Source organism: Rhizobium sp. NZLR1, from assembly GCF_017357385.1.
In the GTDB taxonomy this organism is placed as follows: domain Bacteria; phylum Pseudomonadota; class Alphaproteobacteria; order Rhizobiales; family Rhizobiaceae; genus Rhizobium.
The window spans coordinates 171587-229257 of record NZ_CP071636.1 but is presented as its reverse complement, the minus strand read 5'-3'; the positions used below and the strand labels follow the sequence as shown (position 1 = coordinate 229257).

40 protein-coding genes and 2 pseudogenes (2 of these 42 running past the window's edge) are annotated in these 57671 nt (G+C 60.5%); 27 read left to right on the top strand and 15 right to left on the bottom strand.

The genetic code is table 11. From position 1 onward, the window contains the following. On the bottom strand, positions 1-158 hold the 5' portion of the coding sequence (locus J3O30_RS31565; protein WP_207585932.1) for a hypothetical protein. 304 nt of this gene lie to the left of the window's left edge; only the first 158 of its 462 coding nucleotides appear in the window; it begins with the start codon at positions 156-158; its stop codon lies beyond the left edge, outside the window. Between the two features lie 255 nt (positions 159-413). On the opposite strand from J3O30_RS31565, the gene J3O30_RS31560 reads away from it, so the two are divergent. Then, a complete protein-coding gene (locus J3O30_RS31560) occupies positions 414-2195 on the top strand; it encodes a hypothetical protein (protein WP_207585764.1) in 1782 nt (593 codons plus the stop codon). Between the two features lie 273 nt (positions 2196-2468). On the opposite strand, the gene J3O30_RS31555 is transcribed toward J3O30_RS31560, so the two are convergent. The 4 genes and pseudogenes from J3O30_RS31555 to J3O30_RS31540 all read right to left on the bottom strand — a co-directional run bounded on the left by J3O30_RS31555 (position 2469) and on the right by J3O30_RS31540 (position 7001). Continuing rightward, a complete protein-coding gene (locus J3O30_RS31555; RefSeq protein WP_207585763.1) occupies positions 2469-3137 on the bottom strand; it encodes a hypothetical protein in 669 nt (222 codons plus the stop codon). Between the two features lie 417 nt (positions 3138-3554). Further along, a pseudogene (locus J3O30_RS31550) lies at positions 3555-3926 on the bottom strand (Lrp/AsnC family transcriptional regulator); the annotation flags it as partial. A 79-nt stretch (positions 3927-4005) separates the two neighbouring features. Then, a complete protein-coding gene (locus J3O30_RS31545) occupies positions 4006-5211 on the bottom strand; it encodes an MFS transporter (protein WP_207585762.1) in 1206 nt (401 codons plus the stop codon). Positions 5212-5816: 605 nt separating this feature from the next. Next, the gene (locus tag J3O30_RS31540) at positions 5817-7001 is read right to left on the bottom strand and encodes an MFS transporter (protein WP_207585761.1); all 1185 of its coding nucleotides are present in this window, start codon (positions 6999-7001) and stop codon (positions 5817-5819) included. A gap of 1004 nt (positions 7002-8005) precedes the next feature. Between J3O30_RS31540 and J3O30_RS31535 the strand changes: the two genes are divergently transcribed. The 4 genes from J3O30_RS31535 to J3O30_RS31520 all read left to right on the top strand — a co-directional run bounded on the left by J3O30_RS31535 (position 8006) and on the right by J3O30_RS31520 (position 10170). Next, entirely contained in the window at positions 8006-8242 is a 237-nt protein-coding gene (locus J3O30_RS31535) for a nitroreductase family protein (protein WP_246762908.1), read from the top strand. Between the two features lie 78 nt (positions 8243-8320). Then, positions 8321-9307 (top strand): quinone oxidoreductase, encoded by a 987-nt coding sequence (locus tag J3O30_RS31530; RefSeq protein WP_207585760.1) that lies wholly within the window; start codon positions 8321-8323, stop codon positions 9305-9307. Positions 9308-9487: 180 nt separating this feature from the next. Then, positions 9488-9742: a plasmid stabilization protein gene (locus tag J3O30_RS31525; RefSeq protein WP_207585759.1), complete on the top strand. Its 255-nt coding sequence runs from the start codon at positions 9488-9490 to the stop codon at positions 9740-9742. Continuing rightward, positions 9739-10170: a type II toxin-antitoxin system VapC family toxin gene (locus J3O30_RS31520; protein WP_207585758.1), complete on the top strand. Its 432-nt coding sequence runs from the start codon at positions 9739-9741 to the stop codon at positions 10168-10170. The genes J3O30_RS31525 and J3O30_RS31520 overlap by 4 nt, the downstream gene beginning before the upstream one ends. A gap of 129 nt (positions 10171-10299) precedes the next feature. Here the strand turns inward: J3O30_RS31520 and J3O30_RS31515 are convergent, their stop codons facing one another. Further along, on the bottom strand, positions 10300-11166 hold the full coding sequence (locus tag J3O30_RS31515; protein WP_207585757.1) for a helix-turn-helix domain-containing protein: 867 nt from the start codon (positions 11164-11166) through the stop codon (positions 10300-10302). Between the two features lie 102 nt (positions 11167-11268). Here J3O30_RS31515 and J3O30_RS31510 point away from each other — a divergent pair, with 102 nt between their 5' ends. From J3O30_RS31510 to rsgA, 11 genes are all read left to right on the top strand, one after another. Next, positions 11269-12585 (top strand): alpha-glucosidase/alpha-galactosidase, encoded by a 1317-nt coding sequence (locus J3O30_RS31510; RefSeq protein ID WP_207585756.1) that lies wholly within the window; start codon positions 11269-11271, stop codon positions 12583-12585. Between the two features lie 161 nt (positions 12586-12746). Beyond that, positions 12747-13541 (top strand): DeoR/GlpR family DNA-binding transcription regulator, encoded by a 795-nt coding sequence (locus tag J3O30_RS31505; protein WP_207585755.1) that lies wholly within the window; start codon positions 12747-12749, stop codon positions 13539-13541. Next, positions 13538-14497, top strand: a complete 960-nt coding sequence (locus tag J3O30_RS31500; RefSeq protein WP_207585754.1) for a BadF/BadG/BcrA/BcrD ATPase family protein — start codon at positions 13538-13540, stop codon at positions 14495-14497. The genes J3O30_RS31505 and J3O30_RS31500 overlap by 4 nt, the downstream gene beginning before the upstream one ends. 32 nt (positions 14498-14529) lie before the next feature. Next, the gene (locus J3O30_RS31495; protein WP_207585753.1) at positions 14530-15786 is read left to right on the top strand and encodes a sugar ABC transporter substrate-binding protein; all 1257 of its coding nucleotides are present in this window, start codon (positions 14530-14532) and stop codon (positions 15784-15786) included. Next, on the top strand, positions 15783-16700 hold the full coding sequence (locus J3O30_RS31490; protein WP_207585752.1) for a sugar ABC transporter permease: 918 nt from the start codon (positions 15783-15785) through the stop codon (positions 16698-16700). Before J3O30_RS31495 ends, J3O30_RS31490 begins: the two co-directional genes overlap by 4 nt. Before the next feature lie 23 nt (positions 16701-16723). Then, positions 16724-17557 carry a carbohydrate ABC transporter permease gene (locus J3O30_RS31485; RefSeq protein WP_207585930.1) on the top strand — a complete coding sequence of 278 codons (834 nt, stop codon included), beginning with the start codon at positions 16724-16726 and terminating at the stop codon, positions 17555-17557. An 11-nt stretch (positions 17558-17568) separates the two neighbouring features. Beyond that, positions 17569-18522: an SIS domain-containing protein gene (locus J3O30_RS31480; protein ID WP_207585751.1), complete on the top strand. Its 954-nt coding sequence runs from the start codon at positions 17569-17571 to the stop codon at positions 18520-18522. Further along, entirely contained in the window at positions 18519-19817 is a 1299-nt protein-coding gene (locus J3O30_RS31475; RefSeq protein WP_207585750.1) for a D-tagatose-bisphosphate aldolase, class II, non-catalytic subunit, read from the top strand. Before J3O30_RS31480 ends, J3O30_RS31475 begins: the two co-directional genes overlap by 4 nt. Positions 19818-19941: 124 nt before the next feature. After that, positions 19942-21012 (top strand): sn-glycerol-3-phosphate ABC transporter ATP-binding protein UgpC, encoded by a 1071-nt coding sequence (gene ugpC, locus J3O30_RS31470; RefSeq protein ID WP_207585749.1) that lies wholly within the window; start codon positions 19942-19944, stop codon positions 21010-21012. A 342-nt stretch (positions 21013-21354) separates the two neighbouring features. Then, the gene (locus tag J3O30_RS31465) at positions 21355-21621 is read left to right on the top strand and encodes a DUF2277 domain-containing protein (protein ID WP_207585748.1); all 267 of its coding nucleotides are present in this window, start codon (positions 21355-21357) and stop codon (positions 21619-21621) included. A gap of 313 nt (positions 21622-21934) precedes the next feature. Further along, positions 21935-22957 carry a ribosome small subunit-dependent GTPase A gene (rsgA, locus tag J3O30_RS31460; protein ID WP_207585747.1) on the top strand — a complete coding sequence of 341 codons (1023 nt, stop codon included), beginning with the start codon at positions 21935-21937 and terminating at the stop codon, positions 22955-22957. A 148-nt stretch (positions 22958-23105) separates the two neighbouring features. Here the strand turns inward: rsgA and J3O30_RS31455 are convergent, their stop codons facing one another. Then, complete coding sequence (locus J3O30_RS31455) at positions 23106-23411, bottom strand: hypothetical protein (RefSeq protein ID WP_207585746.1); 306 nt, start codon at positions 23409-23411, stop codon at positions 23106-23108. 124 nt (positions 23412-23535) lie between these two features. On the opposite strand from J3O30_RS31455, the pseudogene J3O30_RS31450 reads away from it, so the two are divergent. Continuing rightward, positions 23536-23746 (top strand): annotated as a pseudogene (locus tag J3O30_RS31450) (transposase); the annotation flags it as partial. A gap of 556 nt (positions 23747-24302) precedes the next feature. Beyond that, positions 24303-24539 carry a BrnA antitoxin family protein gene (locus tag J3O30_RS31445; protein WP_207585745.1) on the top strand — a complete coding sequence of 79 codons (237 nt, stop codon included), beginning with the start codon at positions 24303-24305 and terminating at the stop codon, positions 24537-24539. A gap of 90 nt (positions 24540-24629) precedes the next feature. On the opposite strand, the gene J3O30_RS31440 is transcribed toward J3O30_RS31445, so the two are convergent. The 7 genes from J3O30_RS31440 to J3O30_RS31410 all read right to left on the bottom strand — a co-directional run bounded on the left by J3O30_RS31440 (position 24630) and on the right by J3O30_RS31410 (position 47048). Next, entirely contained in the window at positions 24630-26918 is a 2289-nt protein-coding gene (locus tag J3O30_RS31440) for a transglycosylase domain-containing protein (RefSeq protein WP_246762907.1), read from the bottom strand. 49 nt (positions 26919-26967) lie between these two features. Further along, on the bottom strand, positions 26968-32937 hold the full coding sequence (locus J3O30_RS31435) for an MG2 domain-containing protein (RefSeq protein WP_207585744.1): 5970 nt from the start codon (positions 32935-32937) through the stop codon (positions 26968-26970). A gap of 7 nt (positions 32938-32944) precedes the next feature. Beyond that, positions 32945-38068, bottom strand: coding sequence for a hypothetical protein (locus tag J3O30_RS31430; protein ID WP_246762906.1), 5124 nt, complete (start codon positions 38066-38068; stop codon positions 32945-32947). Between the two features lie 779 nt (positions 38069-38847). Beyond that, complete coding sequence (locus J3O30_RS31425; protein WP_207585742.1) at positions 38848-42321, bottom strand: AAA family ATPase; 3474 nt, start codon at positions 42319-42321, stop codon at positions 38848-38850. Beyond that, positions 42321-43589 (bottom strand): DNA repair exonuclease, encoded by a 1269-nt coding sequence (locus J3O30_RS31420; RefSeq protein WP_207585741.1) that lies wholly within the window; start codon positions 43587-43589, stop codon positions 42321-42323. The genes J3O30_RS31425 and J3O30_RS31420 overlap by 1 nt, the downstream gene beginning before the upstream one ends. Positions 43590-43787: 198 nt before the next feature. After that, positions 43788-45830, bottom strand: coding sequence for a flotillin family protein (locus J3O30_RS31415; protein WP_207585740.1), 2043 nt, complete (start codon positions 45828-45830; stop codon positions 43788-43790). A 597-nt stretch (positions 45831-46427) separates the two neighbouring features. Beyond that, positions 46428-47048, bottom strand: coding sequence for an SGNH/GDSL hydrolase family protein (locus J3O30_RS31410; RefSeq protein ID WP_246762905.1), 621 nt, complete (start codon positions 47046-47048; stop codon positions 46428-46430). Between the two features lie 148 nt (positions 47049-47196). Between J3O30_RS31410 and J3O30_RS31405 the strand changes: the two genes are divergently transcribed. Genes J3O30_RS31405 through J3O30_RS31375 form a run of 7 tightly spaced genes read left to right on the top strand, consistent with a single transcriptional unit; the run spans position 47197 to position 54716 of the window. Continuing rightward, positions 47197-48228: a LacI family DNA-binding transcriptional regulator gene (locus J3O30_RS31405; RefSeq protein ID WP_207585738.1), complete on the top strand. Its 1032-nt coding sequence runs from the start codon at positions 47197-47199 to the stop codon at positions 48226-48228. A gap of 13 nt (positions 48229-48241) precedes the next feature. After that, the gene (locus J3O30_RS31400) at positions 48242-49843 is read left to right on the top strand and encodes an FAD-dependent oxidoreductase (protein WP_207585928.1); all 1602 of its coding nucleotides are present in this window, start codon (positions 48242-48244) and stop codon (positions 49841-49843) included. Between the two features lie 28 nt (positions 49844-49871). Beyond that, the gene (locus tag J3O30_RS31395; RefSeq protein WP_207585737.1) at positions 49872-51155 is read left to right on the top strand and encodes a sugar ABC transporter substrate-binding protein; all 1284 of its coding nucleotides are present in this window, start codon (positions 49872-49874) and stop codon (positions 51153-51155) included. A gap of 11 nt (positions 51156-51166) precedes the next feature. Beyond that, on the top strand, positions 51167-52099 hold the full coding sequence (locus J3O30_RS31390) for a sugar ABC transporter permease (protein WP_207585736.1): 933 nt from the start codon (positions 51167-51169) through the stop codon (positions 52097-52099). After that, positions 52089-52931, top strand: coding sequence for a carbohydrate ABC transporter permease (locus J3O30_RS31385; RefSeq protein WP_207585735.1), 843 nt, complete (start codon positions 52089-52091; stop codon positions 52929-52931). The genes J3O30_RS31390 and J3O30_RS31385 overlap by 11 nt, the downstream gene beginning before the upstream one ends. Positions 52932-52950: 19 nt before the next feature. After that, positions 52951-54003: a sn-glycerol-3-phosphate ABC transporter ATP-binding protein UgpC gene (gene ugpC / locus J3O30_RS31380; RefSeq protein WP_207585734.1), complete on the top strand. Its 1053-nt coding sequence runs from the start codon at positions 52951-52953 to the stop codon at positions 54001-54003. 8 nt (positions 54004-54011) lie between these two features. Next, positions 54012-54716: a hypothetical protein gene (locus J3O30_RS31375; RefSeq protein ID WP_207585733.1), complete on the top strand. Its 705-nt coding sequence runs from the start codon at positions 54012-54014 to the stop codon at positions 54714-54716. A gap of 85 nt (positions 54717-54801) precedes the next feature. Here the strand turns inward: J3O30_RS31375 and J3O30_RS31370 are convergent, their stop codons facing one another. Beyond that, positions 54802-55242, bottom strand: a complete 441-nt coding sequence (locus J3O30_RS31370; protein WP_207585927.1) for an RbsD/FucU domain-containing protein — start codon at positions 55240-55242, stop codon at positions 54802-54804. 193 nt (positions 55243-55435) lie between these two features. Between J3O30_RS31370 and J3O30_RS31365 the strand changes: the two genes are divergently transcribed. Continuing rightward, a complete protein-coding gene (locus J3O30_RS31365) occupies positions 55436-56434 on the top strand; it encodes a LacI family DNA-binding transcriptional regulator (protein ID WP_207585732.1) in 999 nt (332 codons plus the stop codon). Then, positions 56431-57671: the 5' portion of a sugar ABC transporter ATP-binding protein gene (locus J3O30_RS31360; protein WP_207585731.1), read on the top strand. Its footprint extends 277 nt past the window's final position; 1241 of the gene's 1518 nt are visible here — the first part of the coding sequence; it begins with the start codon at positions 56431-56433; its stop codon lies beyond the right edge, outside the window. Before J3O30_RS31365 ends, J3O30_RS31360 begins: the two co-directional genes overlap by 4 nt.

The following is a 57671-nucleotide window of genomic DNA, read 5'->3' as shown; positions in this document are numbered from 1 at the left end:
CTTTTTCGAAAAAAATCCTCGACGAAATCCGCATGTTTTTTTGCTTCACGCGCCTTGATCTTGTCGCTACGGTCCATCTCGAGAAGCTGAAGCTCCAGAGCACGTTTGCGCAATTCCTCCGCGCTTGTCATGGGATGCGGGGTCGAGGGCTCAGTCATGGCAGCTTCCTCCAGAATATCCGGTGATGATAGAGGGAGCTGGGGCATTAAGGCAGTAAAATACATGTCGGCTGTGGTAGAATACGGTATCTTACGCTGGGATTTCTGTGACGTCATACCTCATCTGACTATTGCGCGAATCCCTTTGGCCATTATTGGGCTGCTCGGTTGGGTCGGGATTGCCGTTACGCCAGGCTGAGATTAGTGTTGGGCAGCATACTGCAGGTTGTTGGAAATCGGAATCCGGGGGGCCTGATGACGAGTGCAGGCATTAACAGGAGCATCGCTTCGCAAGACGAGGTGCATCAGCAACTCGAGCGTATTCTTGCCAGCCGGGAGTTTCGCCTCCCGGAACGGGCGAGAAGATTCCTCGAATTCGTGGTGATGGAAACGCTTGCAGGCCGCCGCGAATACCTGAAAGCGTTTACCGTTGCACAAGCCGTTTTTGGCAGGGATGCGAAATTCGATGCCCAACAGGATCCATGTGTCCGGATCGAAGCAGGGCGGCTGAGACGCGAGCTGGAACACTATTACCTGACCGATGGCGGCGCTGATCGGGTTATCATCACAATTCCCAAGGGCGGATACGCGCCAGTCTTCGAAGTCAACCCCGATGCTGAACTGATCGAGATGTTGCCGGTGGAGCAGCCTCTTCGCTCGGCGTTCTCAGGCGACGACGGCGAGCAGGCCAAAGCGGCGGCAGACGAGATCGGCGAGGTGCGCCGACACGTATCGAGGCGGCATTGGCTTCTCGTAGCAGGCGCGGTGATTGTCTTCGCCGCGGCAGTGGGCATATTTCAGCAAGTGGGGTCGCCGCGCTCGGATCATGGGGCCGCACAGGGAGCCGATACCCGCCCCAGCATTATCGTCGAGCGTCTTGACGCGTCGTCCGGGGGGGCGCCCGCGACCGATATCGCTCGGGGCATGACCGACGACATCATCGAGAAGATGGTCCGCTTCAATGAAATCATTGTGGTCACCGCCATGCCGCGAAATAACGGCGTCCCTTCGTCACAGCCGCTCTACGCCCTCCAGGGAAGTGTGGAGCTCGAAGGCAACCGGCTGCGGTCAATCGTAAGGCTCGTGCGGCGGGCGGACGCGGCGGTCATCTGGGCAAGTAACTATGATGTGGACACGAAAGTGCAAGGCATTCCAGAAGCCCAAGCAAGCCTCGCTGGGGACATAGCCACGGCGGTCGCGCGCCCATTCGGGGTGATGTTTGAGAGCGATACCGCAACCATCGCCGGAAGCGCGGACACTTTTTCGTGCATTCTCTCCTATTACAGCTACCGTAGCGAAATGACGGTGCAGGCCCTTGAGGTGGCAAAACATTGCCTGCAAGCGGCGGTGGAAAAAGCGCCTGCCGATTCCAATGTTGCGGCGCTGCTTTCGCTGATAAATCTCGACGAGTTCCGCTTTTCATACCAGCTTCACACGAAACCGACCGCTGCGACGCTTGGCGTCGCGAAGGCGCTTGCCCAACTGGCGGTGCGGCTCGATCCGAAGAATGCGCGTGCGCATCAAGCGCTGATGCTTGCCGACTTTTTCGGCAATGATCAGGCTGGGGCCTTAGATGCCGGCGCCGCTGCCTATGCCAGCAACCCGAACGATACCGAAGTGGTCGGTGAATATGGCTTGCGCCTTTCAATGTCGGGGGAGTGGGATAGAGGCTGCGGATTGATTTCCGAGGCTGTCGGGAAAAATGCCGGTCCGCGCGGATATTACGAGGTTGGAATGGCGCTGTGCGCTTTCATGCGGGGCGATTTGCAAGCTGCCGAACTATGGTCGCACATGTCGGACCTCAACTACAATCCGATGCATCGTCTCGTATTGCTTTCGATTCTCGGGGCGCTTGGAAAGAAACAGGAGGCCCAAGAGCAACTGGAATGGATCAAGAGCAAATCACCTGCATTGATCTCGAACGTCAGGCCCGAAGTCGTCACACGGCTGGCGCGGACCGAAGATCAAGAGCGGTTTCTCGCAGGAATAGAGGCCGCCGGCCTGTCCATGCCAAACGACAAGACGCCGAAGGAATGACGGATTCAATCAGCCGCCGTGCCTGAGCGGATGGCCCAAGTTGCCCGATGAGCGCCTGCCTCCTCGGCTGAGGTCAATCGTTGTGCGTCACCGGTCGAAACTCCTTCTCCACGATAAAGATTCGACGAGCGCACACTGGTCAGGGTGCTGTCTGAGCAAAGCGAAGACATCCCAACTGACTTTCCAGGGCAAGCATGAATGAGACGTACACGGCGTTCGACCGCAGCCCGCAAAAAACAGCTCGGCTCTTACCAACTAACGCGGTCGCTTGGTTTACTCGGCGTCCTCGTTCGCCCTGGGAAACAGTTCAAGCACATTTGACCCGTTCGAGGACGCTGGAGTGCCTGGCTTTCGGCGTCGCGAACCGCTTTGTCCAGCCTTTTGAATAGCTGAAACGAGCCCTTCGCGCTGGCGATAATAGTCGGGCTTGGCAGGCAGAGTCAGGTCGAACTCTTTTAGCATACGCTCAATGATGTCCATCGCTTCAGCCGCGAGATTAGCATAACCTTCTTGGCGTCGCTCGAAGAAGCCACCGTATCTCGGCTTGGAAAGGTCGAGACTATCCAAGGCGTATGAGAGGTTTTTCACGCGGTTCGACAGCCACAGAATTTCGTCCGAAAGCTCGGCATCGAAAATGTTCCAATTGGCGTTCGCTGGTAGCACAAGGGTCGGATCTGGAACGTGGAACACGAATTCGCCTTCATCAATAGGATTGAATTCGGGCATGTCGTGAACGGCAGTATAGCTGGCTCCGACAAAGTCATCTAGCGCCAGCACCGTCATCATCGCGAGGTTTCTCGTTTCGGCCTTTGGGCGCCGGTTGATTCCCGTCTTCACAAGTCGAATGACGTTCGGAAGCAAGGAACCAGCAGCTAAACTGCCAGCGCCTATGAACGCTCCCATTGCCATGATCCCTTGAGTGGTTTCGAAGAACTGCGTCAATAGTCACCTCGTTGAATAGGAGATGTGAATTGCGTCAAGCAGCAGACGCTGACGGAATCCGCACTTTCCGTTCCAGTTTGCCTTGAACTGAAATGATAGGGAACTCGGTTTCGCCGGAATGCTCTCCATCGAGCGTGACGACCTCAGTTCCGTTGAAGCCTTGGCAATGAGCTGTTGGTCCAACGATCAATCAGCATCTCAAATGAGATCGAGCGGCTTCGCTTTCAAGGACCTCCCGATAATCGGGCCTCGAACGATTTAGCGGTTATGGCAAATCGACTAGTCGGACGCGCTCGGAGGGATCGCCCTCGTCTGTCTCGGCTGCAACTCGAACCACATTCTTCGTCCGAGCGAGATCCCGGTGATGGCCGCGACTCTTGCGAGAGGTGGATTTGGACATGAACCAGGCCTTGGCTGCAGGAGCGGCAGGCGGCGTTTGACGGAGGTGCCCTTGATGACAGCCGTGCTGGTGACGGCGTATTCAGAGAGAGCTTCAAGAACATCTTCCATCTGCTCGATCGAATGGACGACCAAGCGGGCGAGGAAAGGATCGTCACCGGTGATCTTGTCGCATTCGATAAATTCCGGCCGCTCCTGAATGAGTCTTTCGGCAAGATGAAGCTTGCCGGGGAGAGGCCTGATCCTCACCATCGCCCGGATCTGATAGCCGATCGCGCGCGTGTCCACATCGACCGTGAAATCCCGGATAACTCCGGTTGCCTCCAGCCTGCGAACACGCTCCGAAACGCATGGCGCGGCCATGCCGATGAGGCGGGCAAGCTCGCTCATCGATAAGCGGGCATCCGAATCGAGCGCGGCCAGAATACGTGCGTCAACCTGGTCCTGTTGCCGCTAGCTTCCTTCGAGCTTACACGGCCTGCACATTCTGGTCCTTCGGCAGCGAGATCGTCATCGCCGCGGCGGCGGCGGCCGTGACTGCAACCGCGAGATAGATGCCGCTGAAACTCTCCGTCGATGTCTTGATCACGCCGCCAAAGAAGTTCCCTGTAGTGCCGCCGATGCCTTGGAACACGGTGCAGATGCCTAAGACAGTCACCGCGACGCGGGGCGTGGCGCGATGTGAGACATAGGCCGGCAGCAGGCCATAGATCGGATAAAAGCCCAGCGAAAAGAAGATGCCTGACAGGATCGAGAGTTCCTTCGAGGGATCGAGGACCACGAGGGCGCCGGCGGCAAGGAAGCTTGAGTAACAGGTAAGCATGGCATAGCGCGATCCGAGACGCGACGATATTGTGCCAATGGCGAAGCCTGCGCTGATCCCCACCGCCCCGATCGTTGCCCAGAGCCATGAGGCAAAGCCGACGGAATAGCCGAGTTCCTCGCGCAGGAACGGCGAGAGATAGGTGAGATAGGGATATGGCATCAGGCCGTTGATGAAGCCGAGCGCGAAGATCAGCGTCACCCATGGCATGATGGAGCGCAGGCTTGCTGAACCGCCGGCAGTTGGCGCGAGCGTTTCGTCACTTGTCCCGCTGTCGAAGAGGCCGGCCCGCCCGAAGAGAATGTGGGTGACAACGGCCAGTGCGATCGTGGCCGCGCCTGTGAGGGACCAGACCATCTGCCAGTGACCGCTTCCGGCGTATGCCGCCACGAGTGCGCTGTTGATGAGGACGCCAAAGGCCGGGGCGCTGGAGATTAGGCTCATGGCAAAGCCGCGCTGTTCTGCTCTTACCACCCGCGAGGCGAGATTAATCATCGGCACGAAAGTCGATGCGCCCGTCGCGCCGGCGACCATCAGCAGGCCGGCAACCACATAGAGATTGTCGATGATGGGGATGCCCGACAGGCAGAGCCCGCAGAGCGACACGGACGCCACCACCGTCCGTGCGGCACCGATGCGATGGACGAGCCAGGTGCCGAGCACGGCGAATGCCACCGTGGAAAACTGGACTAGGCCGGTGACCGTGCCGACGAACGCATAGTCGAAGGCAAGATCTTTCCGCATGTCGGGGATGATCTGAGGAAAAAGGCTGAGGCCGAAGCCGTAACACGTGCCAACGCAGGCGATCATGACGGCTACGAGAACGTTACCCGGGATACGCACGTTAGTCATGATGATCGGCCTCTGTTGGCAACCGGGTTCACGCTCCCGCTCGACGCGATGATCATCTAGCATGGGCAGCCGGCGGACTGTCGGGTCTGCGACGCCGGCTGCCGATATTGCCGCGCTTCGGGTGCCCCGGCATCGAGCGCGCCAATAGTCTTGCGCGGACCTTGGCGTAGTCGTGCCCCAACCATCAAAGCACCGGCACTCCTGTTCAAGACCCTCACTCGCGACGCATTGCTGAGTGCTCCTTTAGCTTTGTGCCGGCGAAAACATGCCCACCGATCACTATCACCTCGATAACAGCGATAAGGATTCACCTAGGTAAAGGAGGAGTTGTCCTACGCCAAACCCAGGGCCGTCGTTTTCAGATCAAGGCTTCCTTCCTCGAAGACGGTCGCGCGTTCAGGACGGTGACAGTCCGGAGGTTCACGTCAAAGGGCAATGCAAAGGAATACTTTAGCTTTGGGCCGGGCGAAGTGAACGCTCTCTTGAAATTCATGACGGACATTAAACGTATACACGTTAAGGGAGCACCGAGCACGCCGCTATTGCGTGCTCGCTTATGCTTTTCGCTGAACCTATCGAGCCGCCGAAGCAGCCAGCTCGATCGATCACCCGTTGACGCTCCGAACGCTCGCAACGCTGCCGTCGCAGGCCGCCCGGCGCTTAGCAAGCACCTTGACCGAAAAGAGCGCGTAGATGATCAACGGAAGGCAGGCGAGATAGGATGTCCTGATGCCCGCATGTTCGGCAATGAAACCGAGCAGCGGCGGCGCCAGGAAGAAGACGACGAAGGTCATCTGGCCGAGGGCGGCGACGTTGAGATGCGCCGCGCGATCTGTGCGCTGGGCCGCCGCCGAGACGGCGAGAGGATAGACCGCGCTGCAGCCGGCGCCCATCAAGGCAAAGCCCGCCAGCGCCACATAGGCATGCGGAGCGCCCCAGACGGCGCAAATGCCGATCGCCGAAAGAACAAGCAGCATCGTGGCGACGGCCCGCGCGCCAAACCGATCGACCAGTGGATCGACGAAAAGGCGCGCCAGCGCCATGCAAAAGGTAAAGAGCGTCAATCCCAGTCCGCCAACGAAGGGCTCGACCGAAAACACGTCGCTCATATAGATCGCCGACCAGTCGATCCCGGCACCTTCGACGAGAAAGGCCGCGATGCCGATCACGCAGAGCGGCATGAGGCCCCAGGTGGGAAGCGCCACCAGCGGCGCCTTGCCTTCATTCAACGGGGTCCGCGGCGGCGCATTGCGCATGCCGGAAATCGCCCAGACGCCGAGGACAAGCACCGCGGCAAAGGTCACGGCGAGATGGAGTTGCATCGAAATACCGGCTTGGCGGACGACTGAGGAGACAAGCGCCGTGACGAAGAAGCCGAGGCTCCAGAAACCATGCGCCCTGTTCATCACGCCGCGTCCTAGCTGTGCTTCGATGCGATCAATCTCGACATTGAGATTGATCTCTAGCGCCCCGGCGAGCATCCCCTCGACGAAAAGCACACAGAACACCACCGGCGCCGCACCGATCCACGGCACCAGCGATAGCAACGCAGACGTGCCGAGAACAGTAATGAATGCCGTTGTCCGCGCGCCGAGCCGGGCGATCACCGGCGAAGACAAAGTCAACGAAATCAAGGCGCCGATCGCAGCCCCTATCAACGTCAACCCAAGCTCCGACTTGTCGACGCCAAGCGCAACCTGCAAATCCGGCATCCTCGACAGCAGCGCCCCCAGCGACACGGCGAAGAGAAAGAAGCAGACATAGATCCGCTGCTGCGGCGCGATTTTCATGATGCAACTCCGGGAATTGACGCTCGAAGCCGAACGCGCGCTTTTGGATTTGTGATGTCTAACTCACACGGCCGGAGATCAAAACTTTTTTCTGAGGAGATGCGACGGAGCAGGCGAACTTAGGGACCGGCGATTTGCCTGGGTGTTTAGTCCCGGCAGCGCGACGGTTTCGGTGGGAGCCCCGCAAGCCAATATAAGTTTGCACCTCGTTACCGTGAAACCTGCGCTTGAATTCAGCTTGGCCCTGAACGTTGAAAATCCGGCGGTTAACGAGCAGTGACAGGAATACGCGCTGATAGAGGTAGCACAAAGGTGCTCTCGGGAAATTGGCTTTTTTCGACGTTGGCCAGCGGCGACAAGCCGAGAGTCATGATCTCGGCTCCTTCTTGTCTAAAACGATCTGCGGCATATTTCGTGAGCCCGATCGGCATAGGCCGTTGTGCCCGGGATTTTTCGCTTGAGGGGGCGAGGAATGTCATCCCGGAGCTTGCTGCGTTCCTAATGCCGCACGCTATTGCAGCTGCGAAGCTGGAAAATTAGAGGGCTGTCGGTAGCCGGTCAACTCGCCGCCCAGTTGTCTTTGTCCCGAATTCAGACGGTCTGAACTCCGGATCCCGACAAAACCGGGATAAAAGCAAACGCCCCTGACATCACGCGTGGTCATTTCATCCCCTTGCGCGATAGGCCACTGTTCGAGCGCGAACCTCATCCACTGCGCATTTTGACGTCAGGCGAGGCGCGCGGCTGATTGCAGTAACGCCGGCATAAAGTGCGCACCAGCAGGCCTGTAGGCCCGGGCAACTGTTGTCTCCGCCCAACGGCATCCTGAAAACAGCGGATCGGCTGTTCAACTCCCCACATCCTCGACGTCGGTAGGACGTTCTCTCACCCTTGGTGTGATTTCGGCCACCAAATGGAGTGTGCGGACTAACACCGAGCAGAATTGGCCGGCTCATCTCGAATTGATATCTTTGTGATTGTCTGAGCAAGGATCATGGACGCGTATGAGGCGGTCACGACCCCGACAGGCGCGCAGGTTCACCGACCGCGAGATCCCGAAGGAAGTGCTGGAGCGCGTGCTGTCCGTCGCGAGCTGGGCGCCGTCTGGATCGAATATACAGCCGTGTAACACCTCCATGGTGAGTGGTGCGACGCTTGCCGAGCAAGTAGCGCGCCGGAAAACCGTGGCCGCCGGCGACCCTGGACGAACAAGAAAGCAACAGGACTATCAAACGGGCTGAAACGTTCAATATGTCGAACGCCAGTCTTTGTGACCGTCACGCAAAACAGTGCCGCTATTTCGCTGAAAGGAAATCATAATGTCGCTCAAAGCACGAGCAGCACGCATTCATCAGTACGGTCCGCCTGAGGTCCTGGAGTTCGAAGACATCCTAGTCCCAGATCCTGGTGACGCAGAGGTCCGTGTCCGCAGCACAGTCATTGGCCTCAATTTTGTGGATGTCTATTTCAGACGCGGCACGATGGAGGTTCCGTCATTTCCCGCAATTATCGGCAACGAGGCAGCGGGTGTCGTCGAGGCCGTCGGAAGAAACGTTGCCTCGGTGAAAGTCGGCGACCGCGTCGTCTTCGGTCACAGCACAGGCGCTTACGCCAGCGCGGGCCTCCATCCCGCCGACCGGTTGGTGATTATACCGGACGGTGTCACCGACGAGCAGGCCGCGGGCAGTTTTTTGAAGGGTTTGACGGCGAGATATCTGGTCAAGGACGTTGTACCTTTGAAGCCCGGCGACACGATCCTCTATCACGCCGCCGCGGGTGGCGTGGGCCAGATCTTCGTGCAGTGGGCTAAGTCACTCGGGTATCGTGTCATTGGAACAGTATCCAGCCAAAGCAAGGCAGACGTTGCACGCCGGGCGGGATGTGACCACGTCATCAATTACAGCACGGAAGATTTCGTGGCGCGCACCTTCGAACTGACTGATGGAGTTGGCGTAGACGCGGTGTTTGATTCCGTCGGAGAAGACACCTTCCGTGGTTCGCTTGCCGTACTCAAAGTTCGTGGCACCTTGGTCCAGTTCGGTAAGGTATCCGGCGAAATTACTCCTCTTGATCCCTATGAACTTGGCCCGCGAGGGCTGCATCTGACATGGCCAATGCTGCAGCATTACGTTTCAACGCCTGCCCAGACCGCTGAGGCCGCCGCCGATCTGTTTGCGGCAATCAAATCGGGTGTCCTGAGGGTCGACCCTACCCGCATCTATTCATTCGACGACCTCGTCGAGGCTCATCGGGATCTTGAAGGTCGATTGACAACGGGTTCAGCGGTCCTTCGCGTGACGCAGTAGCGAAAAGAACGGAAGCCGCGCGGCGGTCGTACTTGTCCAGGGCGGGTGTCTTTCATCAATTCAGGTCTCGCTTGATCTGATAACACTGAAGTTATTTCGATGCTTCTGAATCCACTTGAAAAGAGAAATCATCCGGCATAATTTGATATCAACGAAATCACGTTTGGTTGGATGATATCAATGCCAGCGGTCACCATTCGCAATCTCTCGGATGAGACACATCGCGCCCTGCGGGTGCGAGCAGCTCATCATGGCAGAAGCACCGAGGCTGAAATCCGTGACATCCTCGAGGCTGCCGTTCGTCCATCTGAGCGCGTGAAACTCGGCTCTTTACTTGCGGCGATAGGTCGGGATGCCGAGCTTTCCGACGATGATGTTGGAGCCCTGCAGCAGGGTCGCGATAAGGCACCTGCGGAGCCGATGACGTTCGAATGATATTGCTGGACACCAACGTCATATCAGAGCCGTGGAGATCGGTTCCCGACGTGGCAGTGATCGCTTGGTTGGACGCACAAGCAATCGAGACACTGTTCCTTTCTACCATAACAATTGCCGAACTTCGTTTTGGGATTGCTTCCATGCCCCCAGGCAAACGGCAGGCTATCCTTCACGATCGCCTGGAGCGCGAAGTGCTTCTGCATTTTGTCGAGCGCATTCTACCCTTCGGCGTCACCACCTCGCAGTTTTATTCAGACCTCATGGCGCGTGCTCGGCTGTCCGGGAAAGCGATCGGCAAAGCTGATGGATATATTGCGGCCACGGCAGCGGCGCACGGTCTCGCGGTCGCGACGCGCGACACGAGCCCTTTCGAGGCCGCCGGGCTGAAGGTGATCAATCCTTGGTCTTCACCAAAATCATCTTGAACGTCGAGCTTCGTATCGTTCAAGACCCCAGCATTTTTATCCGCATCCGGGCCTCAGCTGGGCGCCTTGGGAACACATCGTAATTTCAGAGGTGCACTTCTTGCGGAAGACGTTGCGCTTCCGACAAATTCAGCCTGCCAAAGGGTTCATCCCGCTCACCGATTCGCGGAAATGACGCGGAGTGGTCCCCGTTCGCCCCTTGAATATCTCGTAGAAGCGACTACTGGAGCCAAAGCCGCAGTCAAAGCCGATCTGCAGGATGGGAGCGTCGGTGTCGGTCAGAAGCTGCATCGCCCGCGCCATCCGATATCGGATCAAATACTCGTTGACCGATATTCCCAACACCTTGCGGAAAGCACTGTTGGCCGTGCTCGGGTGGATATTTGCGCGCTTCGCGAGCTCGGGGATGCTGATCGGGTTTGCATAGTGCATATTGATCAGGTCGATGAGCCCCTCGACGTATCCCACCGCGTGGCCGGCCATAGGCGCCGGAAACAATTGGGTCGGCACGGTCTCGATTTTAGCATTGTCCAGGATCAGGCGTCTTATGCGCAGGCGCACCTCATCCACGATCAATTTGCGCCTTGCCTTACTCCCTGACTGCCATTCCCTTTCCCAGCGTGCAAACATCGAAACATCCGGGTTTTCCTGAGGTCCCTGCGTCAGGAAGCGGCCCTGCATGATCAATTGCCTGGCCCCTCTGTCTACCGGCAGGGCAAGGAAATCGACGAGGGGAAGATAAGCGCACACCAAAGGCGCGTTTTCGGTAACGGCGATCGTCTGGTGCGGGATCGCCGCCCAGAACAGAACCAGCCGCCCGGCCTCTACCTGTTCCTGTCTGCCGTTGAACAGGTAGGTCATCTGGCCTTCCATCAACAGGTTCAACTCGACGTGGTCGTGCCAGTGCGGCGCTGCCATCGCATCGGCCATGTGACGCTCGATCAGGAATGCATCTCTCGATGCAATCCATTCGGCGCGATCGTGATTCCGTTTCATTTTCTGGCTTCGACTCGAATCCCGGAATTATTAGTCGGATAGCAGGAGGAAATTCTGATTCAGAAGGAGCACTAAGCAATCATAACCGATAGGGAGATTGCAATGCCGAAGATTTGCCTGGTGGGCGCCGGTAGCACCGTATTTGCGCAGAACATTCTGGGAGATGTCTTGTCCTCGCAAACGCAGGGGGCTTACGTCATCAGCCTGTTCGATATCGACCCGGAGCGGCTAAAGACATCCGAAATCGTTGCTCGCCGGATTTGCGAGGCCCTGGGGCGTTCAAGCGTCAAGATTGAAGCCACTTTGGACCGGCGCGACGCTCTTCGCGGGTCGGACTTCGTCATCCTCATGATGCAGGTCGGCGGTTATAAGCCGGCGACGGTGACGGACTTTGACGTTCCGAAGAAATACGGCTTGCGTCAAACGATTGCCGACACTCTCGGCATCGGCGGCATTTTCCGCGGCTTGCGCACGATCCCGGTATTGGAAGCGATCTGCCGGGATATGCAAGATGTGTGCCCGCAAGCGCTGCTGATGCAATACGTCAACCCGATGGCCATCAATTGCTGGGCGATCAACGAACTGGCGCCGGAAATCCGCACGGTCGGCCTGTGTCACAGCGTTCAACACACTGCCGCCCATCTTGCAAAATGCCTGGACGAAGACGTTGCCGACGTCAATTACGTGTCCGCCGGTATCAATCACGTCGCCTTCTTCCTGAAATACGAGAAAGTTCATCGCGACGGCCGCCGGGAAGACCTTTATCCGCGATTGAAAGCGCTGGCGGTCGAGGGTCGTGTTCCGGTCGATGACCGCGTACGCTTCGACGTGCTCCAGCGCCTTGGCCACTTCGTCACCGAGTCCAGCGAGCATTTCTCCGAATATACCTCCTGGTACATCAAGGAGGGTCGAAACGACCTGATCGACCGGCTCAACATCCCGTTGGACGAATACCTCCGCCGCTGCGATGTGCAGATAGGCGAATGGCGTGCCCTGCGGCAGGAGCTGGAAGGCGAGAGACCGATCGAGGTTTGTCGCAGCAACGAATATGCTGCCGGCATCATCCATGCTGCGGTAACCGGCACCCCGGCCTTGATCTACGGCAATGTTGCAAACAATGGCCTGATCGAGAACCTGCCTGCGGACTGCATCGTGGAAGTGCCCTGCCACGTCGACAGAAACGGCGTCCAACCGGTTCGCATTGGACGGATTCCGTCCCAGCTGGCGGCTGTCATGAATCTGAGTATTTCCGTGCAGCGGTTGACCGTTGAGGCTGCCCTCACAAAGAGCCGCGAGCGCATTTATCAGGCCGCTCTGCTGGATCCTCATACCTCCGCAGAACTCTCGCCCGACCAAATCTGGAGCATGGTCGACGATCTTATCGACGCTCACGGCGATCTCCTGCCTCAGTATCAGTGACATCAGCAACATCGCCGTTCCCTAAAACGCGCCGCGGCATCCGCGGCGCGTTTCTTGGTCAGTGAGGAAAAAAATCAAAAAACACCAATATTATGATTGACTATGATCTATTTGAGTGGAAATGTGATCGATATGGCGAACATTGTTGGAGGAGCTTTTCGGTGAATCAGGCAGGCGGAGTGAAGGTCGATCGTCTGGATGCCATCCGCAGCCACCTCTACGCGAACGGCTTTTCCACGATCCAGGCGCTTGCCGACGCGATCGGGGCGTCGCTCGCCACCGTACGCAGAGACCTTCAGATTCTTGAGCAGGAGGGGGCGATTGATCGTGTGCATGGCGGAGCCCGCATTGCGGATGGGTCGTCGGTCGAGGTCGCGTTTCAGGAGCGCGAAAAGCGCCATTTATCGGCCAAGCGTGCCATTGCCACTGCTGCCTATGAATTGCTGCATCCGCGCACGGCAATCTTCCTCGATGCCGGCACCACCGTCCTGCAGCTCGCCCGCCTCATCAGGATCAACCCGATTCCGCTCAGGATATTCACGAACGGCCTGACGGTGGCGCAGGAATTCCTGAACATTCCAAACCTCGAAGTGGTGCTTCTCGGCGGCCAGCTGCGCAGCGAAAACGCATCATTGGTCGGGCCACAGGCGGAGGCGATGATCGAGACGATCTGGTTCGACCAGCTCTTTCTTGGCGCAAGCGCCATCAGTCCCGACGGCGCCATCTATAGCGTCGATAGCGCGGAAGCCAGCCTCAATCGACGTATGCTGGCTCGATCGGCAAATCGCTTCGTCCTGGCCGACTCATCGAAATTCGGAATGATGGCGACCTACAAGGTGGCGCCGCTCAACACTGCAAAGGTTATCACCGATTCCGCACTCCCGCGCCATTGGCGCGAGGAACTGGCTAATTTCGGCGTCGACGCGACGATCGCAGAGCTGGGGGCCAAGGAATGAGCGACGAGCTGATCCTCGGTATTGACGGGGGCGGAAGCAAGGTTTTCGTCGCCCTCGCAGATCGGAGTGGTCGAATCCTGCGCAGCGCCCGCGGCCGCGGCGTCAATCCGATGGACAATCCGAACTGGCTGGAAGAGCTGGAGCAGCATCTGCTGCCTTTCCACAATGAGCCAAAATTGATGGCGGTCGCCGCGGGGCTTCCCGCCTATGGCGAGGTCGCACGCCTGTCGGCCTTGCAACGCGATGCGATCCAGCGCGGCTTCCCGAATGCTCTCCGCCAAGTTCTCAATGACGTCGATGCGGCACATCTTGGCGCCTTTGGCGGCAAGCCCGGCATTCTCATTCTCTCCGGTACGGGTTCGATGGCCTGGGCGCGCAACGCGGCGGGAAGTTCGGCACGCATCGGCGGCTGGGGCGATCTGATCGGCGACGAAGGAAGCAGTCACTGGATCGGGCAGAGGGCGCTCAACCTCATCAGCCAAGGCCTGGACGGTCGCGCTGCCGCGACCGCTCTGGCGACGGCCCTGTTCGACCACCTCGGCATCAATCCTCTCGATCCCATGAACGGGCTCGGCGACTGGGCAAGCGCGCTTTTAAACCCAAGGGCGGAGATCGCAGCGATTTCAGCTCTCGTGGATCGGGTCGGGTGCGATGGCGACGCGGGAGCCATAGGATTGCTGGAGCAGGCAGCCGATGAACTCTCAAAGCATCACCGTGCGATTTCCGGGCATTGCGATGCCAATGCCGATTGGACTTATGCGGGCGGCACCTTCTCCAGCCGGCTCCTTTTGGGAGCACTCGAGCGGAGGATTGGAAAGCCTCCGGCGCCACCGAAACTTCCCCCCATTGGTGGCGCCCTTCTGGCTGCTGCCCAACTTCTCGACTGGCCCTTGGACGAGAGCTGGTTCGGGCAAATCGCGGCCACTGCTCAGAGCCTTGGCGCGCACGCGACTTAAACCGAGCATCAAGAACAATGAAGGATGGGAACATGCACAAATTTGTCTTGCGACTACTTGGTTCAGCGGCCTTGGTCTTTGCCGTGCCCGCTTTGGCGGACGACGCAAAACCGCTCGCCGGCCAGTCGATCACGGTGTTGATGCCGTCACCCCAGGGTCCGACCATTGCGGCGGACTTCGAAGCAGAGACTGGCATCCATGTCGACCTACAGACGCTCTCCTGGGACGATATCCGGCCCAAGCTGGTGACGGCTCTGGTCGCGGGCACCGCGCCGGCCGACGTTACCGAATTCGACTGGTCATGGACAGGGCAGTTCAGTGCGGCGGGCTGGTTCCTGCCGCTGGATGATGTGATCGATGCCGATACTCTCAAGGATATCGGTGTGGCGAAGATCTTCACCGTCGATGGGAAGCTTCTCGGCATTCCCTATACGAACGACTTCCGAGTCATGTTGGTCAACAAGAAGCATTTTGCCGATGCTGGTGTGTCGGAAATGCCCAAGACACTGGACGACCTCGTCGCCGCCGCCAAGAAAATTAAGGAAAAGGGCATCGCCCAGTATCCGATCGGCCTGCCGCTTTCGGCAACGGAGGGTGCTTCGACGAGCTGGTATCTATTGACGAAGGCCTTCGGCGGTGAGCTTTTCGACAAGGATTTCAACCCGCTCTTCACGTCTCCGGACTCGGCTGGTTATAAGGCGCTCGCTTTCGAACTCATGCTTCTCAAGGAGGGGCTTGTCGACCCGGCATCCACCGGCCTCAAGGACAGCCAGATCAACGAAAGCATGTTCGGGCAGGGCATCACCAGTATCATGATCTCTGGCGAGCCCGGACGTCTCGGCCAGATGAACGATCCCAAGCAGTCGAAGGTCGCCGGTCAGGTAGAAGCCATTCTGGTGCCGACTGCGAGCGGCGAAACGCGCAGCTTCGGTCTTCCCGAGGCCCTTGCCATACCGAACGTCTCTCCGAACAAAGAGGCGGCGATCGCCTTCGTGAAGTGGTTTACGAGCAGGGATTTCCAAAAGAAGAATGCCGCAAACGGCTTCCTGCCAACCCGGACTTCCGCACTCTCCGAACTGAACGACGCCGGCAAGCTGAATAGCGGCGATGTTCTGGTGGCGCAGTCCAAGACCGTCGAGCCTCTTTTCCCGCAAGGCACCCCGCCTTGGTATCCCCAGTTCTCGAGTGGTGTGAATACGGCGATCAACAGTGCGGCTAAAAGCCAGATGAGCGTCGATCAAGCGGTGGAGGCGATGGCTGCGGCTGCCAAGCAGGCGATGGCGCAATGACTGCCTTCGCGTCCGAGGGTCTGCCGAGCAAGCGTGGTGTCGGCTTCAATGCCGACACCACGCTTGGGCTTCTGCTGGTCTCGCCGATCGTCATCACGATGGCGGCGTTGGTCTTCTACCCGATGGGGCGAACGGTCTGGGACAGTCTGCACAGGGTCAATCCCATGCAGGCTGGCACTCCCTTCGTCGGTCTCGAAAATTACAGCCGGATGCTCTCCGATGGCCAGCTCGCGACGACCTGGACCAACACGCTCATGTACGTCGTTCTGGCGGTCACTGCAGAAACCGTGTTCGGCGTTCTTGCGGCCGCGCTCATCAATCAGATCAAGGTCGGGCGTCAGTGGCTTCTGGCTGCGGTGATCCTGCCCTGGGCGCTGCCCGGCGTCGTGAACTCGGTCATCTGGCTTTGGATTTACCAACCTGGCGCGGGCCTGTTGAACGGCATTCTCTCCGCGCTCGGGCTCGCATTTGAAAATCATGTCTGGTTCAACGATCGCACCAGCGCAATTGTCGCCGTGACGATCGTACACGTCTGGCGAATGATGCCGCTCACGATCGTGATTGTTCTCGCCGCAATGCAGAGCATACCGACGCATCTCTACGAGGCCGCGCGGATCGATGGCGCCACCCGCGTCCAGATGTTTGGATGGGTAACCCTTCCCCTCGTTCGCAGCGCGATCGCGGTCGCGATGACGAACGCAACGGTAAACGCCTTCAACCTCTTCGATGAAGCTTGGGTCCTGGCAGGTGCCAGCCTCGAGACCAGGCCGGTGCTGGTCCAGATCTACCTGGAAACGTTCCAGAACCTCCGCTTTTCCTACGGAATGGCGCTGTCGGTGGTGATCACGCTCGTCTCTCTGCTGATCTCGCTCGTCTACGTCCTTCGCGTTTACCGCAACACACGGTTCGACTGATGAAAGCCACTCTTGCCTATCGAATGATGATCTGGGTCGGTGTCCTCGTGCTGTTGATCTGGTCTTTGGGGCCGATCTACTGGACCATTGCGAGTTCGGTCACGCCAAGCGAAGACTTCTCGGTCCGCCCTATCAACTTTTTTCCGCAGCACTTTACGCTGGATCACTATTCGCGGTTGTTCGGCATCAACATTGCGCGGATCGGAGGGGTGGAGGTCTTCAAGCAGTTTCGCGCCGCTTTGCTGAACAGCATCGTGACCTCCGTCGCAGCGACGCTGTTCTGCGTCGCAATATCCGCGCTCGGAGCTTACGCCTTCACGCGGCTTCAGTTCCCCGGCAGGAAAACACTCTTCGTTGCCGTCGTTGCGACGCTCGCCATTCCCGCTTACGCGGTGCTGATCCCGCTCTACCAGATCATGATCAAGCTGCATCTCGTCGACACCTATGTCGGCGTCGCGCTGATTTATGTTTCGGCATTCCTACCGCTTTCGCTCTGGCTGCTTAGAAGTGTCTTCGAAGCTCTTCCGATCGCGCTGGAGGAAGCAGCGCAGCTCGATGGCGCCGGCAGGCTTTACATCTTCTTCAACATCGTCCTGCCGCTCGCCGGACCCGGGCTGACGGCAGCGGCGATCCTGACCTTCCTGGGGGCCTGGGGACAATACCTTGTCCCGCTCATCTTCTCGCCGCAGGCGACCAAGCCCTTGACAGTGCTCATCCCGGAATTCGTGACGAAGAACTTCATCGATTACGGCCTGATCACGGCCAGCGGCTCGATCGCGATCGTCATCCCCGCCCTCGTCGTCATTTTTCTCAACCGTTACCTCGTCAGCGGCCTGCTGGCTGGTTCGGTCAAATAATCGGAGACTTCATGAATACGACCGAAAAGGTTATTTTCGAGCAATTTCCCTATTGGGAAAAGGCCATTGGCGTTAACCCCGCCGATGACCGCTTCAAGCTACTCGTCTTCGTAGGCTGCGGCACTTCCTTCAATCTCGCGCTCTCGCTTGCGGCCTATTCCAATATGGCCGGGCGAAGGGCGATTGCAGTCCCTGGCGCCGAATGGCAAAACCGGCCCTCGGCATTCTGGTCCGAGTGGCGTGACACGCATGTAGTGGCGCTTTCGCGGAGCGGTGAGACGACGGAGACAGTTGCTGCCGCGAAAGCGAGCCGTGCCGCCGGCGCGTTCGTCACTGCTCTAACCGTCGAACCAGAAAGCTCTCTTGCCAAAAACTGTGATCGGCTGGTTTCTGCCGAAACCCATCCCGACGAAGGCATCGTCATGACGGTTTCGGCAAGCCTGATGGTCCTTCTTGGACTGCAGATGATCGGGCGGCATGTGCCGGGCTCCGTTGTCGGTTCCGCCCGCAAGCTCGCCGGCGCTCTCGATCATGCGCTTCCCGGCATCATCGCAGACAGAACCCACTTCGTGTTTCTTGGCGGAGGTCCGCTGTTCGGCATCGCCCTGGAAGGCGCCCTGAAGCTCATGGAAATGAGCCAGATCATGACGCAAGCCTTCCACCCCCTGGAGTACCGTCACGGGCCGATCAGCCTCGTCGACCGAAAAACGGCGGTGGTGATGCTCTACAGCTCCGACCAGAGAGAGGCGGAAATAAAGCTGGTTGGCGAATTGAAAGAGAAGGGCGCCGTCGTCATTGGCCTCGGCGGCCCCGGCGATGTGGAGCTCGCGGTGGATGTCGATCTTTCGCTCGCGGGTCTGGTCGTCCTTCCCGCGCTGCAGGTCCTCGGCGAGCGCGCCGCTCAGGCTCGGCAGATCGATACGGTATCTCCCCGCCACCTGACCAAGGTCGTGAAGCTGGCATGACGCAGATCGAAGAGAACCGGCAGACCGCGCTTCGAAAGCTTTTCGGCGCGAGAAATCTCGCCTGTCCACGCGGGATCACCTCGGTCTGCTCAGCGCATCCTCTGGTAATCGAGGCCACGCTCCGCCGCGCCGCCGCGGAGGATCGGCCAGTCCTCATCGAAGCCACCTGCAATCAGGTCAATCAGGAAGGCGGCTATACCGGGATGACGCCACCGGACTTTCGCCGCTTCATCGAAAACGTCGCCACGGCCGTTGGTTTTCCAGCCGAACGCGTCATCCTGGGCGGCGATCATCTTGGTCCGAACCCATGGAGGAAGCTGTCGGCGCAGGAAGCAATGGCGCGCGCCTCGGCCATGGTCACAGCCTATGTGGAAGCCGGGTTTGAGAAGCTGCATCTCGACACTTCCATGGGCTGCGCCGGCGAACCGGCTGCACTTGACGACGAGATCACCGCCGTCCGCGCCGCGCAACTGGCAAAAGCTGCCGAAGAGGCCGCTCATCGCTGCGGCCGGCGCCCGCCGGTGTATATCATCGGGACCGAGGTGCCGCCTCCCGGCGGTGCAACTCACGCACTCGAAGAAATCGACATCACCCGTGCCGATGCGGCAGTGAGGACACTGGCGGTCCATCAGACATCATTTTCCCAAGCTGGTTTGGCTTCGGCAATGGATCGGGTGATCGGTATCGTGGTTCAGCCGGGCGTCGAATTCGGCAACACGAACGTGGTCCTTTACAAGCCCGAACGAGCGACCAGTCTTATTCAGTCGCTGGACGAAATGCCGGGGCTGGTTTTCGAAGCGCATTCCACGGACTACCAGCCGACCAGCGCTTTGTCCGCTCTGGTCGACGGCGGCTTTGCCATTCTCAAGGTAGGACCCGGGCTGACGTTCGCGCTTCGCGAGGCCCTCTACGGTCTCGATGCGATTGCCGGCATCCTCGCCGGAACGACACCGGGAACCGGACTGGCCGCGACCATGGAAACAATGATGGTGGAGCAACCGGCGCACTGGGCAGGGCACTATAGCGGCAGCCCCGATGAAGAGCGCCTGCAGCGGCATTTCAGCTATAGCGATCGTATTCGCTACTACTGGCCTGATCCAAGGGCAGCCGCGGCAGTCGACGCATTGTTCAACCGGCTCCCGGACGCCATTCCCGAGACATTGATCAGCCAGTATCTCGGGCGGTTATATCCGGACGTGGTGTCAAAGCGGGTCGATCCCAATGCCCGAAAACTCTGTCTTTCAGCCATCGACGCGGCCTTGGCTCCCTATTCTGCCGCGACCGCAATGCAATGAGCAGTTTGCAGCCGCTTAAAGCATGTCGCCCGGAAGTGTGCAGCGGTTCCGGGATAACGACATGCATAAAAACAAAGGACTAAAGGCTGCTCGTCGAACTACGAACATCCAGCCGGAGAAAATCATGGCGTCAGTAAGTGTGGCGAATGCCCGTAAGAGCTACGGTCACTTCGAAGTCCTGCATGGGGTGAATATTCATATCGACGACGGGGAATTCGTGATCCTCGTCGGCCCTTCCGGCTGCGGAAAGTCGACATTGTTGCGAATGATCGCCGGCCTCGAAGAGATTTCCGACGGCAGAATTTCGATCGGCAGCAAGGTCGTGAACAACGTCGCACCGAAAGAGCGCGACATTGCCATGGTCTTCCAGTCCTACGCGCTTTACCCGCATCTGACGGTCGAGGCGAATATGGGATTTTCGCTGAAGCTGGCGAGAGCTCCCAAAGAGCAGACGAAGCAGCGTGTTCGGGAGGCTGCCCAAATCCTTGGGCTCGAGCATCTCCTCGGCAGATATCCGAGAAATCTATCGGGCGGCCAGCGCCAGCGTGTGGCGATGGGCCGTGCGATCGTGCGTAATCCGCAGGTCTTTCTATTCGACGAGCCATTATCCAATCTGGACGCGAAGCTGCGCGTTCAGATGCGCTCCGAAATCAAGCAACTGCACCAGCGACTGAAGACAACAACAATTTACGTCACTCACGACCAAATCGAGGCAATGACGATGGCCGATCGCATCGTCGTGATGCGGGACGGCTTCGTAGAGCAGATAGGCTCCCCTCTCGATCTCTACGACCAGCCGGCGAACCTGTTCGTAGCAGGGTTCATCGGGTCTCCGGGGATGAACCTCATTCACGGGCAGGTCAGCAGGTCGGGACCGGTTGAATTCGTCGCGGATGGCGGTGGAAGGCTGCCATTGCCCGAAGGGACAACATTGGCGCGCGGCGCCGCAATCACCTATGGCATCCGGCCTGAGCACCTGACGATCGGACAAGGTCCCGTGACGGCTGAAGTCGCCCTTGTCGAGCCGACCGGAGCCGAGATCCAGGTCACCGCCAAGCTCGGTGCCGATAACCTCGTTGTGACGGTGAGGGAGCGCCTTGAACTCCGTGCGGGTGATAAGCTCGGCCTTGCCCCTGACCTCAGCAAGCTGCATCTGTTCGACGCTAAGACTGAAAAGCGATTGATGCCCGCCTGATTGATTGGGAGCACTGGTTCAATATCAACGTCTTTTCGGCACTTTCGACTGGCAATGCGAGGCCGCCATAGGATGATTTTAGACCGGGTCGGCCTAAAATCTGAATCCTGTTCTACATTAAAGAGTTAGAGCATGATGTTATGAGAAAACCGCTCACACTTTTCGGCATCATGCTCTGACAACGCCAAAGTCACGGGGACAACCCCGAAGCGGGGACGCTGCTTCCGCGGTGCGTGGACCCGACCGCGGCGAAGCGGTCCGTTTGTAAATCACGCTCACGCGACTACTTTATATGAAGCAATCCTCTTCTCGGTGGAAGAGAGAGGCGATCGGGAGAAAGCCATGTGCCGAAATATCAAACCCCTATTCAATTTCGATCCGCCAGCTACGGACGAGGAGGTCCATGACGCCGCGCTTCAGTTCGTGCGCAAGTTGAGCGGAACCACCAAGCCGTCGAAACGCAATGAGGCGGCGTTCGAGCAGGCGGTCATTGCGATCACGAAATGCGCCCACGAGCTGCTCAGTTCGCTTGAGACCTTCCAACCCCCTCGCGATCGAGAGGAAGTTGCTGCAAAGGCGCGCGCGAAAACAGCGATGCGCTTCGCGTAACAGAGCTCCAGCTTACCTCACCTCATAACCCGAGCAGATGCGTGCCGCTTGCGCTTCGACGTCCTTTGGATTCAAAATCGCGCCAGCTCAAGCTCGCTTGTCGCACCACAGCCTCCTCAATTGGGCAGCCTTATACCTCAGCGCGTTTCGCAAGTCCTGATAGGGGAGCGGACAAGCTGCCGCCCGCAGCGTTCATGCACGCATGATCAGCACAAAGCCGGAAAATGTGATACTTGCCCCCTAACTGAAACCGCCGATTTCTACAGGACGGAGTTAGCCCATCGAACGCGACACAGCACCCACTACCTGGTCTTTGAACCTTGAAAGCGAATCTGCATTCCTCAAATCGCAGGGATGGTCTGAATTCTTTTCGGATCAGCTGACATCAGCAGAGAGCGATCTCGTCCCACGGCGCATTGCCGAGGTTCACCGTAGTCGTCTGAGCATTGTCTCGCCAACGGGTCTAGCGAAGCTGAAGATATCGCATCAAATCAACACCGGCGAGTTCGCCGTGGGCGACTGGGTGCTGGTCGAGCCGCACGATCATGCGTTGGTTCGGCGTCTGGAGCGCAGAACGTTGCTGCAGCGCCGGACCGAAGGCCGAGCTACCTACCAGCTCGGTGCTTCCAATGTCGATACATTATTGATCGTCACGTCCTGCAATTTGGACTTCAACGTGGCCAGATTGGAACGCTACATCGCACTCGCCAATCAGGCAGGAACGGCGCCCGTAATCGTCCTCACAAAAGCGGATACCACCGACGACGTACCTATCTATCGGCGCGACGCAGCGGCGCTGCAACGCGATCTGCCCGTCGTGGTACTGGACGCGCGATCTATAGATGCCGCGGCCGCTCTCGCACCGTGGTGTCAGCCCGGGCAGACGATTGCGCTCGTCGGCTCCTCCGGGGTCGGTAAATCGACGTTAGTCAATGCTTTGGCAGGACTACGCGGTGACCAGTCTCAAAAGACTGGCGGCATTCGAGAGCATGATGCCAAGGGCAGCCATACGACAACAGCACGCTCAATCCACCCAATTGCAGGGGGTGGATGGGTCATCGATACGCCTGGAATGCGTACCCTCCAGGTGAGCGACGCTGCCGATGGTATCGACGCATTATATTCAGAAATAACCGAGCTGGCGCCAAATTGCCGGTTCCGGAACTGTAGCCACCAGCACGAACCTGGCTGCGCAGTGCTGTCGGCCGTGGATGCCGGAGCTTTGTCTCGTGATCGATTGTCCCGATGGCGGGCGCTATTCGACGAGAATGTGAAGAACTCGCCACAGGAAACTGGACCGCGCGGCAACAAGACAATCCGGAGGAAGAACCTGTAGGGGGTTACGCGCCGCAGCACATCAAGATTTTTTTAAACAGGCGAACTCCGGCTGCAGGTTGTCTCTCAACCGCCGAAGGGCCGCTGATATTGTTGCGACGGTCGACGCCGAACTATGGCCTTGTGAACAACGCTCTTGGCGCGAGTTCTTAAATTCCTGACCCGTCGAGCTGCTGAGCGTCCTCGCCTTCCCAGGGTGCGGGCATCGAGGTGCGATTGAGATTGGCAGAGGGCATCGGCATCCAGCACTTCAGTTCCGGCGCGGCATATTCGATGATGCGGCCAGGTGAGGAATCAGAGGCGCGCCAGCCTTCTGCACCGAAATGATCGCCATTCGACCAATATGCGAGGTCAACTTCTGCCGGCCCCTGTTCGGACTGACGGATCGTGACGAGAATCCGACTGCCGTCCTTCGGTGCGCTTGCCATGTCGCGCCAGCGCTCTGGCTCGTCCATTATTTTTCCTCCTGCCTTGCTGTCGATTGCAAGTGTCGCCTCGCCATCGAAAACGGTCAACTCAAACTTTGCCACAAGCCATCCTCTATCGATGACGATCCATCGCGATGGTTGATCCAGTAATATTAGTCAGGTTGTGGGATACATGAAGGGCAAGAGTGCCATCCACCTTGGGCGGGTCTACGGTGAGAGAAAGCGCGGCTTTACCGGGTAGCACTTTTGGGTGCGTGGGTACGTCGTGTCGACTGTCGGTCGTGATGAGGAGACAATCCGCGATTATCCGCAACCAAGAGAAGGACGACCACAGGCTTGAGCAATTGAACCTGTGGCGTTGAACGGCCACCTCCAGGTGACGCATTGAAACCGGGGCCGCGTCAGCGTCCGCATCCCGACGCTTTGAGCGGCTCACATATTAAAGCCCCCGGCTTTGCCGGGGGATACTTACGCTTCCACCTCGCCGTAGAGCTGGCCGCATATCGTCTCAGATCTCGGTCGCCAGCTCTTGCCGTCCATATCGTATTGCAGGGCAAAGCTGTAGAGCCGGCGGTCATCAACGTCCGTTGGTCACGAAACCAGCATCAGGACCATCACCAATGTTTTTTCTGCTGAAACTTAGAACATTCACAACAGGCTCCTCGGCTACACATGGTGCGGCTCCGGAAACCAGGCGCCGCTTTCCAAGGCCAAACCAAGTCGTCTGGATTTCGTTCCCTCTATTCGTTAAATGAGATTCGTGATCGGTACGACGCACTGCTGAAGGAGCGGCCGCTTTGCAAAATGGGTCTCGTTGGAATGACGGGAGCAGTTAACGACCCCAGAAGCGTCCTGGCGGACGATCAATCCCATGATAAGACCGTGACCGCAGAAATGAGCGAACCATTGGAGAGAACCGTGACCAAAACTCCACGCCGCCCCGTCAATGCGCTTGATGCCGCGGAAGCCTTGTTCAGGCCGGCCAAAAAGGTGGCCGCCGCACCGCCCGTCGAGCGGCCGGCGCTGCCGAACGTCAAGGAACAGGTCACTCTGAAACTCGACAGCGACGTGCTCGTTTATTTTCAGGAGGATGGCCCGGGCTGGCAGGACCGCATCAACGATGTGCTCCGCGCCGCGATGAGGAACGATGGCTAAGCGGTTATGCGGCCGCTGCTGACCCCCTTCGTTCAAAGGATTTCCAGTTCCATATGCCGACCGCGGTACAATTGCGGCACTGCGACGTCCTCATTGCACATACACCGGGACGACTGCGGAGGTTTCGTCGCGGTAGGGCAGGCGGATTTGGAAGCGGTGTTCTCCGCTCTGAATGGGCCAGAAGACAGGCTTGTCGGGGTCGGTGACGGCGAAGGGCTGGCCGTCGACATACCAGACGATCTGCGGCACATGCGGTTGGACATCGGCCTTCAGAGGCAGCCGGTCGAATGCCGCCGGCTGTTCCGGATTGCGCCAGATCTGACTGTTGCGAGCCGGTGTCGAGATGGCGAGACGGATCTGCGAGTTGGAGCCATCGGCGTTGGCGAGTGAATTCTTGCTCCTCTCGGCTGTTGCACTGATCGACACAGGTTTGAGGGTGGCGTCCGGACCAGGCGATCGTGCAGCCACCTTCGGTATCTCGTCGGGCTTTAACCATTCGACCAGCGTCTGGCTGCAGCTGTTGTCATTCGTCTGTCCATTGACGACGCAGACCTCCATCGGCTTGCGGTCCGGTGGCGTCGGGAAACGCGCGTCGGCGATGTCTCCCGGCTTATTGCCGTGCACCCTGTCGAGGATCGCGTGCACGAGGCGGGCGGCACTGCCGGCGCCGGTCATCCGGCTCATCGTGCCGTCATCGCCCCGTCCGATCCAAACGCCGACGATGACCTTCTCCGAATAGGCGATCGCCCAGGCGTCCCGATAGCCTTGGGAGGTGCCGGTCTTGATGGCGACGGGGAATGGATATTCCAGCGTGCCATAGCGATGGAAGCTCGGCAGCCGGGCCTGCGGATCGGAGAGGAAGGAGGTAATCAACCGGGCCGTATCGAGCGAAATGACCCTAACGGATTGCGGCTGTGGCTGCTCGCGCGCCCAGCGCAAATCCTGCATCTGGCCATCATTGGCGAGCGCCCCATAGGCCCGCATCAGCCTATCCAGGCGGGTCGGCAGCGAGCCGATTGCCATCGACAGGCCGAAATAATCGGCTGGGGTTTCCAGGTCGTGCAGACCGAGATCGCGCAAAAAGCGGAACGTCGTCTCGAGACCGATGCTGCGCAGTAGATTGGTGGCGGGAACATTGCGCGAATTGGCCAGTGCCTGGCGCGGCAGCATAGGGCCGAGGAATTCGCGATCCGCATCGCCGATGCCCGACGCGCCTTCCGGCAGATCGAGCAACATGTCGGTTGGCTTCAGTAAGCCGCGCTCGAAGGCCAGCGCATAGACGAAAGGTTTGAGGGTCGAGCCCGGCGAGCGCTGTGTCCGGGTGTAGTCGAATGCGCCGGCATGCCTGCCGTAATAGTTGGTCGAACCCACTTGGGCGAGGACTTCGCCTGTTTGGCGCGACACCACCATGGCGCCGACTTGCTGCGCGCCCGCAGAACGCCAGTGATCGAGATATTGTCGTGCGAGACCAGTAATGTCGGCCTGCAGGGTGAGGTCGATCGTCGTGTGGATCAGCGGCGTGCTGGCGGACGCAGGGGCTATCTGGCCGTTCTCGATGAGGTCATGATAGCGCAATATCAGGTGCAGGGCATCCGGGCGGCGGGGTATGTCGGGCATCCGCATCTCATCGAGCTGATGATGGGCGATCTCTGCCTCGTCAGCCCTGATGATTTTCTGTTTCGCCAGCGCGTCCAGCATTTGATGGCCGCGGTGAATGGCCCGGCGCAAGCCCTGCGGCCGCAGCGGGTTCATCCGGGTCGGCGACTGCGGGATCGCTGATAGCAGCGCGATTTCCGCCCAGGACAAGTCTGCGACCGGCTTGTCGAAATAGAGCCGCGCCGCATGGGCGATGCCGTGGCTGCCATTGCCGTAAGGCGCCAGCCGCAAATATTGCCCCAGCATCGCATCGCGGCCGTAACGCAGGGTCAGGAGGACGCCGGTGCCGGCCTCAAGCGCCTTGTGGATGAGCGTGCGCGATTCCGGCTGCTGCATCCGCGCCACTTGCATCGCAATGGTCGAGGCGCCCGAGCGGCGGCCGACGGCATCGAGATTTTGCCAGGCTGCGCGGCCGACAGCGTAGGGATCGATGCCGATATGGTCGTAGAACCGCCTGTCTTCGAGGGCAAGCGTTGCCTTGACGACGCGGTCGGGCAATTGCTCCAGCGGCCAATAGCCATAGTCGATACGCCCACTTGCGCCGTCGGCATGGCCGATCTGAGCGAGGAACGCGCCGCCGCGATCATAAAGTATCGAGGTCGGCGCAGGCGCGATCAACTGCGCGCGCTGATTGATGAGATAGCCATAGACCAGGACGCCGGCTGCGAGAACCAGCGAGGAGAAACGGACAAGCGTTGATCGGCGGCTTCTCAAGAGTGTCATTGCCCGGCTGGCTGGCTCCTCGTCTGATATCTGTCCCGATTGTGAAGGCTCACTTCGCCACCACGATTTGCATGGCAGCACTCATTCCCCGTAAGCCCTTTTGGTACATGGTTTCGGCAAGGGCCTGGGGCTGCGTGTAGGAACCGGGGATCAAGGCGCGCGTCCGGTAGGCAAAGGTGTAGTTGCCCTTCGGCAGCCTGTCGGAAGCACAAAATACCTGATCGTCGCCATAGGAGATCCAATCGGTCGGCAGGGTCGGCGCGACTGCCGGTGTCGCCTCAGCCGGCGCGGTGGCGATGTTGGGGTTGAGCGGATCAAGCCCGGCTGCAAGCGGCAGGGTAAGGGCGACATGGGTGCGATCTTCGGAGACGACCAGTTCGATCCTTTCCTCGAGCACATCGCCGACCTTGAGCTGGATCGCACCTTTAGCATCGGGAACCAGCTTCTCCAGCGGCGCGTTGCCCGCGGGGACACGGAAAAGCGTGCGGGTAAGGGCAAATCCCCGGCTTTCGGCCTGCGCGGTGTAGCCGGCTTCGGCAGATAGATAGGTGGTTTCCACCAGCGCCAGAGCGGTCGTCGTTCCGGTATTCTGGATGGTGACGGCGCCCGGATCCAGGCTGACTTGTCGCAGCACGGGAGCATTTGCGTCAAGCGTCAGGTTTTGAAACTTTCCGTTCTGCGCCAGCGTCAGCGGCAATGGCGTCGTCGGCCTTTGCCAGGCGGCGGCAAGCGCGCGGATCGCAGCCGAAGTGGCATTGGTCGAACCCCAGCCGTCGCCTCCGCCGAGTTGCAGCAAGGCATTTTTCAAAGCCGGATAGCGCGGATCCGTTTCCGAGGTCAAAGCCGCGGCGCGCACCATTTCGGCGAGACTGCGGGTTTCGGAAGGCAGGATGATCGGACTGCCCCCATCCTCGGCTTGGCCGTCATAAACCAGCTGGCCATTGCGGGAGAGGATGCGAACGCGCGACCACATCGTGTCGGCCAAACCGCCGACAAGGCGTGGGTCGGCATCGGGCGCACCCGCTGCCGCCGCGGTCATTCTGGCAACGCTGACATTCGGCATCAACGCGGCCGAGCGGGCAAGTTCGGCAGTATAGGCCGGGTCGAGCTTGCCGCCTTCGGCCAGAGCCGTCAGAGCCTCGACCCGCTCGCGAATCTCGTCGCCGCTGAGCAGATGCGGATAATCCGAGCGTAGCGACAGTTTCAGCACGCTCGCAAGGCGATCCGACAAAGCCTTGTCGGTGGGCACGCCCACCTTGTCGGCCGCAACCAGGAAAGAATAGGCCCAGGCCGTCAGCGAGACATTGCCCTTGCTGTGCGGCCAGAAGCCGACAAGGCCATCGGCGTCGACCGCCTGGCCGATTGCCAGCACGGTGTTGTGCACATCGCCATCGATGCGTTTGTCAAGGTTTGCTGCCGCCAGGATCGGGGCGAAACTTTTGAAGGCGATGCCGGAGGAGGCGAGCGATATGCGTTGTTCGGTGGGGCCATAGGGAGATTCCACCAAAGTGTTGAGGCCGGCAACCAGCTTCACCAGTGCCGGATCGGCGGTTAGCGTCATCGCACGCTGAAACGATCCGGGGCGCACGTCTTGCTGGGGTGCCGGCAATGTTTTCGAGCCGCCCGCCGGGATTTCGACGATTTCGTAGTGCTTGGTCGGGATACGGTCGGACTTCAAAGGCAGCGTGATTTCCACGGCGTCGCTGGCATGGTCGGCGACGCGCTCGACCCCGAAACGCAGCTGCACGTCCTCCTTGCCAGGCCTTGGCTCGGGCACCTCAGCGAGAACGCCGATGTGAGCGGGCTTGTTCTGCTCCCAGGCGAAGGAGAGGTCCTTGCTGCCCTCCAGCGTCAGTCCGTCGGAAGCAATGGAAGCAGCGCCGGCGCCGCCACCACCCTCGACGATGCGGGCAATGATGCCTGCCTCGAATTGGTCGCCATACCGCAGGAAGCGGGGCAGGGCGGGTTGGGCGACTATTTCCTGCCGGATCAGCATTTCGCCGGTGCCATAGCCGAAGCGGTCGGGACCGCTGACGGCCTTGGCGCGCAGCTTGAATACGGTCAGCGAGTCCGGCAGCTTCACCTTGATCTTGGCGATGCCATCCGGGCCGATCTTCACGTCGGGAAGATAGATCGGGACCGGCGTAAAATTCTTGCGAACGGAAATATTGTTGTCCGTGCCCCATTCCTCCCGCTCGTCACCGCCCGGCACCTCATCCAGCGGAATGACGCCGAAGGCCATGTTGCGGGTGTCGCGCAGTGCCATGGTGGATTGGCGCTTGACGATAAAATTCGGCAGCGGATCCAGCGGCTGTTCCGGTGCGAGCGACAGCACGGCCTGGTCGATCATCCAGAAAGTGGCATCGCCCGCGATCGGCTGACCGCTATCGTCGGCCAGATGCAGCGTGACCTCCACTTCGTCACCAGGGCGGGCCTTCTTCGGATAATCCAAGGTGAGATTTACGGTGTTCTTCACCGGCTTCACCGTCACCGCCTTCGTCGCGGCGATCGTTACAGGCTTGCCCTGGTCGAAGGGTGCGTTCGGCGAGGGGATGCTGGTCTCCAGCCGGCCGCGCAGGATGAGGAAGTGCACGGGAATTTGCGGTGTATATTCCTTGCGGACGGGCACGGCATAATGGCCGTATCCATCGGCGATATCGACCCAATCATAGCGGAATTTTCCCTCTGGCTCTTCGACGACGGCGAGCGCGCGGGCTGTCTGGAAGGGCGACTGGATCAGCAGGTTGGCGGTTTCGCCGGGAATGTAACTGTCCTTGTCCGTGGTCACGACCGCGGTGCGCGCGGGCGCCTGTGCCCAGGTAACCGGCGTGGTGCCGCCGACGAAGAAGTCGACGCTCACCTGCTGCTGGCGGCCGATCCGGTCGCTTGCCTCGAGTTGAATAACATAGACGCCTGCGTCCTTTGCCTCGAGCGCCAGGGTCTGGATATCCCGAGTGCTGGTAATCTTGCGCTCCAGCACGGTGTCGTCCATGACCTGCGTGACGTATTTTGCCGAACCCTGGCTGAAGTCGCTCGCCTGCAGGGTCGACGTCCAGTTGCGATGGATCAGGCGTGCCGTCATCTCCAGCCCGGCGACGGGTTCGCCATTGCCGTCGACCGCCAGGATCTCAGGCTCGATGGCGCCGGGATTTGGCACATAACGCGGCACCTTCAGGCCAAGCACGAAGGGCGGGACGGCAAAAACGTTAGTGATGCTGCGCACCTGCAGATCATCGTCGCCGGTAACGGTCGCCTCGATCATATAGCGGCGGGGTTGCGCCGTCGGCTCGATCGTCGTGTCGAAGCTGATGCGCGAGGCGCCGCCGGCGTCTGTGCTGCCGTCTCGTTCGAGCGCCGGCGAGGATTTGAATTCATCGCCGCCGGAGTAACGGGAATCCGTCGAAAAAAAGAAGCCCTCGTGGCCAGGTGGTGTCCAATTGTAGGGATACTGAACGGCTCGCCAGCGGATCGGCCGATCCGCCAGCAGTCCACCGGCGAAATAGCGGGCGATCAGATCGACGTTGAAGGAGGAATCGAGCGGTACGGTTTGCGGATTGTTGAGCACGACTTCGAAAGTCGGCAGGCGATAGGCCTCTTTCTTGAAGGAGATGCTGCCGCATTGGACCGTGTTGTCGGCCGGGCTCGCGGCGCTGCTGTCGCTATCGGCACTCTCAGCAGTATCGGCCTGGTTATCGTCTGCCTGCGCATCATCGGTCGCGTTATCACTCGCCTGGCCGTCGGCATTCCCGTCCTCACCGGATGTCTGCGCCGGTTGATCCTGGTCGGTAGCCCCCGCCGTGTCGCCCGGCTCGAAATGAACTTCGTAATCCCCGGTTGCCGGCGTCTCGGCGTCGAATTTGTGGTAAAAGCCGCCGAATGCGTCCAGCCGCACCGGTACGCGCCACTCCTGTTTGTCAGGGCCGGTAATCACGATCTGGCCGCCTTGCGTCGGCAGCGTCAAGTGGCCCCCGAGATAGCTGCGGACATAGCCCTTGATATGCACGGGCTCCTCCGGACGGTAGATCGGTCGCTCGGTGAAGACGTGGCAAAGGGTGCGGCTCTGCTCGGTGCGGCTGTCCGTCGGATTGGTCGTCCAATCCAGCCAGGCGGCCGACGGCTTGGTCCAGTTGTCCGCAGCATATTGGGCAGGCGCGTGATCGGGGTCGACGACCAGGGTATCCAGCCCCTTCGTCACGATGACGCGCCGGATCTTCGCGTCGGCGCGCTGCTGCAGCTCCCAGGAAAAGAAGCCCTGTGCATCTGTCGTCCCAGTCGCCAGCGTGACGAATTTGCCGTCGCGCAAACCATCGAGGCGGATTTGCGCCCCGCTGATCGGATTACCCTTGGCAAGCGAGGTGACGGCAAATCGCACCCGGTCCTGTTCCTCCACCGCGCTCAAGGTCAGGTCGGTGACCTGCACACGAAGCCAATGCCGGGTTTGATTGTCCACCGCACGCAGGCCGACGAGATAGGTGCCGGGCTGGTCAGGCCCAGCAATCCGGGCAAAAAAGGATTTCAGATCCAGGCCGAATTTGGTGTCGACGCCGCCCTTGTGAATCGGCAGGTCCACGAACTCGGATATCGCCGGCGAACCCAGGGCCTTGACGCGCGCCTGGATCGCATCGGCTGAAATCTCATCGCTGTCGGCCCATTTCTGCGGCTCCTTGCCGGGCAAGGGCGGTGCTTCGTCGTCGTCCGTATCGAGGCCGGATTGCGGGAAAGGCCAAAAATCGCGTGACAGCGGATCGATCGCATGGATGCGCACATCGGCCCTGTCGTAGCCGCGTCCGCGCAGCGGCACGAGTTGCGGGCCAAAGCGCTCGACCACGCCCTGCGACGCATCCCAGACGAGCGAGGACTGTTCCGGCGCGAAGGCGAATTTCTGGCCGAAGCCGGTCGCCAGCGGTCTGCCGCGGTCATCCGCCAAGGCGCCGGCGGTCACATCAAGCGTATAGACCTTGTCGGTGAGAAAGCGGCCATTGATATAAAGACGGCCGTCGCTGGCTTCCGCCGTCAAATCGTCGACCGGTGGAGAAATGCGCAAGGCGTCCCGGACCGAAAACTGTTTCCCGGCCAGCGGATTGCTCGAAAAGCGGAAGATCAGGCCACGACCCGATCGATCGGCCGGCGCTGCCTCGGCATTGTCGAGCGGGTTGCCGTCATCATCGACTGCGGCGCTGTCATCGCTGACAGTGGCATTGGATGTGCAGCGCATGATGTCATCGCTTGTGGCGGCGTCGAAGCCCCGTCCGCAATCCGAACTGATCATGGTGAAGGGCACGGCGGTGCGCACGCGCAACTCGAAGGTCTGATCGCTGAAGTCGGGCGTGTCGGCAAGCTTCAACCGCAGAAGGGCGACGCGGCCATCGGGCACGCTGGCATGCAGCTTCACCACATAGGATTGCTGGTCGCTGCGGCTGTTGCGTTCAAGCGGCTGGACATCGAAATCCTGCGCCCCCAGCATCAAACCGCCTTCGTCGCCAATGCCCGGCGCAGGACGCAACTCGATCGACAGAAGTCGGCTCAGCGCCGCGACATCGACGGGTTCGGCAAAGGTCAATGTGATCTGGTCAAGCTCGCTGATGGGATCATCGGTTGCAGCCGGAGCCGTGGATACCGGTACTGGCAGCAGCGGTATCAGTTCCGTCTCGCCACCAGCGGCCTTGTCATGCGCCAGCATCGTTACCTTGAGGCGCGACAGCGGCTGCCACTTGTCGGCCGGCCGGAATTGCAGGGCGCGCGGGCCGAGCCACTGCCAGGCGCCGGCAGCCGCCGGTTCCATGGTCACAAAACGCTCGGGCGAGTCTTCCGGGCCGCCGGCTGCAGGGCCGGTATCCGCAGGGAAGAAGATCGTGACGGGATCATAGGCGCGCAAGAACCTCTCCGGCACGATTTTGACGCCGTCGGCGCGTTGCAGAACATCCAGTGTCGGCGAGGCGGCGCCTTGCTGCGCATGACCGCTTGCGATCAGCGTTGAAGACGCAAGAGCGAGGGCAATGAGAAATACGATCTTTTTCATTGGTGTTTCACTTCGATCCCGTGGGTTTCAAACCGGCACGCTGCAAATAATCGCTGATAATTTCGGGCGGCGGACCTGCGGGCGGTGGTGACAATCCAACCACCGATGGCCTGACAATGAGCGCCGGTGCGTCCGCCGGTGCGCGCGCTTCCAATAGGTAAGATCCTGCGGCAAGCTGCTTCAGCTGATTGACCCCGTCGCCGAGCACCTGGCCTTTGGCATCCAGCAGTCGGCCGATGGCAAGGTCCGGATCGGAACGCAGGCCGACACCGATATTGCCGCTCTTCTTGACCTCGAAGCCGAACAAGGCTGTCGCGCCGGGTGCAAGCACGACCGGGGCTCCAATGCCGTCATTCACCGGGACGACCGCTGTTGCCGTCATATCCAGGCTGCCCGACAAGGGGCCCTCATGCGTGGAATAGAGCGTCAGGACCGCCTCGCCCGCCGCAAGATAGCGGTGGAATTCCGCTCCCGTCGGAAACAGCTGCAGGTCGCGGTGACCCTCTTGCTCCAGGCCGACAATGACCGGGGCGTCGGTGCTGACGTCAAGCACCATCGGTTGGGCCGGATCGAGGCGGAAGGCCATGGCCTCGCCCTCGAGCGTCACGCTCTGCGGCAGGGTCATCGATTTTGGTTCGGGTGTCGGCCAAGGCGACTTGCCGCCCCGTTCCAGCCACAGTGCTAAGAGACCGGCACCGTGATCGACAATCAGTTGCCCGGGTCCGGACACGGAAATCCTGTCACCACGCAAGACCCGGCCGTCGGCCCCGATAAAGGTCGCCGCGCCGCCGGAGACGTTCAGGACATCTCCTTTCATGGCATCAACCGCGATTTCTTCCGATCCGACCGTGCCGAAGAACCGGCGCTTGATCTGATCATTGCTGAGCGTAACGGCTTGGCCCGGTGACAGGCTGATGCGCGTCGAGCCGGCATCACCCGTCAGGTTGACGAGCCAGATCTCTTCGGTCGACGTCGCAATGCTGCGCGACAGCGGAGCCGCGCCGGACCAGACGTTCAGCAATTGCGAGGTTGAAGGGGCGGAGACGACGGCGATCCCCGGCGCCAGGTCGAGGGTGAGCCGTTTCACTCCCGGTGCGAGCTTCACCGGCCGCGCGCTGAAGGCTGGAATGGTCGCCGTCAAGGTGCCATTCAGCTGCACTGGCTCGAGTTCGGCGGCATCGATCGGCTTAAGCCGCAGCTGCAGGCTGTCGTCGCTTGCGGCGTTCCAGATATGCAGATCCTGATTATCGGAGAGGGCGACCGCACTGTTGAGGCTGATGCCCATGCCGCGTCCGGCCGTCAGACCCGGCTGTCCAAAAGCCGAATCCGCGCGCCACAATCTTACTTTGCCCGGCAAAGGCGGTGCGGCTGGGATAATTGCCTGATCCGCTGGCGCAAGCGTCAGCGCGATTTCTGCTTTGGGCTGTGCTGGGTTTACCTGCGCATGGCTCGTAGTGCGGGAGACCAGCCATAAACGATCCGATTGCGGAGCAAAAAGTCCCGGCATGGCCGCCGTGAGCGGACGGTCCGCAGTTGCGCCGACAAGCAGATCCGCAGCAGCGCCGAGGTCGACGAAACCGGCCGACGGGGCATGTGCGAGAGCAACGTTCAGGGAGAGATCAAGGCCATCGATGGCCACGGGCTCCAAGGCAATGTCGCCGGGCTCGCGCATATCGCGGGTAATGCTGCGCGCGGCGATTTTGATCGGTGCTGTTCCACCATCAAGGGTCCAAACCGATGCGCGCCATTGGATATCTCCCTCAGACGCCGGCCAGGCGATCAGCGGCGTGCGGCCACGGGCAAAGGCTTGCGGCTTCCAACTGCCGTCGGCGTCTCGTTTTTCGACCGAGAGAACCAGGTCACTGGTGGACTGGGCTACGACCAGCGCAAGTTGATCCTTCGTGTTGGCCGGCAAGGGAAACGTAAAGACGGAGGCGCCGTTGACCTCGGTGGTGCCGCTCTCGGTGAGTGCTGGCTGCGGCTGCTCCTGCGGCAGGGCAAACTGAACCTCGAGATCCCCAACATCGGCCTGATCGTCGCCTGGCTCCTGCTCACCGTCCCCGGAGTCTGTGTCTTGATCGTCGGAACTATCACCCGATTGGCTGCTGGCCGTACCCGACGCTGCCGCCTGCTCAAGGGCCAGCGTATAGGATCCAGCCGGCAGAAGGGTGGAGAGCGCGATGTTCCAATCATCGCTGCGCCCCGTCAGGCGTTCGACGACGGTGCCATGCTCGTCCTTCAGCACGCCTTTGATTTCGCTGCGGCCGAACGTGCCGAGGCTGACGACACGGTCCTTGTCGACATTGAAGGAAAGCTCGGCGGGAAGGTTGACGAAGCGTGCTTCGCCCGGCTGCAAATCCTGGGTGTTCAGGGTAATCTGATAATCCAGTCGGTCATCATGGGCGAGGCTCATGAGATCAATGCGATAATGCCCGGCCTTCAACGTGCCGGTGAATTGGGGAGCGGCGACAAATCGGGCGATCTGGTCCTTGTCGTCGCGAAACAGAGCGCCGATCATGCCTTCGGTCAGGTCGATGCTGACATCGGCATCGGCAAGGAGATCAAACGTCCAGCTATCGGCAACGCGTGCATCACTTTTGCTCTGAGGCTCGCGCCACTGAAATGCTTGGGCTTGATTGAAGGCCAGCGGGTGTGGTCCGCGGCCCTGCAACTGCGGTGGGTCGATGACCGGTCTTAGCCGTGCGACAAACCGCGTGTCGACGTCGCGCGGCAGGATTACCAGGCGATAGTGCCCCGGGGTGAAATCCTGACTGAGCGTGGAAAGCGGGCCTGGCGCGGTGAGCGGCCATCCCTCCGCATCCTCGAGACGCGCGGTAAGGTCTTCGCCAAGGGAATAGAGATCGAGCTGATACGTTCCTGCAGTTGCGATCTCGATCGGCACGATGGCGCCGCGTCCGCCTGAGAGGGCCCCTCGGCTGGTGCCATCGGCGACCAGGCTTGCCGCGGTCAACAGCGAGGCCGGCGTAACGGAAACGCCAAGATGGCCGGAGGAATTCTGGGCGGAGACGTCGATCTGATAGGTCCCCGCGCGCAGATAGGTTTGCAGCAGCGCATTGTGGCCACCGCCATTGTCCGAAGCTTCCCCCAGTCCCGGCAGGAATGATGTGCCAAGGCTCAGTGATGTCTGCAAACGCCCAAGGGTTTCGATGCGGTAAAGCCCGCCCTCGGCAACCTCGAGCCGGTAGGATTTCTGTGCGTTTTCGGCGAGATCGAGAAACTGGCTTCGGCCGCCAATCAACGGGGATGCGGGGGTCTGCGGTGCGATTTTCTGCGCCGCAGCAGCATCCGGCTGCCAGCTGACGACGATGGACCGGGCAGCGGCAGGGGCGGGGAAGCGCAGGGTCAACGTCCGGCCTTTTGCGTCGACGCGCTGGTTGCTGGTCGCAAAAGCGACGGATGTATTGTGCATGTCGACGGCGGCGATCGTTCCGCCGAGCGGCACGTGGATATCGATCTGCAGATCCGCTGCCGACGCCGGCCGCGACAGGGCGTTCGCATCGTCATTCGCGGCGCCTTTGGCCCGCGGCACGGGCGCCGGAATATTGGACATCGGCTGATCCGGCAAGGACTCCCGCAACGCCGAAGCATCGGTGGGCTGCCAAAGCGCCAGTGGTCGCCCCTGCAGATCGGCGGGCAGTGCCACCGCACGAGGTCCCGTCAGCAAACCGGGCGCGGCATTGGTGATGATCTGGTAGCGTGTGGCCTTTTCGGCTTCGCGGATGCCAAAGGAAATAGTGGTGCGTGCCGGAGCGGCGGGTTGGACCGGTGGGACGAGGCCCGGCGTGCCGAAGGAAAGGTCGAGGATGCCGACGGCATTGTTGTCAGGCAGCAGTCGCAGCAGATAATAGCCGGCGTCAAGATCGAAACGATCGGCATTGCGGCCATCGGCGCGCGGGGCATTGCCGACCAGAACCGGGCTGATGTCGGCATGCAGCGCAACGCCTGATGTGCGGATCGCGATCTGGCCTGCTTGCGTCATCTCGAACAGCAGCGATGTCGGCCCGCGCAAATTGAAGCGCCGCCGCCAAGCCTGGCCCGGGCCCAAATGAGGCAAGTCGGACGCGACGATGGTGGCTTTGCCACTGCTATCCTGGCGCACCAGCAAGGCCGTGGCCGGAATTTCATCGCCGCCTTCGCCGGCAACGTCGAGACTGATGAGATTGGGTACTGAGCCTTTAAATTGGGTCTCGGTGCTGAACCGAAGCCCCCGGAGCTGGAAATGCTGGCCTTCATAACCCGAGACTTCGACAATGCTCGGCTGGCTGTCTGACGAAAGCGAAAGCGTGGCTGTCGGTTCACGGCTAGCCTTGTCGATCGCGGCACTCTGAAAAGCTGTCGCCGTGCCGGAAATCCGACCGGCCCGGAGCACCGCCGCCGCCGATTGCGGCAGCTCCAGACGGAAAGTATCGAGATCTGCCGGCGCCTCAAAACGTATCGAGCCGAAAGGCCCGATGACATTTTCGGCAATCCCTCCGGCCAGCGAGATCTGCGTGCCGGCGCGAATGTGGAATGGCTCTGCGGCGTCCGAGTTGGTCCAGACAAGCTTCTGGCCGCCATAGGCCGTCACGAGGTAGCGGCCGGGCTCGACCGTTCCCGTCAGCGCGGCCCGGGTCATGGGGAGGCCCGGCTTCAGTTCGAAGATCGACATTTTCGGCGAGAGAGCGGCAATATCGGTGCCGTTTCGCCACAAGCGCAGATCCTGAAGCGAGCGTCCAACCGCCTCGATATCGACGCGTCCGGAATCGGGAATGTCGATCCAATAGGATCTTTGTTGCAGATCGCTTAGATCGGCATGGATGGGGGTCAGCGAGGTCAAAGCGGCGTCGGGCTGTTCAAGCTCCTGATAGGCTTGTGCGGTAAGCCTGACGTCGCCGGCAGCTCCTTTGGCTCCGAACACACGGATCTTGTAGGTGCCTTTGTCGAGCAGCGCATCGATCCGGCCGTCGCTGACGCCAGCTGCGCCCATACGGTCCCCCGGGCCTGCGATCATATCGACGAGCTGCAATGCCGCACCCGCGGCGCTCTGCGTGCGGATGGTAATATGGCCGGGCGTTTCGACCATCAGCAAGGTGCTGCCCTCTCGATCGGCAGGCAGTTGATCCAATGCCAAATGCGGCTGCGACACGAGCTGGGGCGGGGCTTTTACGGGCGCGGGTTGCGACACAGCTGCAGCCGACGGTGCTGGTGCATCTTGTGTCGCCGCCGCCTGTGTCTCCGACGCGGTTGATGGCGCAGGCTCGACGACAGATGCAGGCGGCTTCTGGCTCGGAGAAGCGCTCGCTGCCACAAGCGTCGCAAGACGCGTCTGATAGCGTGTTGTCAGGCATGCCGACAGCCGGACCGGATCGGTGTCTACACAGGATTTATTGCGGTCAGCCAACCAGAGGCGTTGCTTTTGGCGTAGATCGTCCAGCCTCGTCGGGTCGCCGTTGAGATCGGTCAATGCCTGCCGATAGGAGGCCGCCAAGGCGGTGTCCTCAGCAATCAAGGCAGGGGAGGCACAAATCGCCTTTTCAATGGCCGACTGCGCCTTGCCGCAATCAAAGGATTGCGCATGGGAGACCGCTGAGAAAAGACAGCCACTGAGGGCAACAAGCAAACGCAGGCGAAAGACGAAAGCCATGGATAACTCGTTTTTTTAAGTGGCCGGCGCCCTAAAGCGCTTGGCGATCTTTCAGATCGCTCCTCGCGCTTTAGGTCTTTGTTTTTACGCATGTCGTTAGCACAAAACCGCTGCACACTTTTGCGCGACATGCCTTAGTCAATATGAACTATCCTCAATCAAGACAAGAGCCGGTTGCAGCACGCCGAGAACCGCAATGCGCTAAATGTTTGGCGGCGGGACTGTGGAGCCTTTTCCGGCTTCCTCGAAGGCATTTCTTATGCCCGTTACGGCAGTTGATGTATCGTCACGTTCGAAACGACGTTCCGTGCGATCTCGCAGAGATGCCAGTGATGCGTGAGGTAGATGACCTGTCCGACCTTTGCCATTTCGCCGAGCAGGCGGAAGACTTCTTCGGAACGAGGATTGTCGAAGCTCTCCATAATGTCGTCGGCAACGAAGGGCACGGGCGGGCGAAGCGCTGCGAATTCCTCATAGCCTGCAAGCCGAAGCGCGAGATAGAGCTGGAACTGCGTGCCCGTCGACATCGCGTCCGCAAGCTTCGAGCCGGCATCGCGTGACACGCCGATCAGTATTTCCTTGTCGCGGTCGGGCTGGGTGGTCAGGCCGGAATAGTTGCCGCCGGTGATCAGGCGGAAGGCTTCCGATGCGCGTTTCATCATCGAGCTGCGATGTTTCTCGCGATAGATATGCAGCGCCTGCTCGGCCGCGAGCGCGCCGGCACGCAGCGTCAGATGCCGCACGGCCAGTTCCTCGATCTCAAGGAAGATGGTTCGCCGCTTGGCCTCGATCCGCGCCACCGCATCGTCTCCGCCGACGGCCTCAAGCTTCTGCCGTGCCAGCGACATGTCGGAGTAGAGAAGCTTCGCCCGCTCGGTAAGATCCTCGATCCGGGCGCCAAGCTCCATTGCATCGCGCTCGACGGCGCCGGCGTCGATATCGGCAAGGCGCCGTTCGGCCTCGGCGAAACTCGCAGCCCGCAATGCCTCGGTGATCTGGCCGCGCAAGGTGGCGGCCCGCTCCTCCAGCCGGTCCCGCTCCCGAGCCTGGTTCAAAAATGTTTCGACTGAGGCAAGCGAGTCCGTCCCGAAATAGCTGGTCAGTTCGTTCTTGCGGGCATTGTGAACGGCCAGTTCCTCCTCCAGCGCCCGTCGTTTCTCCCCTTGTTGTTCGAGATCCGCTTGCCGGTCTGCCCGAAGCTGCGCCGCGCGCCGCGCTGCCTCATGGCGTTCGACGAGCGTATTGGCAGAGGCGAGCGTATCCGCCGCCGACTGGCTGAGGCCGCATTCTGCGAGAAGACCAGAAATATCTCCGCGGAATTGCTCCTGGTCACGCTCCATCGCGGCAACGCGGCTTGCGAGGTCATGCCGCTCCTTCAGGATGGCTGGCAGCGTGCCCAGCACGTCCAGTATGGCGCGGACGGCGGCCATCGAGCCGGCCTTGTCGGCAAACCAGGTTCGCGACAGCGCCTCCGCCCATTCCCGGTCCCAGGCCGCTATGGTGGCTTCCGCCTCCTGCTGGTCGCGCTCGCGTTCCCTGACATCGCGGCTGAGGTCACCGATTGCCTTCTCATGCGCCTGCCGCGCCGCCAGCTCGGCTTTGCCGGCAGCGAGCATTTCATTCGCAGCCTGCATCAGGTCGGCGACCGGCAGATGGTCGGCGTCACCACGACCGGCATCCGCAAGGTCGGCCGCAAGTGTCGCGGCATGCCTGTTCAGTTCGAGGCGAAGCGCGGCCAATGCGTCTTCGGCTCGCTGCAGATCGTCCCAGGCGGCCAGCGCCGCGGACCGCTTGGTGCTCCATGCCGCGAGTGCTGCAATGCGCGCCGTGGCTTCAGCGTCGTATTCGATCGCGCCGGGCAGCAGACCACGGATGCGCTCGGCAAGCGCATCATGTTCGGCATGCGCCTCGGCGAGCAGTTCCCTTTGCCGTTCGATCGCTGCTGCCGTTGCCGCTTCCGTCTGGCGGAGTTGGCGAAGCTCGGCCAGTTCCTGCGCCCGCGACAGCCGGCCGGCGGACAATATGTCGTCCTGGCGCATCCGATCCTCGAATGTCCGGGCCGTGGCGGCATTCAGGCTGGCAAGATGCGCCTGCCAGGCGGCATCGCGTTCATCGCGTCGCCTCGTGGCCTCGCTATCGTCGATCGAACCGCCGGCGACGAAGGCCGCGATCCGGGCTTTGGTCAGCGCCTGTTCGGTGCCGAGATCGCGCAACCGGGCCTGGTGATCGGCGATCCGCTTGTCGATCGAGGTCGCCTGGCCACGCCAGGCCTCGATCTGGCGAGGCTCCGCCGCGGGCGTCCGTTGCAGTGCCGCGGCATCGCCGGTCCAGGGTGCGAGCTGTGCAAACTGGTTCTCCTGTATTCGCTTCACCTGGACAAGTGTACGTTCTTCCAAGGTGAGCCGCACTGCCAGATCAGACCCCGTGAGCCGGCTCAGGGCGGCCTCGATGCGGCCAAGACGCGCGGGATCTGGGACCGCAGCTGCATTTTTCCAGCCGCCTTCCTCGCCCAGCCTTTCGAGATTCTCGCGCGCTCGCACCCGTTCGCGACCCGCGGCAGCCAGTTTCGCCTCGACGCCGGAGCGTCGTTCGATGAGATCGCGGACGGTGCCGATCAGCGAGGCGGGCAGCAGCAGTGCTTCGGGCGTCGCATGGCCCGGCTGTTCGAGATCGGCCAGAAGCCGGACCAGCACACCGTCCTGTTCGGCCAGCGCCCGCCGGCGCTTCGGCAGGTCGCTGTCGGCCGCGAGATGGCGAACCCGCCCCTGGTCCAGCAGGTCCATATGCGCAGTTAGCGTCAGCGCCTTGTGATCGATGGCGATCGCCTCGATCTCGTCTGTAAGCTGGCGCAGCGTGCGGTCGGCGATTTCGACAAGCGCCTGCAGCCGCGTCTCATCGCGGGAAAGCTGCGGCAGGAGCGCGAACCATTCGGACGGCGGCCGCGGCAGATCGCCCATGTCGGCCGCATCTGTGTCCAGCCGCCGGAGCTCCAGCGCCGCGGGCAGGGCGCCGAGAAGGCGCGTCAGTTCCTGATGCCGGGCCTTGGCCTCGGCCAGTTCTCGCGTGGTCGCGATACAGGCGGCATCGGCCTGCTCATGGGTCGATTTCAGCGCCGAGTAGGCGGAGGCCAATGTGTCGATGGCATTGCGCTCGGCCTTCAACGCTTCGAGCGCGCGCTTGAGTTCGGCAAGCTTCGTGCTCGACGACCGCTTCCTATAGATCACATTGGCTTCGTCGGCGGCGGAAACCAGCGAACGGCTTAAGCCTGCGAGGCCGGAACTTGCCGAGAATAACAACTCGCCAAGCTCGCCCTTGCTCTGGATGATGGCGTTGCCGCCCTCTTTCAGCGACTGGTCGTCGAGTGAGAACATCGTGCGATAGGCCTCGCGGCCGATGCCGCCGAGTGCGCCGGCCAGGAGCGCCTCGTTCACAGCTTGCCCCCGATCGTCGACGAGGCTGCCGGTCCGGAGCTTGAGCCGCGCCAGCTCGTATTCCTCGCCATCGAATTCCAGTCGGGCGCCGACCTTCATCGTGTTGTATGGATGCAGGAAATTGTAGGTGCTGCGCTCACCTATGCCGAAGAGCAGATCGAGATAGGCGGCGAAGGTGGTCGACTTGCCCGCTTCGTTCAGGCCATAGACGATGTGCAAGTCGGGCGAACCCGGACGGACCGCGCCGAAATCGATCGAGTGGTCGGTGAACTTGCCATAGCGGGTGAGGTCCAGCCGTCGGAGGCGCATCAGCTTTCCGCCCGGTCCGCGGCCTTCATCCGGGCGGCAATGTCCTCGGCGCCGTCGGTGAGAAGGCTGTCGATGAAGCGTTCGAAGCCCGCCTCGTCAAGCCCGGCGAATGCTCGGCTCTCGGGCGGCAGGTCGGCGAGCAGGTCGCGAACCACCTCCCTGATATCGTCGCGAAACCCGCTGCGGGCGATGACCTCGTCCCGCATCAACGCACCGAGTTCGACGACGGGATCGGCGGCGGAAGCATCTGCGAGGGGCAAGGGTGCTTCGAAGGCGAGTTCCAGCTTCTCGATCCAGGTCCGGCCGATCCGGTCGCCGCGCTGCTCGGCTTCCGCTTGCATGAGGTCGATGTCACGCCGAAGCTGCCAGGCAAGCTGGGTGCGGCCGGAAAGCCTCAGGCGCGCGACGAGATGCGCCGAGGCCGTGCGGTCGCGCTGTGCTGTCAGTGCCGCTTCGATCGCCATAGCCGCATCACGCCAATCATCGACACCCGTCAGATCGACATCGACCCGCTCGAACTGCGCGACGCTGGTGAGCCGCTCCTCGACCGCCACGGTCCGGTCGTCCGCCACGGTCACCAGCGATACGGTCTTGACGCCCGACTCGTTGATGTCGCGGCCCTGCGGCATACCAGGCATGATGACCGTCGCCGTGCCGGGATGCTGGCTGCGCTGGTGAAGATGGCCGAGCGCCCAGTAGTCGAATCCCGAGGCGTGAAGGTCGAGCACGTTGCAGGGCGCATAGACGTCATGTCCGGCGGATCCGGCGAGACTCGTATGCATGATGCCGATATTGACCGCGCCCGTCACCGGCGGCTTGAACTTCGGCAGAAGCGAGTCTGGCGCTTGCGGCTTGGCGAAGCTCAGGCCGTGGATCGCGACCGACAGGTTACCCTTCGTGGCCTCCACGATCTCGGCGTGGCCGCCGAAGATCTTCAGCGTATCGGGCATCACCAGTTCCTTGGCGATCTTCGACATCGCATCGTGATTGCCGCGGATCTTGAAGACGTGAATCCCCGCTCGGTGCAACCGTTCCAGCTGGCTTGCCAGGAAGCGTGCCGTCTTCATCGACGTCTGATCGCCATCATAGAGATCGCCGGCGATGACGAGCGCATCGACCTGTTCCTCAAGGCACAGGTCGACGATCGCCACCAGCGCCTGCCGGCTGGCGTCGCTCACGAGATCGGCCAGTTCCGCATTGCGAAGAGCCAGGGAACGCAGGGGAGAGTCGAGATGGAGATCGGCAGTGTGGACGAAACGATAGGCCATGAATACAGAAATGGTGTTGCGATAGGACGGTGTAGCAGCTGCCGGCTGACAGATAAACGCGCGATTGTTGTCGCTTGGCAGTAAAAGGTGAGAATGTGCAGCGAGCGTCGATGGCCATGACGGCAGTGGTCTCGTCGCGATCGCAGCCTTTTGGTCGGGCGGCGGCAAAATGGGCCGGCATTGCCGGCCCATCCACAATCACTGCTGCTCGATCGGCGTCGGCACCGCAGCCGGTGAAGCCGGCCGTCCAAGCCGATCGGCGACCAGCATCGACAGCATCATTTCGACGAGACCATTGGTGGCGCCCTTTTCGCCGCCACCGCCGACCTGAATCTGCGGCACGAGCGGCAGCCTGCCGTTTTCGATTGCTTCGGCAAACCGCATGAGGACTTGCGAGTGGAGCTGATAGTCCGGTCCACCGAAGGCCGCGACCTTCTTCTCCGTCGCCTCGGCTTCCGCCAAGCCGATGGCGCGCACCTTTTGGGCATCGGCAAAACCGGTCGCCTTGATGCGTTCGGCATCGGCAAGCGCGATGGCCTTGATCCGGTCGGCTTCGCCGAGGCCGGCGAGGCGCACCTTCTCAGCTTCGGCCTTGGCTGTGACCTGAATGGTCTCTGCCTGCTGACGGGTGCGGGCGAGTTGCGCCTTGCCTTCGTTCTCGCTGATCTCGATGGTGAGTGCTGATGTCGTGATCTTGGCCTGCTGTTCGGCCAGCGCTTCCTTCTCGCGCAATGTGCGCTCCTGGACCGCCGCGGCTTCCTGCAACTTATAGGTCTCGACCTTTTCAACGGCGATCTGACGTTCGCGCAGCTGGATCAGGATCTGCTCGATGCTGTTCTGGCCATTGTTGGCCCGCGGCGTACCGATCAGCACTTCCTGCAGTTCGAGGCTGTAGGAGGTAAACTTCTCGCGCATTTCGTCGCCGGATTTGCGCTGGATTTCGCTGCGTTCCTGCAGCAGTTCGATCAATGTCTTGGTCTGGGCGATATTCTTGAAATAGGCCGAGACCATCGGATCGAGCGTCTGTTCGACCAGCCGTTTGATATCGCCGAAACGCTGCACGACGAGGGGCGCCTTCATATAATCGATATGCACGACGACCGAGAGCGGCAGCACGGGTTCGAACGCGTCCTTGGTGATCAGCGATACTTCGGAAAGATTCTCATCCAGCCTGTGCTCGCCGAACTGTTCCTTCGTCCACTTCAGCACGAAGTTGGTGGTTGGCACGATGATGATATTGCCGGCAAAGGTATTGAACGCATATTTGCCCGGCAGAAGCGGCGTCGACCAGACACCGCGTGCGCCTGTCTCGACCAATTCGCCATGACGATAGGATTGGCCGGAAATATCGGCGCTTCGCCGGCCGGTATAGGAGACGACGACACCCACCGTGCCAACGTCGATGATCGTCTTCTCCACAAGTTCGACGGTCGCGAAGATGCGGTTGAGGAAATAACTGCCATCGGCAAGCACCTGCAATTGCCGGCCGCGATAACCGCCGGCATTGAGAAACTTCTCCGGATCCTGAAAATTATTGTGGAAGTTCGGATCCTTTGGGTTGTTGGCAACAGTCGGCGCAATGATCTCGCCATCCGGCAGCGCCGGACCGTCATGGATGGTGACGATGCCGATCAGGTCCTCGGCGTCGTGAATGACGACGGGCTCGAAGCCATTCCGCTCGCTAATCAGCGTCGACATGTCGGCAAACAGTCTTTGTTCCGACGCGTTCAGGTTGACGGCGTAGTTCGATTGTGCGGTCAGCACGATGAACTGCACGAGATTAATGGCATAGGTGCCTTCGCGCAGGATCTTGCGTTGTGGCCCCTTCTGGCCGCCCTTTGTGAGAAAGCCGCGCACATCCTGAAAATCACCGGCTTCGATATTCGAAGCAAGCGTCTGGGTCGGCGGCAACGGCTCGCCGTCACGGGCGAAGACATAGCCGATCTGGCCCTGCGGAATGGTTACGAGATTGGCGCGATGCATCGAATATTGGAACGGCATGAAGAAATGCAGGCCGCCGCGCACGACTTCCGGCTGGAAGCCGGCCTCACCGTAGAGCGCAATGAAGCCATTCTCAACGGAGCCGCGAAAACTCCATAGCTTTTCGAGAATGCCGAGCCTGTCGTTGGGGATATAGCGGATCACGCCGCTCCACCGGAACAGGATTGCCACCACGATGATCGGGACGGCGATTTCGATCGCCTTCCACCCCATCGGACCAAGATATTGCAGGTTTTCCATCTTTTCTCTCGTATGGGCGCACGGGTTCGTCCACCCGATGGCCGCCCGGTTGGTGTTGGTTGATAAGACGGGGAGATGGCGCGCCTATTTGCTCGAGGCACTACAGCGCCGCGCGTCTTTTCCGACGCGCAAAGGACGTTGTAGCACTTTGAATTGCTGCATAATTTTGTCCTTGGATCGATTCCGATCTAAGGAATTATGCAGTAAAGGTGCATCGAACGCTTGGGCTGCTCATTGTCTGGGAAAAATGACCTCGCGTCCCAAGTCCCCAATGAGGGGCGGCGTGGTCGTGAATGCTCTCACATCGGTGTCGCCTTGATAGACATGACGATGGACGACGTAATGATTGCGCCTATAGGTTTAAAGACGTCCAATGCGGAAATCGGATAAGTACTTCCGACGATTTTGGTATTTCGAGCATTCAATTCTTCTAAATTATACCTGGCTCTCGAAATCCACATAAATAAAGGGGCTTTTGGTTTCTTCGATAACTCAAGAAATCGAAATTCGGTTCCGGCTTCTCGATCCCCCGATCAGCGGCATGCGTCGCGCTTGGTCGCGCTCCAGACAGAGACCGTGCTGCCCTTGCTTGATGCGCTATGACCGATCCGCATTTGTAAAGGCGTCGAAGATCGCGCGATGTCCGGCATCGTTCGGATGGACCATATCGGCGGAGGTCAGGTCGCCATCGCCGTGCGCCTTCATGTTTTCGTAGACAGGTGCATAGAAGAGCGAGAAGCGTCGCGCCAGCTTGCGCACGACTTCGACATACCCTTCGAAACCCATGCGCGTCTGGCTCGTGAAGCCGGTGCTGCCGACTAAGAACCCGGCATCCGGGAGGTAGGGTGGGCTGCCGATCGCCAGCCGTTCCGCGTGCCCCGCCGCGATCAACTTTTCCAGCATCGTCGCGTAGTCGCGGCTGAAGTTTCGGACGTTCATTGTGTCGGGAGCGGCGGTATAACGGGCGTCGTTATAGCCGTACAAAATGAGGATCGCATCACGGTGCGGCGCATCCAGAAGCACTTTTTCGAAACGGCCGATGCCGTTGTCCGGTCGCGGTTTTCCGTCCGCCAGCTGAGATCCTTGCAGCACGGTGCCGGGGATGGCGTGGTTGCGGATCGGGAGACAGTCGACTGCCTCGGCAAACAAAGCCGGCCAGGCAAGGTGCGGCTGGCTGGCGTTGAAGCCAGCGGTGATGCTGTCGCCAAACACGCGCATGCCGGATGTTCCAAGCGATCTCAAATGCTCTCCAAAACCCACCGATCTCCCCAAATTTTCGCGCTTGACAGCCGCCGTCCTCATCCTGTTAATGCGTATTAGCTGCTAATACGTATTAACAGTCAAGAGTCGATCGGGAGAACACTGCGTGGCAAGTCCTAAGCGCTTGACTCAGCATGATATTGCCAAGCTTGCGGGCGTCAGTCAGGCAACCGTTTCGCTTGTGCTGAACGGCGCGCCGACCGCTCTTGCGCGTATCCCGCTGGAAACCCGCGAGCGCGTCCAACAGGTCATTCGCACGACTGGTTACGTTGCGGACCCGATCGCCCGACGGATGGCCAAAGGCCTCAACCGTATCCTCGGCGTCTTCACCTATGAACCGGCTTTCCCGAGCGAACAGGCAGACTTCTTCACGCCTTTCCTGCTCGGCATTGAGGAAGAGGCGCAGGCGCAGAACTACGACCTGTTGCTTCTGACCGGCGCCGGAGTCGGCAACGACCGCAAGATTTTTGCCGACGGCAACCGGTTGAGAATTGCCGACGGCTGCCTCGTGCTCGGCCGCGAATTCGACCGCGCGGAACTCAAGCGCCTGGTTTCCGGCGACTATCCCTTCGTGGCGATCGGCCGACGCGAGGACGCTGGCGGACCCGTTCCTTATGTTGGCGGCGACTACGCGACCGGCACCCGTGCGCTGGTCGAAAAGGCGAGAGCGCTCGGACATGAGAAGCTGGCCTATGTCGGCCCTAACGGATCGGCCGAATCCGTTGTCGACCGCTGGCACGGCTTTGCCGCGGCGGTTGCCGAGGGCGCCGAGTTCGTCTTGCATGTCGATGATGTCGGCAGGTCGGCCGGCGAAATTCTCGATACCATCCTTACCTGTGGCGCAACCGCCGTCTTCTTCGTCGAACTAGCGGACGCGGTGCGGGTCGAGGCGGTGGCCCGCGAGCGAGGGTTGTCGGTACCGGATGATTTTTCCGCTGTCGTGCTCGGCCGCCACGTGCGGGCCGGACGCAGCCATGTGCAGTTCACCTCCTTCAATATTCCTCGCGAAGAGATGGGGCGGCAGGCGACCGCCATGCTGGTGCGTCGCATCGAGGGGGCGATCCCGATTGAGCAAGTTCTTCTGACGTGTGAACCGGTCGAGGGCGAAACCCTCGGACCCGCAAAGAAACGGAATTGAGAACGTGAAAGAAATGCAAGCGGATATCCTGATTGTCGGCGGTGGTCTCGGTGGCGTGGCGGCTGCGCTTGGCGCCTGCCGGGCTGGCCGCAGTGTCATCATGACCGAGGAATTCGACTGGATCGGTGGTCAGTCGACCAGCCAGGGCGTGCCGTCGGACGAGCATAGCTGGGTCGAGCAGTTTGGCATCACTCGCTCGTATCGCAAGCTGCGCAACGGCATCCGCCAATATTACCGCGACAACTATCCGCTTACCGAAGGCGCGCGCGCCTGGGGCGACCTCAATCCCGGCGCCGGCTGGGTCAGCCGCATCTGCGCTGAACCGCGGGTCAGCCTGGCGGTGATGGAAGCCATGTTGATGCCCTATCGGGGTGCCGGCCGCCTGAAGTTGCTGCAGCCCTACCGTCCGGTCGGGGCCGATGTCGATGGTGATATGGTTCGTTCCGTCACCGTCCGTCACCGCGACACGGATCTGGAGATCACCATTTCCGCAGCTTATATCCTCGACGCCACCGAACTCGGCGACCTCTTGCCGATGACCGAGACGGAGTATGTGAAGGGTTTCGAGGCGCAATCCGACACCCGCGAACCGAGCGCGCCGCCTGAAGCCCAGCCGGATAACGTTCAAGCCGTGTCGGTCTGTTTCGCGGTCGATTGCGTGGATGGCGACCAGACGATCGACAAGCCGGAAAACTACGACTATTGGCGCGAATACCAGCCGCATTTCTGGGGCGGGCCGCTGCTCGGCTTCACCGCGCCGCATCCGCGCACGCTGGAATTCACGACACGCTCCTTCACGCCTAATGTTGACGATGATCCGCTGGCCGTCGATGCCGACCAGCGCAAGGGCGGTGGTGACGAAAACCTCTGGCTCTTTCGTCGCATCGCAGCCCGGCGCAACTTCCAGCCCGGTTTCTACCAGTCGGACATCTGCTTTGTGAACTGGCCGATGATCGACTACATGGACGGCACGATTATCGACGTATCGGAAGAGGAAAAAGCACGGCACCTGAAGTCGGCAGCCGACCTTTCCTATTCGGTCTTCTACTGGCTGCAGACGGAAGCGCCTCGTTTCGACGGCGGCCAGGGCTACCGCGGTCTCCGACTTCGCGGCGACATTACCGGCACGGAACATGGTCTTGCCATGGCGCCCTATATCCGCGAAAGCCGCCGCATCAAGCCGGTCACTCGCATTGTAGAGCAGGACCTGTCTTATTCGGTGCGCGGCACAAAGGGCGCGGTCAACTACCGCGATAGCGTCGGCATCGGCATGTACCGCATCGACCTTCACCCCTCGACCGGCGGCGACAACTATATCGACGTGCCGTCCTGCCCGTTCGAGATCCCGCTTGGTTCACTCCTGCCGCAGCGAATGAAGAATCTCATTGCCGCCGGCAAGAACATCGGCACCACCCACATCACCAATGGCTGCTACCGCTTGCACCCTGTCGAATGGAACATCGGCGAAGCTGCCGGCATGCTGGCAGCCCATTGCCTGGAGAAGGGGCTTACGCCGCACCAGGTTCAGGAAAACGATGAGCAACTCCACGATTTCCAGCGGGAGCTTAGGCGCGAAGGCATCGAAATGCGCTGGCCGGACGTCTCGGCATACTGATTAACCCATCTTTGGAGGAGGAACGGGAATGAACTATCACAGGACCCTGAGATCGGCCGTCGCGGCATTGGCGCTCGCCGCGCCATTCGCATGGCATGGCATCGCCAATGCCGAAGATGCGATCAACCTGCGCATGACGATCTGGAGCGCCAACGAGGCGCATCTGAAGCTCTTCAACGAGATCGCCGCGGGCTTTTCCAAGGATCATCCGAATGTGAAGGTGACTTATGAGTCGCTGCCGTTCGACACCTACACGACCGCGCTGACCACCCAGATCGCCGGCGGCAATGCGCCTGATATGGCCTGGATTTTCGAGACCGCAGCCTACGACTTCGTCAACTCCGGCGCGCTTTACCCGCTTACCGATGTGTTGAAGGCGACCAAGGGCTACAATGCCGAAGAACTGATCCCCACGGCGGCCGAACGCTGGACCAAGGATGGCAAGCTTTACGCCTATCCATTTTCAACCTCGCCGTTTGCGATGTTCGTCAACAACGACGTCATCAAGGCGGCTGGCGCCAAGACGCCGGCCGAGATGATTGCCGCCGGGCAATGGACCTGGGATAACGTGATCGCCACGGCCTCGGCCGTCGGCCAAGGGGATAAGGTGCCGGGCAAGGGCGGCTTGATCGTGCGCGACTTCAATTACCAGATCTGGCAGAATCTCGCTTCGGTCTGGAACGGCTGGGGCGCTTCGCCCTGGAGCGCCGATGGCAAGACCTGCACGATCACCGAAAAACCCATGGTCGATGCGCTGACTTTCATCCACGACGCGATCTTCAAGAAGAAGGCGATCCCGGGTCCCGGCGAAAACGTCGATTTCTTTGCCGGCAATGCGGCGATGACCATCACTCAGATCAGCCGCGCCTCGCTCCTCCCGAAGGACAAGCCGTTCTCTTGGGATCTGGTGCCGCTGCCGAAGGGGCCGGCCGGCGAATATTCGCTGATCGGTCAGGCCGGCGTCGGCGTCATGCAGGCCGGCAAGAATGCCAACACCGCCGCCGAATTCGTCGCCTATATGACCAATCCGGAAAACTCGGCCAAACTCAGCCAGTTCTTCCCCTCGGCCCGCAAGTCGCTGCTGAACGCAGATGTGCTCAAGAAGACCAACCCGCTGCTCAGCCAGGAGCAGATCGGCAAGGTTGTCATCTCCGGCATCGCCACCGGCAAGGTCATTCCCGGTCATACCGGCTTTGCACAAATCCAGCAGGCGGTGCGCTCCGGGCTTGATGCCGTCTGGCGTCCGGATGCCGATATTCCCGGCACGCTCCAGAAGATCTGCGGCCAGATCGGCCCACTGCTGAAGCGCTAAGAGGTAAGGTGATGGCTGTCGCACGGGATCATATACGCTCGGAAGGCCGTGCCTCATCGCCCTTCTGGACGATCGGACGGCGCGACAGCCTCGCCGGTTTCCTTTTCATCGCCCCGCAGCTGATCGGCATCATTGGGTTCGTGCTGATCCCGCTCGGGCTTGTCTTCTGGTATTCGCTCCACGAGTGGAACGTGCTCGCCAATACCTTCACCTATACCGGCACGCAGAACTATCAGATGCTGATCGAGGACACGAACCTCCTCGAAGTGCTGGGCGCGACCGCGATCTTTTCTGCCGGGCTGGTGATCCTCAACATGGCGCTGGCGTTGCTGCTCGCGGTGCTTCTCAACCAGAAGCTCGCCGGCATCACCATCTTCCGCACGCTGTTCTTCTCGCCGGTCGTGGTGTCGCTGGTCGCGTGGACGATCGTCTGGGGTTTCCTTTTGCAGAAGAACGGCGGCATCAACGGCATGTTGCAGCTCGTCGGTATCGAAGGGCCGAACTGGCTGCGTGAGGAAACGACCGCGATGATCTCAGTGATCGTCGTGCAGGTTTTCAAGAATGTCGGCCTCAACATGATCCTGTTCCTGGCGGCCCTGCAGGGCGTGCCGAACGAACTCTACGAGGCCGCCCGCATCGACGGTGCGCCGCGCTTCAAGCAGTTCCGTCGCATCACCCTGCCGTTGATCAGCCCGACCATCCTCTTGACCTCGATCATCACCATCGTCGGGTCGCTGCAGGTTTTCGCGCAGATTGCCGTTCTGACCCAGGGTGGACCGGGAATATCGACGACGGTGCTGGTCTATTACCTCTATCAGCAGGCCTTCCAGTTCCATCTCTTCGGCTACGGCTCGACGCTGTCGATCTTGCTCTTCGTCATCGTCGCCGCCCTGACCTTTGCCCAATGGCAGATGCGCAAGAGGATTGTCTTCTATGAAAGCTGATCTCTCTCCGCGACTGAAAACGTTTGTCTACGGGCTGATGTGCGTGCTGCTAATCCCCTTCGTCTTCCCGACCTGGTGGATGGTGACATCCTCGGTGAAGCCGATCAGCGATATCTTCGCTTTTCCGCCGCGTCTCATCCCGGAGAGCTACGACTGGACGACCTACAGCAAGGTGTTCGAATTGCAGCCCTTCGTGACGCAATATTGGAACTCGGCCTATATCGCCGGGGTTGTGACGGTTGGCACCATGGTCGTCTCCTCGATGGCGGGCTACGCTTTCGCGCGCATCAGATTTCCCTTCGCCAACGCGATCTTCATGATCGTATTGCTCGGCCTTCTCATTCCGTCGGAAGTGACGATTGTGCCGCTCTTCCAGATGTTCCTGAAGGCGGGCATGGTAAACACCCACTGGCCGTTGATCCTCGTGCCGATCTTCGGAGCGCCGAGCGTTTTCGCCACCTTCGTGATGCGGCAGTTTTTCGTGACACTGCCGGCGGAGCTGGAGGAAGCGGCGCGCGTCGATGGCCTCGGCCGCTTCAAGATTTTTCGGAAGATCGCACTGCCGCTGGCAAGACCGGCGCTTGCATCGGTCGCGATATTCACCTTCCTGCATTCCTGGAACCTGTTCCTCGAACCGATCGTGTTCCTCTCAAGTGCCGACAAGTTCACCCTGCCGCAGGCGCTTACCCAATACACCGACGCCTATGGCGGTCCCATGTGGAACATCCAGCTCGCCGCCGCGACGCTGACGGCGCTTCCCGTGCTCATCGTCTTCATCATCGCGCAGAAGCAATTCGTCGAAGGGCTCGCGCATACCGGCCTCAAGGGCTGAAGAACCCGGAAATCGAATGATGGCTGAAGTTACCCTTTCCCGCGTCCGAAAGAATTATGGTGCCTTGGGCATCATCCACGACGTCACCCTCGAAATCGAAGACGGCGAGTTCGTCGTGCTTGTCGGACCCTCCGGTTGCGGCAAGTCCACTTTGCTCCGGATGATCGCCGGGTTGGAGACGATCACCGCTGGCGACGTCCGCATCGGCCGGCGCGTGGTGAACGAGCTCGATCCAAAGGATCGCGACATCGCCATGGTCTTCCAGAATTATGCGCTGTATCCGCATATGACGGTCGCGACGAATATGGGGTTTTCGCTAGAGCATCGCGGCATCAAAAAGGCCGCGATCGAGGAGCGGGTGAATTGGGCGGCCGATATCCTTGGGCTGTCGCATCTGCTCGACCGTTATCCGCGCCAGCTTTCGGGCGGGCAACGGCAGCGCGTCGCCATGGGCCGAGCGATCGTCCGCGATCCGCAGGTGTTTCTGTTCGACGAGCCGCTGTCGAACCTCGATGCCAAGCTGCGCGTCGTGATGCGCGGCGAAATCAGGAGCCTGCACCAGAAACTCAAAACCACGACCATCTACGTCACCCACGACCAGGTGGAGGCGATGACCATGGCCGACAAGATCGTCGTGCTCAACGGCGGCCGGGTTGAGCAGATCGGCGCGCCGCTCGATCTATACGACCGGCCGGCCAACCAGTTCGTCGCGGGTTTCATCGGGTCGCCGGCCATGAATTTCCTGACCGGCACAATCACCTCGGGCGGTTTCGCGGCACCGGGTATCCTGCTGCCGCTGCCGGAGGCGGCCGAGGAATTCAGGGGCCGCAACGCGGTTTACGGCATTCGTCCCGAACATTTCGCCCTCGACGAGCAGGGCGTGCCCGCGGAAATCATCCTGGTCGAGCCGATGGGTTCGGAAACGCATGTGACGGTGAAACTCGGCGATACGACGGTCACCTGCGTTTTCCGCGAGCGCGTGTCACTCTCGCCCGGCGCGATGATCCGCGTGCGGCCAGAACTTGCCACCGTCCATCTCTTTGCGGCCGATGATGGCCAGCGGCTGAATTGAGATCCAACATGGATGCCTATCCTGAAACCAAACTCACCAAGGCGCTGCGAGGTGGCGACTTTCCGGTCATCGTCTCACTTGCGCGTCATGACCTCGATCTCGCCAGGGCGGCGTTGAGGGCAGGGGCCTTTGCGCTGAAAGTGCATCTCAATGCCTACCACCGCGCGACCGGCACCACCTTCGGCAGCTTCGCGCAAGAGCGGCCCTTCTTCGAGAAGCTCGCCACGTTGGGCGTGCCGCTCCTTGTCATGGCCGGGCAGACGAATGTGCCGAGCGCGCAGGAGATGGATGCGCTCGCCGATCTCGGCTTCGAGGGCTTCAACATCTATATCAGCGACATGCAGCCCCATCTCTGGCAATCGAAGCTTCGGCCGATGCCGGCGCTCGGCGAAAGGAGCACCGAGGAGGAATTTCGCAAAATCCTCAAGATTCCGGGCGCGATGATGGAAGCCTCTATTGCTGCCTTCGCGGACTACGGCAAGCCGCTCGATGAGACCGATCTTGCCCGCTACAGAGCGATTGTCGCCAAGGCCGGCATCCCGGTCATTGCGCCGAGCCAGAAGAAATTCACGGCCGAGGATATGCCAAAGTTGAAGGCGGCCGGCATCGCTGCGGCGCTGCTCGGCGTCATCGTCACCGGCACGACGCCGGAAAGCATGGAAGCCGCTGTTCGGCCGATCGTGGAGAGCGCAAGGCGCTTGGCCGGCAGTTAATCCTTGCCGACAAGCAACCCATGCGGATCAGATGGAAATTCAGGGGCCCGCAGCCCAATCGCCGGCCCTGCTCGAGGCTTGACCCTCAGAGCACGCCCTTCCTCAGGATGAAGTTCCCATAGGGGCGCGATTCAGCGGTCTGGATGATCGCAAACGATCGCATCGCAATGGGATAGTAAGCAAACCTCTCGATAGGTTGGCTCGCGATCGAGCGCCCTTCTGCCTCACCGCATACGGTGATGACGTCCCGGTGCACTTCCAGCAACTCACCCGGCGCGTCGACGGCCTCCATGTGCATCAGCGGCGTGTCGCCGAATCTGTCCAGGGGCATCATCTTGAGGATCCCGTCAACTGCAGTCGGTGCATCGACCCCCTCCAAGATGAGAAGCTTTCCGCTGGTGGTCTGGGTCGACACCCGAAAGCCCGAGAAGTTTCGATCGACGATGGCCAATTCGTCGCCATGACCCATAGAGGCCATAACCCACAACAAGTCGGCCGTAACGAACGGCGGAACGCCTTTGAGCACGTCATTTCCCTCCCAAGAGATGATCACGAATTGGACAATATCGAGAAAAAAACGATTGCGCAAACGTTTCGATGGCGCTAGCCTGATCTTATTCGCGGATCCTTGGAGAGCCTTTTTAAGGTTGGAATTCCGCCTGGGAGGAAAATTTGAGACGCTTTCTTGTTGTGCTGCCGGCGAACGCCGGAGCGCGCTCATGACGACGATTTCCGAAGTTGCAAAGGCGGCGGGGGTTTCGGTCTCCACGGTTTCCCATGTTCTCAACAAGACGCGCTACGTGTCGCCCGAGAAGGCGAAGCTCGTCATGGAGGCCGTGGACGAGATCGGATACATCCCGAACGCTGTTGCACGCTCTCTCAAATTATCGTCGACGGGCACGGTCGGACTGGCGATTTCGGCGATTTCGAACCCTTACTTCAGCGACATCATCTGCGCGATCGAAGCCGAGTGTTCCAAGCGAGGCTTGATCGTATTTCTGTGCGATACACAGGATGATCCGGATCGAGAACTGGAACTCGTCCGGCATCTGCACCACCGCCGTGTCGACGGGATTATCCTTGCCGCTTCGGGCGATCCTAAGAAATCGCTGGACTACCTCCTTGAATGCGATGTTCCCTGTGTGCTCGTCGACAGGCTCTCCGATGATCGTTTCGATCAGGTCGGGACCGACAACACGGCGGCAATTCGCATGCTGGTCGATCACCTCGTCACGCTCCATCACCACCGGGTTGGGATCATCCTCGGCCAGCCTGGATTTGCGACGACCGTGGAGCGCACCAGGGCTTTCCGGGAAGCTATGACGGAGAGGGGGATAGAGGTCCCACATGCCTTCATCAGCAACGGCAACCGCAGCACGGCTGACGCCGCCGCTTCGACGCACCGCTTGCTGGAACTGAAGGAGCCACCGACAGCAATCCTTGCCTCAAACAATCTAGCGATGATCGGCGCTATGAGAGCCATTCGGGAACGGGGACTGCGCGTTCCCGAAGACATTTCGGTGCTCGGGATCGATGATTTCGAATGGGCAGACTACTTCGAGCCGCGCCTGACGCTGATGGCCCAGCCTTGCGATGAGATTGGCAGGAAGGCGGCCGACTTGCTGATTGCGCGGATCGGCAACAAGCACCGCCCCCGCGAGACCGTTCGACTGTCGCCGGTTTTGCGGGTGCGTGAATCGTGTGGAGAAGCAGCATGAGCCAGGTTGTTCTTTCGGCGAAAGGGGTCACCAAGCATTTTGGCGGGGTTCAAGCGCTGCGTGGCGTGGACTTCGATCTTAAAGTGGGTGAAATCCATGCCCTGCTTGGAGAGAATGGCGCGGGCAAATCGACGTTGATGAACCTGATGTCCGGTGTGCACACGCCGGACCAGGGAGAGATCTTTATCGATGGCAAACCCGCCCGATTTCACAGCCCCCGGGATGCACAGGCGGCGGGAATTGCAACGATTTTCCAGGAATTGGATCTCGTTCCGAGTCTGAGCGTCGCGGCCAATCTCTTTCTTGGCCGCGAGCTTGTCCATCCCCATGGCATGCTCGACGGAAAGGCGATGCTGCGCGAAGCGCACAAAAGGCTGGAAGCAATCGACCGATCGATCGATCCCGCTCAGCTTGTCGGCGAGCTATCTATCGGCCAACGCCAGGTCGTCGCCATTGTCAAGGCGCTGTCCTATGCATCGCGCGCTCTGATTATGGATGAGCCGACAGCGGCGTTGACTGTCGGCGAAGTCGATCGATTGTTCGATATCATGCGCGGGCTCGCATCATCAGGCGTCGGTATCGTCTATATTTCGCATCGCCTTGAGGAAGTGCCGCAGATTGCCCATCGCGTGACGGTCATGCGCGACGGCAAGGTCGCCGGCATTACCGAACCGAACGCTCCGCAAGCCCAACTGGTGCAGCTTCTCGTCGGCCGTCCGTTGAACGAGCTTTACCCGCCTCGATCGGATCGTGTCGGCGACGTGTTACTGAGGATGCGGCAGGCCTCTTTCCGCCCGCACCGGGCGTCACCCGGCTGGCAAGCTCCATCGAAGATCGACCTGGATGTTCACCGCGGTGAAATTGTCGGTTTGGCTGGCGTGATGGGTGCAGGGCGAACGGAGCTTCTTAGCGCTCTTTACGGGACAGGTGTGCCGGGCCGATGGCAGGGTGAGGTTACCATTGGCGGCAAACCGGCAAGGCTTAGATCCATCGCAGCCGCGCGCCGGGCTGGCCTCGCCTTCGTAACCGACGATCGGCGCGGCGCCGGGCTGATGCTGCGTATGTCTGTCGGCCTCAATCTGGTCATGTCGATCATTCGCCGAATATCCCCAAAGGGCTTGTTGTCTGCACGTCGACAGGACGATGCGATCAAGAGCTCGTTCGGGAATTTCGACATCCGTCCCAAGAATCCCGGGATCGCGGTGGGTGCTCTTTCTGGCGGCAACCAGCAGAAGGT

What these genes read in the sequence shown, in the direction of transcription:
- J3O30_RS31485 (WP_207585930.1), top strand. Translation starts at nt 16,724, where the DNA reads ATGATGATCTGGGTCGGTGTCCTCGTGCTGTTGATCTGGTCTTTGGGG.
- J3O30_RS31365 (WP_207585732.1), top strand. Translation starts at nt 55,436, where the DNA reads ATGACGACGATTTCCGAAGTTGCAAAGGCGGCGGGGGTTTCGGTCTCC.
- J3O30_RS31545 (WP_207585762.1), bottom strand. Translation starts at nt 5,211, where the DNA reads ATGACTAACGTGCGTATCCCGGGTAACGTTCTCGTAGCCGTCATGATC.
- J3O30_RS31535 (WP_246762908.1), top strand. Translation starts at nt 8,006, where the DNA reads ATGAGGCGGTCACGACCCCGACAGGCGCGCAGGTTCACCGACCGCGAG.
- J3O30_RS31435 (WP_207585744.1), bottom strand. Translation starts at nt 32,937, where the DNA reads ATGAAAAAGATCGTATTTCTCATTGCCCTCGCTCTTGCGTCTTCAACG.
- J3O30_RS31465 (WP_207585748.1), top strand. Translation starts at nt 21,355, where the DNA reads ATGTGCCGAAATATCAAACCCCTATTCAATTTCGATCCGCCAGCTACG.
- J3O30_RS31440 (WP_246762907.1), bottom strand. Translation starts at nt 26,918, where the DNA reads ATGACACTCTTGAGAAGCCGCCGATCAACGCTTGTCCGTTTCTCCTCG.
- J3O30_RS31510 (WP_207585756.1), top strand. Translation starts at nt 11,269, where the DNA reads ATGCCGAAGATTTGCCTGGTGGGCGCCGGTAGCACCGTATTTGCGCAG.
- J3O30_RS31530 (WP_207585760.1), top strand. Translation starts at nt 8,321, where the DNA reads ATGTCGCTCAAAGCACGAGCAGCACGCATTCATCAGTACGGTCCGCCT.
- J3O30_RS31400 (WP_207585928.1), top strand. Translation starts at nt 48,242, where the DNA reads ATGCAAGCGGATATCCTGATTGTCGGCGGTGGTCTCGGTGGCGTGGCG.
- J3O30_RS31410 (WP_246762905.1), bottom strand. Translation starts at nt 47,048, where the DNA reads ATGCGCGTGTTTGGCGACAGCATCACCGCTGGCTTCAACGCCAGCCAG.
- J3O30_RS31415 (WP_207585740.1), bottom strand. Translation starts at nt 45,830, where the DNA reads ATGGAAAACCTGCAATATCTTGGTCCGATGGGGTGGAAGGCGATCGAA.
- J3O30_RS31490 (WP_207585752.1), top strand. Translation starts at nt 15,783, where the DNA reads ATGACTGCCTTCGCGTCCGAGGGTCTGCCGAGCAAGCGTGGTGTCGGC.
- J3O30_RS31495 (WP_207585753.1), top strand. Translation starts at nt 14,530, where the DNA reads ATGCACAAATTTGTCTTGCGACTACTTGGTTCAGCGGCCTTGGTCTTT.
- ugpC (WP_207585749.1), top strand. Translation starts at nt 19,942, where the DNA reads ATGGCGTCAGTAAGTGTGGCGAATGCCCGTAAGAGCTACGGTCACTTC.
- J3O30_RS31500 (WP_207585754.1), top strand. Translation starts at nt 13,538, where the DNA reads ATGAGCGACGAGCTGATCCTCGGTATTGACGGGGGCGGAAGCAAGGTT.
- J3O30_RS31385 (WP_207585735.1), top strand. Translation starts at nt 52,089, where the DNA reads ATGAAAGCTGATCTCTCTCCGCGACTGAAAACGTTTGTCTACGGGCTG.
- J3O30_RS31480 (WP_207585751.1), top strand. Translation starts at nt 17,569, where the DNA reads ATGAATACGACCGAAAAGGTTATTTTCGAGCAATTTCCCTATTGGGAA.
- J3O30_RS31515 (WP_207585757.1), bottom strand. Translation starts at nt 11,166, where the DNA reads ATGAAACGGAATCACGATCGCGCCGAATGGATTGCATCGAGAGATGCA.
- J3O30_RS31420 (WP_207585741.1), bottom strand. Translation starts at nt 43,589, where the DNA reads ATGGCCTATCGTTTCGTCCACACTGCCGATCTCCATCTCGACTCTCCC.
- J3O30_RS31475 (WP_207585750.1), top strand. Translation starts at nt 18,519, where the DNA reads ATGACGCAGATCGAAGAGAACCGGCAGACCGCGCTTCGAAAGCTTTTC.
- J3O30_RS31390 (WP_207585736.1), top strand. Translation starts at nt 51,167, where the DNA reads ATGGCTGTCGCACGGGATCATATACGCTCGGAAGGCCGTGCCTCATCG.
- J3O30_RS31425 (WP_207585742.1), bottom strand. Translation starts at nt 42,321, where the DNA reads ATGCGCCTCCGACGGCTGGACCTCACCCGCTATGGCAAGTTCACCGAC.
- J3O30_RS31455 (WP_207585746.1), bottom strand. Translation starts at nt 23,411, where the DNA reads ATGGACGAGCCAGAGCGCTGGCGCGACATGGCAAGCGCACCGAAGGAC.
- J3O30_RS31520 (WP_207585758.1), top strand. Translation starts at nt 9,739, where the DNA reads ATGATATTGCTGGACACCAACGTCATATCAGAGCCGTGGAGATCGGTT.
- J3O30_RS31540 (WP_207585761.1), bottom strand. Translation starts at nt 7,001, where the DNA reads ATGAAAATCGCGCCGCAGCAGCGGATCTATGTCTGCTTCTTTCTCTTC.
- J3O30_RS31560 (WP_207585764.1), top strand. Translation starts at nt 414, where the DNA reads ATGACGAGTGCAGGCATTAACAGGAGCATCGCTTCGCAAGACGAGGTG.
- J3O30_RS31375 (WP_207585733.1), top strand. Translation starts at nt 54,012, where the DNA reads ATGGATGCCTATCCTGAAACCAAACTCACCAAGGCGCTGCGAGGTGGC.
- ugpC (WP_207585734.1), top strand. Translation starts at nt 52,951, where the DNA reads ATGGCTGAAGTTACCCTTTCCCGCGTCCGAAAGAATTATGGTGCCTTG.
- J3O30_RS31525 (WP_207585759.1), top strand. Translation starts at nt 9,488, where the DNA reads ATGCCAGCGGTCACCATTCGCAATCTCTCGGATGAGACACATCGCGCC.
- J3O30_RS31395 (WP_207585737.1), top strand. Translation starts at nt 49,872, where the DNA reads ATGAACTATCACAGGACCCTGAGATCGGCCGTCGCGGCATTGGCGCTC.